Below are 55838 nucleotides of genomic sequence, written 5' to 3'. Positions count from 1 at the left end.
GCCTTGCGGGCGGAGCCCCGCGCCGGCCGCCGAGCGCCGCCCTTCGCGGCCTTGCGCGCGCCGCCCGCCGCCGCCTTGCGCGAGCGGCCGCCGGCCGGCTTCTCCGGCACGGCGTTCACGCTGCCGCTCGGGCCGGCTGCCGCAGCGGCCGCTCCGCCGGCGCCGGCAGGGAGCGGGAACGCCGCCCCCAGCCCCGGCACAGGGCCGCCGAAGCCGGACAGCCCCGGCCGGCCGCCGAACGGGCCGATGCCGGGAAAGCCTCCGGGAAATCCGCCCGGAAAGCCACCGGGGGCGCCTCCCGGAAACGGCGCTCCCCCGCCCCCGCCCCAGGGCGGCTGCGTCTGGCCGCCGCCCTGGAGCCTTTCCCAATTGGAGTACCAGTTGTCGATCATGCCATGGATGTTGTAGAAATACGTGGAGCGGGGCGCGGTGTCGAGATCCTGCAGCAGCGGCTCGTTCAGCACGTCGGAGCCGGCGTCGTGCATGCAGGCATGGAGCCGCTCGATGAAGCGGCCCAGATCGTCGGCCGTCGCGAACGATTGCGGCTGCTGCAGAATTCTGCGTTCCGCGTTCTGGTCGTAGCAACGGCTCATGCGGATGCCTTGCGGCACGGACGTCCAAGGCTGGACGAGGCTCATGTCGTAGCCCTGGGATTGATACCAGCTCAGCACCTTGCGGATGTACTGGCGGTGGAAGTTCAGGAAGCGGTCGCCCCAGCCGATCGGGGGATTGTCGTTGTCGCTGACATGGTTGGCATGGTGCCAGCGCAGATGCTCCTCGAGCAGGTCGTTCGGAAAATTCGGAATGATCATTGGAAATCCTCCCATGAGGCGGGTCTGCATGCCCGGCGTCTTTCCCTAGGATATGACGCGGCGGGCGGGCATGTGCCTGCCCGCCCGCCTCTCCCCAGCTCCCTCTCCTCCGATATTCCGCTCGACTCCTCGCCTGCTTTACGCCCGTCGGCCTCTCCGCTCAGCTCCGATCGTCGTAATATACATGCTCCGCGCGCAGCCGTCCGCCCTCGATGTCGAGCAGGCCGAACGAATAGCGCGGCTGGCGGCGCTTCTGCAGCGGCGAGCCCGGATTGAACAGCAGCGACGGGCCGTGCTGCTTGCGGTACGGCGTATGCGAGTGGCCGAAAAGAATCAGGTCGGGCCGCTCCTCCTCGAAGCTGGAAAGCGCCTTTTGCTCCGTCCAGCGCCCCCAGCCGATGTCGCCGTGCACGATGCCGATCCGGCAGCCGCCCAGCTCCAGCAGCCGCTTGCGGCCGAAGCGCCGCGCCAGCTCCGGTCCGTCGTTGTTGCCGGCGACGCCGTCCACCGGCGCGATCCGCTCCAGCAGCGAGACCGCCCGCTCATGCGTCCAGTCTCCCGCGTGCAGGATCAGCTCGACTCCCTGCAGGCCCCGCACGAGCTCATCCGGCAGCTTTGCCGCCGCCCCGCTCAGATGCGTGTCGGACACGAGTCCGATTCTCATGCGGCTTCCCCCTCCGTGCCGGCTCCAGGCCGGCGTAATCGTTGCTTCCTCCAGCTTATCACATCGGCGATCGTCCATGAACCGGCAGCTGCGGCGCCGCGCCCATTCTGCGGACCGGGCGGCGACGGCAGCGCGCGGATCAAGCGCTTCGCGGCGGCGCCGCTCCCCTTCCCCCGGCCCATTCGTGCGGAGCCCGGCGGTTTGGTACAATGGAAGCACCGCATATGCGCGGAAACATCGCCGTGAAGGAGGCCTTCCGCCGCCATGACCTCAACGATCGCCTTGACCAACAAGCTGCGCGAAGCGATGCACCATCTGGAGAACCGCTTCCAGGAACGCGAGGAGCTGATCCGCGTCCTGCTGCTGGCCATGATGAGCGGCGAAAGCCTGCTGCTCGTCGGGCCTCCCGGCTCCGCCAAATCGCAGCTCGCCCGCGCCGCCGCCGCGCTGCTCGGCACGAGCCGCAGCTTCGACTACCTGCTGACCCGCTTCACCTCGCCGGACGAGCTGTTCGGCCCCGTGTCGCTCCAGCAGCTCAAGCAGGACCGCTACATCCGCCAGACGCGGGGATACCTGCCGGACGCGGAGGTCGCCTTCCTCGACGAGATCTTCAAGGCGAGCAGCGCCATCCTGAACTCCCTGCTCACGCTGCTCAACGAGCGCCGCTTCCACAACGGCGCGGAGGCGCAGCCGGTGCCGCTGCTGACGCTGATCGCCGCCTCCAACGAGCTGCCCGAGGAGCAGGAAGGGCTGGCCGCGCTGTACGACCGCTTCCTGTTCCGCTACGAGACGCGCTACCTGCAGCAGATCGCGAGCTTCGAGCGCATGTTCCAGGCTCCCGACAGCCCCCCGCCGGCGCTGCTCGATCCCGCCGTGCTGAAGCAGGTGCAGGAGCGCGCCCGCGAGGCGCGCCTGCCGGAGCCGGTGCTCGTCCTGCTGTTCCGGCTCAAGACGCTGCTCGAGGAAAAGGAATACGTGCTCTCCGACCGCCGCTGGCGCCGCATCGGCCGCACCTGGCAGATCAGCGCGGCGATCCACGGCCGCGACGAGGTCAGCGTCTGGGATACGGTGCTGACGCCGCATCTGCTGTGGGACTTTCCCGAGGACCTGGAGGAGCTGCGCGGCCTGTTCGCGGAAGCCTGGCAGGAGCTGCTCGCCAAGGAGCTGGAAAAGGAGCTGCCGCTCCCGTCCTACCGCGAGACGCTGCGCCGCTGGCTGGACAAGGAGGACGAGCTGAGCGGCTTCCAGTTCCGCAAGGAGGTCGGCGGCTCGCTCGGCGCGGGCCAGTCGGAGCGGCTCAAGGGCCAGCTGGACGAAGCCCGCGCCGAGCTCGAGGACGCCGCCCGCTCGCTGCAGGGCCGGCTGACCGCTTGGCAGGAGTGGGAGAAGCAGCTCCCCGAATGGATCGCCGCGCAGTCGGTGTTCGTCCTCCATGCGGACGAATACGCCGTCCGCTTTACGCGGCTGCGCATCCAGGGCGAGAAGCTGCTGCAGCAGGTGCAGGGCCTTTACCGCAGCCTGTTCGACAAGGACATCCCGGGCATCGCCTACGACTACACGCTGTAGCGCGCAGGCCCGCGCTGCAGCGCGCCATGCCGGCCCGCCTGCCCGACCGTCCGACCGCCCGTGTACCGACCGTCCGCGTGCGCGACCGAACGCCGGTCCGCTTGCCGCCTGCCCGACCACCCGTCCGACCGACAAGGAGGAATCCGCATGCTCATCCGCTGCGCGCGCGTCGACCGCTACCAGTTCGACGGCTTCGTCCGCTCCTCCCGCACCGCGCGCGAGTGGATGCGGGAAGCCGAGCGGCAGGTGCCGTGGTTCGACCTGGAGCTGTTCGCCGACTTCTTCATGAGCTTCTACCTGCCCGATCCCGCCTTCGAGCATCCGGCCGGCGGCGATCCGTTCCATCGCTGGATGCTGGCCGCCCTGCGCCGCCAGCACTACTACCGCGAGATCCATCCGCGCACCGTGCACGAGGTCAACGCTTCGTTCAAGACCGCGCTCAAGGCGCTCATGTGGCTGACGGAATCGTATGAGGAGGAAGCCCGCAAGCGCGAGCGCGAAAAACGGCCGATCGCCGGCGCCGGCCCGCAGGAAAAGGGCTCCGGGGGCGAGGAGGCGTCCGGAGAGCTGCGCGAGCGGCTGACGGACAAGCAGCTGCAGCAGCTGCAGCTCGTCGGCTACCGGCTGCAGCAGGGCAAAAGCGCCGCCGAGGACAAGCAGCGCGCGTTGGACGCGCGGCCGCTCGACCTCGAGGAGCTGGCCGCGCTGCGCCGCCGCGTCGAGGAGCTGCGCGAGGCGATGCGCACCGACTTCGTGCGCCGCGACAAGCATCGCGCCAAGCTCGCCAAGGCCGAGCAGGAGCTCGGCCAGCAGGAGCGGCGGCTCGCGCGCGTCACCGCCCGGGAGGCGGCGGCGATGCAGCGGCTCGAGGACGAGCTCGGCGGCTGGCTGGCCGATTCGCTGCGCGGCTCGCTGAGCCGCGCGGAGGCGGACAGCGGCGGCATCCACGCGCTGCTGCAGGCGAGCCAGCGGCTGGCGAACCGGCGCTGGGGCAGCGAGCTCGGCCGGCTCCGCCGCCAGACGTACGAGCAGTACGCCCTGTGGGTCGAGCGGCTGCGCGGCCACAAGGAGCTGCTCGCCTTCCTCGAGGAGGTCGGACGCCAGCTGCATGCGTTCAAGGCCGCACGCAAGCAGGCCGCGTCCCGCCGCGCTCCCGAGGCGCGCGGCGGCCTCGAGCTTTCGGGCGACATCGCCCGCATGCTGCCGTCCGAAGCGAGCCTGCTCGCCGACCCCGACTACGAGCCGTACTTCCTCATGCGCTGGCTCGACCGCAAGCTGCTCACCTACGCGCCCGAGGGACGCGAGGAGGAGCCGCAGCGCGGACCGGTCATCTGCATGGTCGACACCTCCCACTCGATGCGCGGGGCCAAGCTCCGGCTCGCGCAGGCGTTCACGGCGGCGTTCGCCGCCTTCACGCTCGGCGAGCGGCGCGATTTCACGCTGCTGCTGTTCGGCGCCAAGGGCGAGGTGCTGGAGCATCGCCTGCATCATCAGCGCCCCGACTGGGATAAATTCTACGAGCTCTCGCGGCTCGCCTACGGCGGCGGCACGAACTTCGACGCGCCGATCGCGCGCGGCATCGAGCTCGTGCAAGGCGCGCGCGGCTTCGCCGCCGCCGACTTCGTCCTGCTCACCGACGGCGTCGGCGAGGTGACGCCCCCGTACCGCGAGCGGCTGGCGACGCTGGCCCAGCGCAGAGGCGTCCGCCTCCATACGCTGATCCTCGGCTCGCCGCGCCAGCATCTGGCCCGGCCGTACGACATCGCCGGCGTCTCTCACCGGATCCGCTTCGCCGCCGTCTGGGAAGGCGCCGATCCTGCGGCAGCGGGCCTGCTGCTGGACGTGTTCGCTCCCGAGCGGCGCGCGCCCGAGGCTGCCGCGCGCCGCCGCTAGCGGCAGGCGCAGCAAAAAGGAGCGCGTCCCGGCCGGGACGGTACGCGCTCCTGAATAATTCGGGAAACAGAGGTCGTGCAGGATGGGCTGGCGCCGCCCCTAGGCAGCGATTCGGAAAAGCCTCCGCTCTCAGCCGAAATGCACGACCAGCCAGGCGACGCAAGCGGCCCAAAAAGGCAGCGCCAGCGCCAAGCCGTTGAGCAGGCCGATCCACAGCTGTCCTTCTCTCCGTATCATGGCGCATCTCTCCTTCGGTTCATGGCTTCCTGCTGTCAGTATGGCCGGGAACGCGCCCGATCAGACCTGGCAGCAGCAACTTGCTCGACCGGTTTAGCGTCAATACCCGATTAAGCGCTTCCAAAAACGCGGCCTTCAGCCGGCGTTCGAAAGAGAGCCAGCCTTGATCTACTCTATGCCAAGGAGGAACCCGCTATGCAATGCCGAAACGGATGCGCCGCATGCTGCATCGCCGCCTCCATCTCCTCGCCGATTCCCGGCCTGCCGCAGGGCAAGCCGGCCGGCATGCCCTGTCCGCAGCTGCTGCCCGATCTGCGCTGCGCCCTCTTCGGCCGGCCGGAGCGGCCCGCCGTCTGCTCGGAGCTGCTGCCCGAGCCGGAGATGTGCGGAGACAGCCGCGAGCATGCGCTCGGCTATCTTGGGCGGCTGGAGCGGGCGACCGCGCCGAAGAGCTGAGGCTCGTTTCCAGACAAAATAAAAAAACGCCGCTCCCGGTACAGGCCGAAAGCAACGTTTTTGCGAAGGGAATGAATCCTTGCATGTAAAGTGAATGGTGCTGATGAAGGGATTCGAACCCCCGACCTACGCATTACGAATGCGTTGCTCTACCAGCTGAGCTACATCAGCAAGCCATTTTCATGTCGTCCGCCTCGCGCTTGTCCAATCCATTTCGTCAGCGGCGACTTTTATAGAATACCGAATCACGCGAATAATGTCAAGCGCTTGTCGAATGTTTGCCGCCCCTGTAAATGTGACGGTTTTTTGTCCGAGATTGATGGCCATCCTGTTGGGGTAAAAAGAAAAAGAAAGACTATCTGATCGGAGGCGTATGGCAATGCCCTATTCCAAAATCTTGGTTGGTTACGACGGTTCGGAGCAATCGGTGCGAGCGCTGCGCTCGGCGATCGAGCTGGCCTCCACCTTCAAGGCGATGCTCGAGGTCGTCCATGCTTTCAATGCGGCGCCGGTCATCATCGGCGAGGCGGTAGCCGCGTCGCCGCCGGCAGGCGCGGAATCGATGCGGCTCGAAGCCGAGACCGTCGCGGCCGAGGCGCGGACGATCATCGCCTCCGCGACCGACATGCCGATTGAAGTGATGATTACCGACGGCGATCCCGGCAAACGGGTCGTCGGACTCGCGAAGGAGCGCGGCGCGGACCTGATCGTCGTCGGCAGCCACGGCAAAGGCGGCTTCAAGGAGCTGTTCACCGGAAGCGTCAGCCATTATGTGACGCAGCATGCCCCAGTGCCGGTGCTGGTCGTGAAATAAACCCGCCTCAAATAAAACGCAACAGGCGAACAGGCCGCCTCCGTCTCTCGGAGGCGGCCTCTTGCCGCGCCTGCGTCCACGGAGGACGAGGCGGATCGCAGCGTTCGGCGCGGCCAATCGGAAGCTAGTTCATGCGGGCCGGGAGCACGAGCGAGAAGCGGCTCCCTCCGCCTGCGCGGCTTTCCAGCTCCAGCCGGCCTCCGAGCAGCTCCGCCAGCTGCAGGCTGATGGACAGCCCCAGCCCGGTTCCGCCATAAGTGCGGGTGACGGCGCCGTCCGCCTGGCGGAACGCCTCGAAGATCAGCTCATGCTTGTCCGGCTCGATGCCGATGCCGCTGTCCACGACGTCGAACCGCAGCCAAGGCGTCCGATCGGCCGCCGGCTCCGCGCGCACCGCCAAGGCGACTCCGCCCGCATCGGTGAACTTGATCGCGTTGGCCAGCAGATTGCGCAGAATCTGGCGGATCCGGAGCGGATCGGTCAGCAGCAGCTCCGGAGCCTCCGGGTCGACCTCGACGTCGAAGCGGAGCCCCTTGCGCCGCGCCTGCGGCTCGAACTGCAGCTGCAGCGACTGCATCAGCTCCAGCGTCGACAGCGGCTCGATCTGGATCGACAGCTTGCCGGCCTCCACCCGGGACAGATCGAGGATATCCTCGATCTGCTGCAGCAGCTCGCGGCCGGCCGCATGGATCATCGCGCCATGCCTCCGCTCTTCCACGGTCCGCCGCTCGTCCTCGTTGTCGCCGATCAGCTCCGACAGCAGCAGGATGCTGTTGAGCGGCGTCTTGAGCTCATGCGACATATTGGCCAAAAACTCCGACTTGTACTTGGACGCGAGCTTGAGCTGGACCGCCTGCTCCTCGAGCTCGTGCTTGGCCGCTTGCAGCTCCTCGGTCTGCAGGCGGAGCGTGTCGTTCTTGACGCCGAGCTCCTTCATCCGCTCCTGCTCCTTGCTGAAATCGCGGATCATATAGACGAAAAATCCGCTCAGCAGGACGGAAAGCGGGAACGTCAGCGGGAAGAAGCGGCTCCAGTAGACCTCGAACGGAATGACGCCAAACAATGAAATGTTGATGCCGTTCAGCAGATTGATGCCTAGAATCGTGATCGTCGCCCGGACCGGGTAGGAAAGGCGCCGCTTGCGGAACCAGACGTTGGCCAGCGCGCCCGCGATGCCGAGGATGAGCATGTTGCCGACGCCGGCCCAGGCGGCGGGAGCGATGCCGAACAGCAGCCGGCCCGCGCCGATGCCGGCGCCGATCAGCCCGACCGCCCAAGGCGAGCGGAACGCAAGCACGGCCAGAAGCAGCGGAACCTGCCTCAGGTCGAACCGCACCTCGTCGCTCAGCTGCAGCCCGAACAGCATCGTCAGGATGCCGGATGCGACGAAGACGAGCGCCGCGGCCGCCTGCTGCGCGGCCGGACGGATGCGATGGAAGAACAGCTTGTACCCGAGATTGAACAGATAGGCGATTGTGACGAGCAGGCTGATATTCGTGAAGAATACTTTGAGAAACGCCACCTTGGCCTCCTGGGCAACCGTAATACCGCTATTTTACAGGATTGGCCGGCATTGCAACACTCCGATCGTCCGCTCGCCGCCGAATCCGGCTTTTTTCTATCGATAGACCTCAATTTTCCGCGTAATTTGTCGAAGAAATAGGCAAGAAGACTCATACCGAACGGCTGCAAGTAGAAAAATGTCCCGAATCTTTCATATTCTTTTAATCCGTTTAATGTAGAATAAGAGAAAAGAAGAACTATTTCCCCAAGGGGGTGCATCGCCGATATGATGAAGTCCATCACCTACAAGAACCGATCCGTTCCCGTCTTCTACCCCCCGGGACAAGAAGAAGCGGTTCGGCTGCTGCCCGACAAGCTCAAGGAATACGAGCTCAATTTCGATTTCCGCAAGCGCTGGAAGCGGATCGCCTCCGTCGAGATGAGCCGCGACGTGGCGATTTTCCAATACAATGACGGAACGAAGCTGTACCTGGAGGTCGGCTGAGCCGGCGCCTCCGCCCATCCGTCCCCAACCGAAAAAGCTGCGCTCCGTCGTCGGAGCGCAGCTTTTTTTGTAGAGAAGGTCAAGGGCGCGTCTCTACCCATTCAGGCGAGGGGAGGAACGGAGCCCGGAACCGAGCGGCTGCGGCCGAGCAGGGGCCGCTGCTCCTCCTCCGTCATGCGGGCGAAAAACTCCGGCTCCTCCTCTGCCAGCTCCAGCCATGCGGCGACGCAGGCCGGATCGAAGTGGCGTCCGGACTCGGCGCCGATGAACGCCAGCGCCTGCTCCGGCGTCATCGCCCGCCGGTACGCCCGCTGCGAGGTGAGCGCGTCGTACACGTCGGCGACCGCCGCGATGCGCGCCGTCAGCGGAATCTGCTCGGCCTCCAGCCGGTCGGGATACCCGGTGCCGTCCCAGCGCTCGTGATGAGAGCGGACAACGGCCAGCTCCTGCCGCATGAAGCCGAGGTTGCGGCAGAGCTCGTAGCCCCGCACCGGATGCAGCTCGACGACCTGCCGCTCCTCCGGAGAGAGCGCGGCCGGCTTGTTTAGGATCGCTTCCGGCACGTACAGCTTGCCGACGTCGTGCACGATCGCTCCTTGACCGATCGCCAGCAGCTGCTCGGGGGCCAGGTCCAGCTTTTCCGCGAGCTTGAGCGCATACAGCGCGACGCGGTAGTTGTGTCCGGCCGTATAGCCGTCCTTTTGCTCCGTCGCCTCGATCAGGTCCTCGACGCTCGGAGAGATGCACTTCTGCAGCCACTCCTGCGGCGTCGATCGGTACAGCGCTCGCAGCGCGGCGCTCAGCGAGCCGCGGCTGCCAGCCAGCTGCCGGCCGAGCCCCCAGGCGACCGAGACGAGCGAGAGCAGCAGCAGCACATGGTAGAGCCACCAGCTGAGCCGCCAAGGCTCTCCCGACACCATGACGACTTGCCCGGCAGCGAGCAAGCCGCAGCCGTACAGGATGCCGAGCTGCAGCGGCATGCGGGCGCTGCGGTAGTTCCGGGCGTAGCTCCAGGCGGCGTGGGCGAGCAGCGCCAGCACCAGTCCGGTCAGCGCGGGCCGAGAGCCTTGCAGGTCGAGCGCCCAGTCGTGCATCGTATGCGGGCCCTGGAGCGAGAAGACGAGAAAAGCGAGCAGCAGCAGCGTATACGCCGGCGCGAGCCAGCGGGAAGCGTTGCCCAGCCGCAGCACCATCCGTCTGGCGGCGGGCAGCGACGACAGCCAGATCCAGCCTGCGGCGGCCAGGATGCCGAGCTGGCTGGACACGCCTTGAACGCTGTTGTGGTCCATCAGGAACCCCGGCGTCGCCAGCCCGTGCAGCATGAGCAGCCCCGTCATCGAAACGTAGGCGAGCGACAGGAACGCGATGCCGAAATTCCGCAGCCGCATCCCGGCATAGCCGAGGGCAGCGGCAAGCAGCAGCGCCAAGAAGGAGACGCCGCTGACAATATAGAAATGAATAATGGGAGCATGCAGGCGCGGGTCGAATCCTCCGCTCTCCCGAAGGGCAAGGAACATCCCGAGAGGCAGCAGGAAGGAAACGAGGGCGACCGACATCATCCGGACGGCAGGACGGCGCATACGTCGGGGTTCACCTCGCGAGCCCTTTCGGGCTGATTGGAGTAGCGATCCGTTAGGTTTTAGGCAAAACCGCCATTACCGCTAGCATACCGCAATCTGGAAACTTTTCAAGTCATCGAAACAAGGAGCTGAACTCGAGTGTCATCCCGTCATCAAGCGAGAATGTATAAAGAAGCCTATGAAATGGTCGAGCTGTCGGAGGCTTCCACCCGCTCGCGGGTGCTGCTCTGTCCCGAGCGCGGGGGCATCGCCCTGGAATGCCGGCTGAACGGCTACGAGCTGTTCTATTTGGACGAAGCCACCTTCCTCGATCCGTCCGCCAACATCCGGGGAGGCAACCCGGTGCTGTTCCCGATCAGCGGCCCGGTCGCCGGCGGCGAATACGAGTGGGAAGGGAAGCCCTATGCGATGAAGCAGCATGGCGTCGCGCGGACCGAGGCGTGGCAGGTCGCGGAGACGTCCGAGGACGGCGCCGCCTCCGCGACGCTGGTGCTGCGCAGCAGCGAGCGGACGCGCGCGGCGTTCCCGTTCGACTTCGAGCTGCGGTTCGCCTATGCGCTCAAGGACGGCGAGCTGACGATCCGCCAGCAGTACCGGAACCTTTCGGACCGCGCCATGCCGATGTATCCGGGCTTCCACCCGTACTTCGCCACCTCGGCCAAGGACATCCCGTTCGCGACCGACGCGACCCGCTACCTCGACTACAACGACGGCCAGGTCAAGCCGTACGAAGGCCGCCTCGACCTCGGTCTGATGCAGGAATCGGCCGCGCTGCTCGACGCTAGGCGGCCGGAGATCTCCTTCCCGCTCGACAGCGGCATCACCGTGACGCTCGCCTACAGCGAGGCGTTCAAGTACGTCGTGTTGTGGAGCGTGCCGGGCAAGCCGTTCGTCTGCGTCGAGCCGTGGATGGCGCTGTCCGGCGAGCTCGATCGCCGCGAGGAGCTCGTGCAGGTGCCTCCCGGCGGCGAGATCGAGGCGGTGCTGACGCTGCGCGCTTCGCATGCTCCGGGGCAGGGCTGACGACGCGCCCGGCCTTCTTTTTCCTCTTGATCAGGGGGAAAAGGAGGCTTTTCTGCTTTTTCGAGCCGGCCGACAGCGGCTGCGCTTTTCATCATGCTGCTCCTTGACGCTGCGATGGCCTTCAAGCGGAGCGGATTACCGGCTCGGCCGCCGCTCCTGCGCCTCGGGCAGCGCCTGCTCGAACAGGCAGAAGCCGTTCGGGCTCGTCCCGAGCCGCGAGTAGCCGGCGGACGCGTACAGCGCCTCCAGCTTCGGATTGCCGGCGATGCAGTCGAGGCGGATCGCCTTTTTGCCGGGATGGACCGCCTGTTCCCGCGCCCAGCGCAGGATCGCCCGTCCAAGCCCGCTGCCGGCATAAGCTCTCGCGACCGCCAGCCGGTGCAGGTAGACATAAGGCTCATGCCCCTGCTCGCCCCACAGCTCGCGGTCCCAAGCGCCCGGCTGCCGCAGCAGCAGCACGAGGCCGGCGGGCCGGCCCTTCTCCCGTCCGGGACCGTCCATCCCGTCGCGGAAAAGGATGGCTTCTCCGCGGCGGACGGCCTCGTCCAGGCCGTGGCTGTCCTCTCCATCCAGCAGTCCGGACCATTGCCTGGATCCGTTGCCGCGCAGCCAGCGCGCGATGCCGACGAGCAGCTCCGACGCCTCGGCGGCCGTGTCCGGCGTCACGATCTCGGCCGCGAAGCCTGCTGCCGCCTCCGGCTCGATCATTTCGATCGCTTGCGTATTCATGCGGTTTCCTCCTTGCCTTTCCGCCGGCCCGGAGCTCGATCTTTCGGTTGATCCGGGCGGCATCGGGGTACATTTATCCTATCCCACTATACCCCCAAGGAGGTATCCCATGTCCAGCCCAACCGAAACCGTGAAGACGTTCCCCCCGCAGCATCAGGACAAGCAGCCCGGCATCGAGTCGGAGATGAATCCGCTCCCCGTCTACGCGGCGCCCGATTATCGCGGGTCCGGCAAGCTCGAAGGCAAAAAGGCGCTCATCACCGGCGGCGACAGCGGCATCGGGCGCGCGGCGGCGATCGCCTTCGCCAAGGAAGGCGCCGACGTCGCGATCGTCTACCTGAGCGAGGATGCGGACGCGGAGCAGACGAAAAAGGAAATCGAGGCGGCCGGCCGCTCCTGCCTGCTGCTGGCGGGCGATATCGGCGACGAGGCGTTCGCCAAGGAAGCGGTGAGCAGGACCGTCGAGGCGCTCGGCGGCCTGGACGTGCTCGTGAACAACGCGGCGGAGCAGCATCCGCAGCCGAAGTTCGAGGACATTACGGCCGAGCAGCTGGAAAAGACGTTCCGCACGAACATCTTCTCGATGTTCCATCTGACCAAGGCGGCGCTCCCCCATCTGAAGCCGGGCAGCTCCATCGTCAACACCGCCTCCGTCACCGCCTACGAGGGCAACCCGCAGCTGATCGACTACTCGTCCACCAAGGGCGCGATCGTCAGCTTCACGCGCGCGCTGTCCAACCATCTCGTGGAGCGCGGCATCCGCGTCAACGGCGTCGCGCCGGGACCGATCTGGACGCCGCTCATCCCGTCGACGTTCGACGAGCAGCATGTGTCCGAGTTCGGCGGCGACACGCCGATGAAGCGCGCCGGCCAGCCGCATGAGCTCGCCCCGGCCTATGTGTACCTGGCCAGCAGCGACTCGTCGTACGTGTCGGGCCAGATGATCCACATCAACGGCGGACAGGTGCTGAACGGGTAGAAAAAGGAAAAGAGGCTGTCTCCCGAGCGTTCTCGGCGAGACAGCCTTTTTATTGAGCCGCCCCAGTGCCGGGCGGCGGCGCTTCCTAGTGCCAAGATCGGCACGACGGAGAGCCGCCACGGGCTGCGGCGTTTCCTAAATGGCCAATAAGGAGAGCCATCCGCTGCTGCAGCGCTTCCTAGTGCAAAAAATTGCCACTACGGAGGAGCCATCCCGCAGCTCGGGCGCTTCCTAGTGCCCGCGCGGCGAGCGGCGTCCGTCACGCCGGGCCGAAGTCCGCTTCGGCCAAGTCGCCGCCGATGGAGAAAGCCGCGCGGTTGCCGCTCGCGGCGGCGCCGACGACCTGCGACGGCGACATGCCGGCGGTATCGCCCGCGGCGTAGACGCCCGGCACGCTCGTGCGGCCGAAGCCGTCGACGAGCAGCACGCCATGCGCGTCATGCGCGCAGCCGAGCATCGCGCCGAGCGGCGTGCCGAGCATCGCGTCCGGCGTGACGAAGCCGCCGCTGCGCGCGATCCGGCTGCCGTCCGCGAAGCGCACGGCATGCAGCTTGCCGCCGCTCCCTTCGAGAGCGGCGATCGGCGCGCGGGCGACGCGCGCCCCGCGCGCCTCCAGCGCCTGCTGCTGCTGCGGACTGAGCTGTCCGCGGCCGTGCGTGCAGACGAGCAGATCGCGCGACCAGACGAGCAATTGCTTCGCCTGTTGAAAAAGATTCCCGCCCGTCGAAATCGCCACCAGCGACGCATCCCGCAGCTCCCATCCGTCGCAGTACGGGCAGTTGAAGAGCGATGTCCCGTAAAGCTCGCGCAGGCCCGGAATGTCGGGCAGCTGCTCCTTGAGCCCGGCCGCCAGCAGCACGGTCCGCGCCTCGAAGCCGCCGCCCCCTTCCAGATGCACCCGGAACCTGCCCGCCCGGCCCTCGATCGCCGCGACCTTGCCCGAGCGCAGCCGGATGCCCGGATAGGCCGCCAGCTCCTCCCGGGCCAGCCGCCGCAGCTCTCCGGGCGGAACGCCGTCCCTCGTCGGATAGCCGTGCCCCGCTGCCGTGACCGCATTGCGCGGACGGGCGTCATCGACGACGAGCGCCGAGCGGCGGGCCCTGCCCAGCACGAGCGCCGCCGCCAAGCCCGCCGGGCCGCCGCCGATGATGGCGCAATCGATGACCATCCGCTCCACCTCCCCCGCTTGCTCTCCTTTCGTATCGTATGTAGGACGGGACAGGTGTAGAAGCGGAGCCCTGCCGAACGTCCCGTAGTCGGGCGCGCCTTGGCACGCAGGCGGGGCGCGCCTTGGCATGCAGGCGGGCACGCCTTGGCACGCAGGCGGGTATGCGATGGCACGCAGGCGGGCGCGCCTTGGCATGCAGGACGCGTCGGCCGCATCCCAAAAAGCCGCCCCCGGTCGATGGGATCGACCGGGGGCGGCTCCATGTTCATTTGCGGTCAGTTGCCGCCCGAGACCGGAACCGCTCCGCCGTAATGCTCCTCCAGCGTGTCGCCGCTCTCGGCGAGCTTCGCGGCGAGCTCGACGCCGACGTAGCGGATATGCCAAGGCTCGTACTTGTAGCCCGTAATGTCTTCCTTGCCTTCCGGATAACGAATGATGAAGCCGTAGTCGGTCGCGTGCTCGGCCAGCCACTCGGCCTCCGGCGTGCCGGCAAAGCAGCTTTCGGCCGCGCATTTTCCGTCGATGCCGGACATGTCGATCGCCAGTCCCGTCTGATGCTCGCTATGTCCCGGACGCGCGCTGTACTTGTCGGCCGCCGCGACGCCGTCCTTTTTCACATAGCCCTCGTACAGCGTTTTTTGCCGGGATTCGGAGCGGTAGCCCGACACGCCGGCGAGCTTGATGCCGTCCTTCGCCGCGCCGGCGACGAGCTGCTCGAGCGCCTCCGCCGCTTCCTTGCGGAGCTTGCGCTTGTCGATCTTCTCCGAGAACGTGAACGGGATGTCGGGATAGACGAGCTCCTTCGGCGCGTACCCTTCCGGCAGCCGGAACTGCTTGTTGACGAGCGCCGCGGCGGCAGAGGCGTTTGCCGTCACCTCGATGGCTTCGTAGAAGCCTCCCGTGGAGCCGCCCTTCGCCCCCGCCGGACTGGCGGACGGCTTCGAGCTCGGCTTGGCGGACGGCGAGGACGATGGCTTTGCAGTCGGCGAGGACGACGGCGAAGGCGTCAAGCTCGGCGATGGGGAAGCGGAGCTCCCGCCTCCTCCCGCGGACGCCGGCGGCGACGCGGTCGCCGAAGCGCCCGGCGAAGCATCGGGTTCCGGCGCGGCGGCGCCGGAGCAGGCAGACAAGGTCAACGCCGCCGCCAGCAGCAGGGCGGACGCGGCAGGCATTCGATTGCGTTTGCTGTTCATGATGGTTCCATCTCCTTGAAGGGACGCTCGGCGTCCTTTTCTATATGCTGCAAGCGGATAAGTTCAGCTTCCGTTATACCACACAGACGGCGAAACGCGAAGAATGGTTTCAACCGCCCTGAACTTGGCAACTTGAGATTGAACTGACGGGCACGGAAGTTTATGCTTAGATTTGGAAAAGCTATGAAGTGAAAGGAGCATGACCCGCATGGAAACCAAAGCGCCTCGCCAAGCCCCTTTCGAGCTCAGGCTGAGCGACGGCGGCACAATCCGCGGCGAAGTCCGCTTCGTTCCGAGCGGCGGGCGCAAGCCCGTCGTGCTGATCGCCCACGGCTTCAAGGGCTTCAAGGACTGGGGCTTCCTGCCCTATGCCGCCGAGCGGATCGCGGAGGCCGGCTTTTATGCCGTCACCTTCAACTTCTCCCGCAACGGCGTAAGCGGCGGCGAGGAATTCGACGAGCTGAACAAATTCGCCCTCAATACGTACAGCCGCGAGCAGAGCGATCTGGAGCGGATCGTCGCCGCGCTCGTCGGTCGGGAGCTGCCGCATCCGGAGCAGGCCGACGCCAAGCGGATCGGCATCTGCGGCCACAGCCGCGGCGGCGGCAACGCGATCATCTTCGCTTCCGAGCATCCGATCGTGCGCGCGGCCGTTACCTGGAACGGCATCGCCCGGGCGAACCTGTTCGACGCGGAGTTCGAGGCGGCGGCGCGCAGGGACGGCCAGGCGTTCGTGCCGAACGCCCGCACCGGCCAGCAGATGCCGATCGGCAAGGGGTTTTTCGAGGATCTCGACCGGAACGCGGATCGCTTCGACATCCCCGCCCGCCTCGCCTCGCTGCGCGCCCCCGTCCTCCTCATCCAGGGCGACGCGGACAGCTCGCGGCTGATCGAGGGGTTCGGCCGGCTGAAGGAAGCCGCGCCGCAGCAGCCTTCGCTGCTGCTCGAAGGCGCGAGCCATACGTTCGGGGCGTCGCATCCGTTCGCCGGCGCGACGCCGGAGCTCGATGCGGCGCTGGAAGCCACGGTCGGCTTTCTCCGGGAGAAGATGTAAGAAGCGCAGCTGCTTTTCATGTTCCGTTAAGGTAAGCGCTCCCCGGATTTGATATGATGCGAGGAGCGAACAACCGGGACAAGTCCCGTCCACACACAGAAGGGAGTCAATTTTCGAATGGCAGACCATAAGAAAGATCCGCTTGACGCGAACGGCAACGACCATCTGACGCCGGAAGATACGGCGACGCGCGAAGGCGCGGACTTCGCCGGCGATTCCGGCAGCGAGCGCGCCGAAGAGACGATTCAAGCCGAAGAGGAAGTCTCGGAGCGCCGCTCCGAGGACGCCCTCCGCGAGGCCGAGTACGATGCGGAGGTGCACACCGCCGATCCGGAGCGCGCGTTCGGCTCGGTGCCGGTGACGCCGGTCGCGGGAGCAGCCGATCTGCCGCTCGACAACGACGGCGTCCAAGGCGACGGAGACGGCGGCGGCCCGAAGCGCTCTGGCGCGGCGACCGGATGGATGATCGCTTCCCTCGTGCTGGCGGTCGGCCTGATCATCGCGCTTGTCAGCCTCTTTTCGAATAGAGGCGGCGAGGCCGTCGCGACGGTCAACGGCGAGAAGATCACGAAGGACGAGCTGTACGACATGCTCGCTCCGACCTACGGCAAGTCCGCGCTCGACCAGCTCGTCACGATGAAGCTCGTCGACCAGGAAGCCGACAATAAAAGCGTCGCGGTTACCGAAGAAGAAGAAAACGCCGAGCTGGAGGACATCAAGAAGAACTTCACCTCCGAGGCGGAATTCGAGAACGCGCTGGCGCAGTCCGGCATGTCGCTGGACGACCTGAAGAAGCAGATGCTCATGCAGGTGCAGATGCGCAAGCTGCTCGCCGACCAGGTGAAGGTGTCGGACGAGGATATCAAGAAGAACTATGAAGAGAACAAGGAAAGCTTCGCTACGCCGGAGCAGGTGCAGGCGTCCCACATCCTCGTCGCGACCAAGGAAGAAGCGGATGCGATCGAGAAGCAGCTTAAGAACGGCGGCGACTTCGCGGCGATCGCCAAGGAGAAGTCCACCGATACGGGCAGCGCGGCCAACGGCGGCGACCTCGGCTTCTTCGGCAAGGGCTCGATGGTGCCGGAGTTCGAGGAAGCGGCCTTCGGCATGAAGATCGGCGAGATCAGCGCTCCGATCAAGTCCGATTACGGCTACCACATCATCAAGCTGGTGGACCGCAAGGAAGCGACGACCCCGACGCTCGAGGACAAAAAAGAAGAGATCCGGAAGACGCTGGAGAACCAGCAGCTGAGCACGCTGTCCCAGACGCTCATCACCGATCTGCGCGCCAAGGCGACGATCACGAACACGCTCGACCCTTCGCAGAACACGAACGGCAGCGCGGAGAAGAACGGATCGAGCGAAAACGCTCCGGCGGAGAATGCTCCGGCAGAGAATGCCGCAAGCAACTCGAAGTAAAGTGAAAAGCTCTTGCCCCGGTCCGAAGGACCGGAGGGCAAGAGCTTTTTTTGTGCTTCGCTCGGGTCGAGCGGCAGTCGGGCTTCTGCAACCCGATTTTTTCGGGTTGCAGCTTGCCGAGCGGGCTGTCGGGACTCTGCAACCGGACTTTTTCGGGTTGCAGCTTGCCGAGCGCGCTGCTGGGCTTCTGCAACCCGACTTTTTCGGGTTGCAGCTTGCCGAGCGCGCTGCCGAGCTTCTGCAACCCGACTTTTTCGGGTTGCAGCTTGCCGGGCGGGCTGTCGGGCTTCTGCAACCCGACTTATTCGGGTTGCAGCTTGCCGGGCACGCTCGCGGTCCTCTGCAACCCGACTTTTTCGGGTTGCAGCTTGCCGAGCGTGCTGCCGGGACTATGCAACCCGACTTTTTCGGGTCGCAGTCTTGATCCACGCTCCCCAATGCAACAACTAAAGCCGAGTTACTCGGTTTTTCCGCGCATCTCCGCCGTCGGAGCATCCATTCGAGCCGAGTTGCTCGGTTTTTCCGCGCATCTCCGCCGTCGGAGCATCCGTTCGAGCCGAGTTGCTCGGTTTTTCCGCGCATCTCCGCCGTCGGAGCATCCGGTCGAACCGAGTTGCTCGGTTTTTCCGCGTATCTCCGCCGACGAGGCATCCGGTCGAACCGAGTTGCTCGGTTTTTCCGCGTAGCTCCGGTGTCGGGGCGCATGCTGGAGACCAACGGAGCCGCCGGGTTGAGGAGTCCGAGATCGGCAGAGTCCTTTCGGCGGACACCGGCGGACATCGACTTACACCGCCGGGCAGAGCCTGCAACAGCCGCCGGGCAGAAGGCGGCTTCGCTCAGCCGACCGGCTCCCGGCCGTCCTTGCGGATCGTCCGCCGCTGGGAAGAGTAGATGCTCGCGGAGCCCGAGCAGAGATAGGCGATGACGCTGGCGACGAGCAGATAGGCCGCCGCGTCGGCGCCGAACAGCTCCAGGCCGAGCACGAAGCACGCGAGCGGCGTGTTCGCCGCCGCGCTGAACACGCCGACCAGGCCGAGCCCCGCGAGCAGCGGAGCCGGCAGCTGCAGCAGCGGAGCGAGCGCATGGCCGAGCGTCGAGCCGATGACGAACAACGGCGTCACTTCGCCGCCCTGGAAGCCCGCGCCGAGCGTGAGCGCCGTAAAGACGAGCTTCCATAACCAGGCGAACGGCTCGACCGTCCCCGCAGGAGCGAACGAGTCCTGCAGCAGCGGCAGGCTCAGGCCAAGGTAATCCCCTCCGCCGACCAGCAGCGCCAGCAGCACGATGACGGCGCCGCAAGCTGCGGCGCGCCCCGGCGCCGGCGCGACCAGCCGCGTCGCCAAGCGCCGCACGCCGTGCACGGCGGCGATGAACAGCCTCGCCGCCAGGCCGAACGCGACGGCCGCGATGGCGACGGCCGCCAGCGTGCCGAAGCTTTCGGCCGGCACTTCGCCAATCCGATAGGCGGCATGGCCGATGCCCCAGGCGCGCGTCACGGCATCGCCGACGAGCGCGGCCACGAGGCAAGGGTAAAGCGCCCCGTGCCGCAGCATGCCGATCGCCAGCACTTCGACGCCGAACACCGCGCCCGCCAGCGGCGTGCCGAACACGGAGCCGAAGCCGCCGGCCATGCCGCAGAGCAGCAGGATGCGCCGGTCGGCGGCGCCGGACCGGACGAGCGTGCCGGCGAGCCAGGCGAGCGAGCCGCCCATCTGCACGGCCGTCCCTTCCCGGCCTGCCGAGCCGCCCGTCAGATGGGTCAGCACGGTGCCGCCCAGCACGAGCGGGGCCATGCGCAGCGGGATGCGCTCGCGGCCCTCGTGGATGCTTTCCAAAATCAGATTGCTGCCTCGGATCGCCGTTCCTCCGTACTGCCGATAGATCCAGCTGACGAAAAAGCCCGCCGCCGGCAGCAGGAACAGCAGCCAGGAATGCTCCAGCCGCGTCTCCGTCGCCAGCTCCAGGCTCCACAGGAACAACGCCGACGCCGTGCCCGCCAATGCCCCGACGAGCGAGCCGAGCGCCAGCCACTTGAGCAGGAAGGCCACCATGCCGCCCGCGCCCTTGCCCTTGCCCGCTTCCGCCAGCCGCTTTTTCAGGCCTGTGGCTTCGCTCATGCCTTTTCCTTCTTTCCTGATCGTGTTGGCCAAGGCAAAAAGGCCCGTTCCGGGCCGATCCGCCTGCGCAGGCGCCTGCACCTGCACCTATGCCTATGCCGGCGCCTGCACTTGCACCTTCACCTACGCCGGCGCCTGCACCTACGCCTGCACTTGCGCCTGCACCTTCACATGCACCTGCACCTGCACCTATGCCTATGCCGGCGCCTGCACCTTCACCTGCACCTATGCCTATGCCGGCGCCTGCACCTGCACCTGCGCCTACACCTTCACCTGCGCCTGCCATCGCCTAACCGCGCGACTTCGGCTGCGCATCCGGCCGCGTCCGTGGCTGACCGGTCCCTGCGCCTGCAGCTGCGTTCATGTCCGCGTCTCCGACCTTGTCCGCGCCTAAGCCTCCATGGACGGCGGCTCGCCGGACGCTCTGCGCCGCACCTTGTGTCCACGCCGCAGCAGCAGCGCCAGCACGGAGCCGCGGCCCGGGACGGCGCTGTAGGCCGCATCCTCGTCCGGCGCGAGCAGCACGCCCAGCTGATGATGCTCGCCGGCGAAGCGGGCCCGCTGCACGAACTTGACCTGTCCGTCCAGGTTGAGCACCTCGAGCCGGCAGAAGGCGGAGTTCTCGTGCAGGGCGGCATGCAGCTCCTCTTTGGTGCGCACGCCTCGTCCGTTCACCTTGCGCAGCACCTCGCCGGCCTCGAGCCCCATCTCCTGCGCCGGCGTGCCGGGCAGCACGCCGAGGATGCAGAGGCCGCGCTCGTCATGGACGAACCGCGGCGGCCGCTGCCGCTCCCGGCGCTCCGCCAGCCGCGTCAGCGCTTCATGCAGGCCGAGCGCCGCCAGCGAAGCGACCAGGACGAGCGGCCGGGCGTACGACGCCGCCAGCGCAAGCGCGCCGAGGATCAGGCTGTAGATCAGCAGCCGGCGCGAGGCGAGGCGGGCCGCCTGCTTGGGCAGCTCGGACAGCGCCAGGTCCGTGAAGCCGATGACGGCCGGCAGCGCCAGCACCGTCCAGCCGGCGCTCCAGCCCTCTCCGCCGAGCAGCGGCGTCCAGGGCAGCGCGGCAGCGGCACCTTCCGCTCCGCCGGAGGCCGGCACGAGCAGCAGCAGCGGCACGGGCCACAGGCCTTGCAGCGAGTAGCCGCCGATCAGCTTGCCCCGCTTGCCCTCCAAATAAAGCGGCGAGGCGAGTCGCTGCCCATCCCTCTTTACGAGCAGCGCCTCCGCGACATGCAGCAGAGCGACGAGCAGCAGCAGGCCCGGCATGTCGAGCGCCGCCAGCGACGTCCCGAGCCGTCCGGCCGTCCCGCCGCTTTCTTCCAGCGACAGCAAGCCGCTGGCTGCCTGCAGCACGCCCAGCACGCCTGCGCTGTAGGCGAAGCATAGGAAGCGTACGCGCAGCAGGGCGAGCGCAGCGGCCGTGCCCCAGAGCCAAAGCACGGCATCCGGCGTCAGCGCCGCGCCGATGAAGGCGGCGGCGATGCTGACGCCGGCGCCCGCCAGCAAGCCCCATCCAGCGGCCCGGAGCAGCAGCAGCGGCCAGGCATGCAGCCGCACGTGGAAGTGCGAACGCTCCGTGACGGCGAGCCGTCGATAGAGGAATCCCATAACGATCAAGGCCAAATAATAATAAGGCTGCGCCAGCAGCCCAAGCGCCGCCGAGCCGTACTGCCGCAGCAGCTCCAATGTCAGTTCCAAGCAAGCACCTCATTTTCCTTCAGGCTGGCTAGACCGTATGGTTTCGACGCGCAGAGGCCGGATTCCTCCCCTGAAGGAAGAATCCGGCCTCTGGTCGAAGGCGCCCCTGCTCAATGCCGCGGCGCCCCCTTGCCCTCGCGAAGCGCCTGCACGGCCGCCTCGAGCTGCGTGTCATGCTCGTCTCCGCTGACCCAAGCCTGCACCGCCTCCTCCAGCTTGCGCTGGGTCGCCGGATCGGCCTGGCCGCTCGCCCGCAGGCCGCTGGCCCGCTGGAAGCCGCGCACTGCCTCGGCGGTGCCGCTGCTGTAATAGCCGTCCAAGCGTCCGGGGTCGTAGCCGAGCCCTTTCAGCATGACCTGCAGGCTTTTCGCGTCGTCGCTGATCGCATCGGCGGGGATCGTGGCCGTCTTGGACAGCCGCGTCGCGGCGTACAGCGCGGGCGGACGGACCGCCACATCCGGCTTGATGCCGCGCTTGTGGATCCAGCCGCCGCTCGGGGTCAGCCACTTGGCGATCGTCATCTTGACGAGCCCGCCCTCGAGCTGGCGGTCGTAGCTGACCTGCACGGTCCCCTTGCCGAAAGACGTCTCGCCGACGAGCACCGCGCCCGCCGATTCCTGCAGCGCTCCGGCGAGGATTTCCGAGGCGCTGGCGCTGCCTTTGTTCATCAGCACCGCGACCGGATACGGCTTACCGCCGCCCTCCGACAGCACCTGCTCCGGCTTCGCCCCGCGCTGCGCGATCTGCAGGATGGGCTTCCCCTTCGGCACGAACGGCTGCGCGATCCGCTCCACGACCGGCAGGATGCCGCCGGGATTGTTGCGCACGTCGATGACGAGCCCTTTGAGCTCGCGCTTCTCCAGCTTGGCCAGCTCAGCCGCGAACCGGTCGGCCGTATTCAGCGAAAACTGGCGGATCTCGATCAGGCCGATGCCGTCCGCCAGCCGCTTGCCTTCGACCGTCTCGATGTCGATCTCGGCGCGCATCAGCTTCACCGCGAACGGATTGGCCCTTCCCGCCCGCAGGATGACCAGCTCGGCCGCGCTGCCCTTCGGCCCGCGCAGCTTGGCGACCGCCTCGGAGATCGGCAGTCCGGACAGGCCGACGCCGTTCACGGACAGGATGACGTCCTTCGCCTGCAGGCCGGCCTTCTCGGCCGGGGAGCCCTTGATCGGCGAGACGATGACGACCTTGCCGCTCTCGGACGTCACCTCCGCGCCGACGCCGCCGAACGCGCCTTCGACCGTCTCGGAGAACTGCTTCGCCGCCCCGGCGTCCATGTAGGTCGAATAAGGGTCGCCCAGCGCCTGCACCATGCCGCTGAGCGCGCCGCTGATGAGCTTGTCGCGGTCGACCGGCTCGTAATATTGGCGCTGGATCAGCTCCATCACGGCGCTCAGCCGCTGCGCCTCCTCCTTGGTCAAGCCGGCGGAGGCGTCCTGACGCTCTCCGGCTTGCGCCGGGCGCGCCGCTTCCGCTGATGCCGGCTTCGCGCCCGCCTCTCCCGCCGGCCATGCTCCTCCCAGCAGCAGCGCCGCGGCCAGCGACGCCGACAGCACCGCCTTCAGCCGGCGCGGCCCGGCCGCTGCGTTTTCGTTTCGGTTCATGCTCCCTCTCCTCTCTTCGTCCGGCGCTCCTGCACGGGAGCCGGATCTTCCGCCGCTTAGTATGCGACAGAGAGGAGCGGATTATTTGGCAACGATGGCAGGAGCCGCGAGGCGGCTTGCCGGCTAGCCGTCCGAAGCGAGCATCGCGCGGGCGAAGTCTGTGAAGTCCCCTAGATGCAGATCCAGGATGGAGCGGAGGATATCCGGGTTAAGCTTCTGATAATCATGTACGGCGATATTCCGGAAGCCGACCATTGCCTTCATCTTGTCCGCCAATTCGGAGTCAAGCCGTCCGCTCTGCTCCAGCAGCTCAAAGGCGTCCCGGCTCGTCTGCGGCACGCCGAGCTTGCCTGATGCCACGACCGCCATCGCCAAGTCGATGCTCGCTTCGCAGGCGCGCTGAAGATTGAGCACGATCGAGTCCTGCTTCGTAAAGTCGTTCAGGTGTTCGGGTCTCCCTTGATACACTTCTCCGATCCGTCTCAAACAGCGTTCGATGTTTGCCGCTTTATTGAGGATGACGTCATGCTTCATAGATGCTCCCCCTTTCCCGGATCGACCGCAGCACGGGCGAACGCTCCTCGTTGAGCTTGGCATACATTTTATAGACCTGAGTCCGGAGCCGGAGATCCAGGTCTTCGTCCTTGCAGCGGAGCGTATGGCCTTCGCTTAAAATCTGCATCTGCATGACCGTCGAAGCTTCCTTCAGATCGACCAGGTCGACCTCCCTGCCCAGCCGGCCGGCCAGCTTCTGCGCCAGCAGGAACCTTTCGTAAGCAGAGAGCGGCTTGCCGCCGTAATAGGCGAGATCGATATCGCTGTCCGCCCGCATCCGACCGGCCGCGGCCGAGCCGAAGAGCAGGAGGAGATCCGGCGAGACGGCCTTTTCAATCTCGTCCACCGCGATATCCAGGTCCAGGCGCGCATCCATGCGATCACCGTCCTTCTGAATTCGTTTCCCACATCTTCCTAAATCCAGTATAGCAAAAAACCGTCCAAGCGAATCGCCCGGACGGTTCCTTCCTGTTGCTTGAGCCGCGGGCGCCATGCCCGCGTTTCGCCGCATTCCTCAGTTCGCTTTGCCTTTCAAGTAAGGAAGCGGATTGACCGGCTCGCCATTTTTGCGCACCTCGAAGTGCAGGTGGTTGCCGGTCGAGTTGCCGGTCGAGCCGACCTCGCCGATATGCTCGCCGCGCTTGACGGTCTGGCCCTTTTCCACCAGGATGCCGCCGTCGCGGATATGGCCGTAGATCGTCCACAACCCGCCGCCATGGTCGATGACGATGCAGTTGCCGTAGCCGCTCCACCACTGGGCGACGAGCACGATGCCGCCTTCCGCGGCGTAGATGTTCGTGCCCGCCGGAGCGGCCATGTCGACGCCGGCATGGAGCTTGCGAGTGCCGCTGATCGGGTGGATGCGATAGCCGAACGGCGAGCTGAGCCGGTACGAGGCCTTCACCGGCGCGCCGAGCTGGCCCCCGCTGTAGGTCGTCTTCAGCGAGTTCTTCTTCTTGATGAGCGCGGATTCCTTGGCGGCCAGCTCCAGCAGCAGCTTCTCCTGCTCCTCGCTGATGTCGCCGAGCTCGTCGAGCTTGGTGTTGTAGGAGGAGATCAGCTGCGTCTTCTGCGCTTCCTTGCTGGCCAGCACCTGCTGGTACTCGGCCACCTTGGCGTACAGACTCTTCACCTCGGCCAGCTTCTGCTCGACCTCGGCTTTTTTGGCGACGACGAGCTGCTTGTCCTGCTTGCGGTCCAACAGCGTCTCCTTGTCCTGCACCATGATCGTGTGCAGCGAGTCGAGACGGCCCAGGAAGTCGGAAAAGCTCGTCGCGTTCAGCAGCACGTCGAGGTAGCTGACGCGGCCGTTCATGTAGGTGACGCGCATGCGCGACTGCAGCCGCTCGTCCTGCCGGGCGATCCGCTGCTCCGCCTCGTCCAGCTCGCGGGCTGTCTGCTCCAGCGCCTGCGTCGTGCTGGATACCTGCGACTGGACGGCGCTCATGCGCGAGCCGACGGTGTCGATCTCGGTCATGACCGCCTTGAGCGATTCGGCGGTGTAGAATTTTTGCGTCAGCACGGTCTTGGACTGCGCATCGGCCTGCTTGCGCCCTTGCGCGGCCGCCTGCATCTGCTCTCGGACCTGCTTGAGCTCGCGGTTGATCTTCTCGGACTGCGACAGCGCGCCGGCCGCTTGCGGCATGGCGGTCAGGATAAGCGCGCCGGCGAGCACGGAGCCGGCCAGCTTGCGGATCGTTCTGTTCAAGCTGCTTTCCTCCTACACTTTCAAGTATCTGCGGACGGACAACACGCTTCCCCACACGCCGAGCAGCGTGCCGATGCCGATCGTTACCGGAACGATGATGCCGGCCGCCTCCTCCATCGAGACGAGCCGGATGCTCATCAGGCCGAGGTCGAACTCGGACTGGCGGATGAGCTCGCCGTAGCCGAGCACGACGACGGCGGCGGTCAGCGCCGAGGAAAGGAAGCCGATCAGCGCCCCCTCGACGAAAAACGGCCAGCGGATGAACGCGTTGGTCGCTCCGACCAGCTTCATGATGCCGATCTCGCGCTGACGGGCGATGATCGTCGTCTTGATCGTCGTGGCGATCAGGAACATCGCCGTCACGGCCAGTCCGGCGACGATGATGAGGCCGATGTTGCGTACGGCGCCCGTGATCTTGAACAAGGTTTCGACCGTGCCTTGGCCGTACTTGATCTGCTGGAACGCCGGCGGGTCCTGCGCGGCGCTGACCGCCTGCACCTGCGACGCGGCGGCCGCGATCGTCTGCGGGTCGTACACCTCGATCGTGAAGCTCGCCGGCAGCGGGTTGTCCTCGCCCTGGTAGTCCTCCAGCAGCTGCTTGCCGTCGGCGCCGAGCATCTCGCTCATCTCCTGCAGGTTCTGCTCCGGCGTGCGGTACTCCACGCTCTTGACCTCCGGGATGGCGCGCAGCTTGGTCTCCAGCGCGGCGGCGCTCTCCGCCGTAGCGTCCAGCTGCAGGAACGCCCGAATCTCGACCTGGCTCTCGAGCTGGTCGGCGAGCTTGCTGACGTTGAGCGCCAGCAGCACGAATACGCCGAGGATGAACAGGGAGATGAAGATGCTGCTGATCGACGCGAAGCTCATCCAGCCGTTGCGGAAGATGCCGCGGACGCCCTCGCGCAGATGCCTCGCCAGCGTCCTAAGCTTCATAGCCGTATTCCCCTCTCGCCTGGTCGCGCGCGATCAGTCCGTTCTCGATGGCGATGACGCGCTTGCGCAGCGTGTTGACGATCTCGCGGTTATGGGTGGCCATGACGATAGTCGTGCCGCGGAAATTGATCTCCTCGAGCAGGTTCATGATGCCCCAGCTCGTCTCGGGATCGAGGTTGCCGGTCGGCTCGTCGGCGACGATGACGCTCGGATTGTTGACGATCGCGCGCGCGATCGCGACGCGCTGCTGCTCGCCGCCGGACAGCTGGGCGGGCAGATGCGCATGCTTGCCGCCGAGCCCGACGAGCTCGAGCACCTCCATCGTGCGCTTTTTCATCAGCTTGCGCGGCGCCTCGATGACCTCCATCGCGAACGCGACGTTCTCGTAGGCGGTCAGCTTGGGCAGCAGCCGGTAATCCTGGAAGATGACGCCGATATTGCGCCGCACGTACGGGATCTTGCGCGGCTTGAGCTTGCCTATATTGAAGCCGTTCACGAACAGCTGCCCTTTGGTCGGGAACTCCTCGCGATAGATCAGCTTCATGAACGTGGACTTGCCGGCGCCGGAAGGCCCGACGATGTACACGAATTCATTGCGGTCGATGACCACGGATATGCCCTTGAGCGCATGAGCGCCGTTCGGGTAGGTCTTCCAGATGTCCATCATTTCAATCACGGGTATCGCTCACATCCTGTCTTTTTTCCGCTTATGACTGTTCGACAGAAAAACCGGATTTCCTTTCCAGAAAGCCGTTTTCTCCTTCATTTTCACAATTCTCATCGTTCGCCGCGCTGAGGCGCGGGCTTTCGACATCGCCGCAGGCGGCAAGACTGTCGAATGCTCCGGACCGGAGCGTTTCAAGCCTCCTTATTTACATCGGCTAGCGGCTCTCGCTTTGTAGATAAATGTCGAAAAAAAGAAGCCGGCCTGCTTTCGCAGAGCGGCTTCGGAGGAGATGATCTATTGTTCCGGCGGGAGCTCTTCCAGAGGCAGCCGGATCCGGTACTCGCCTTCGATATAATTCGGATAATTGGAGATCTCGAATGTCAGCGGCTGCTTGTAGTCGCCGGGGCCGTACGTGTAGCTGAGCTTTTGCCTTCCGTCCGGGTCGCTCGTCTCCGTGCCCCCTTGCAGATGCAGCCCGAAGCTTCTGCCGTCCGCATCGGTAAAATCGCTGCCGAGCACCGAGTAGGAGCGCGATGGAGAGTCCGGCCCGTCGACGCGCAGCTCGAAGCCGAGCTTCATTCCTTTCGCATCCACGCTGCTGGAGATCAGCTTCAGGCGGTCGTCCGGCGCTGCCAGCAGCTCGCCTTTCTCCGCGTCGAGGACGATGAGGCCTTTGTCCTTCGGCAAGGCGCGGAACGTCTTGCCGCTCAAGTAGAGCGACTTGGGCTGGCGGAAATAAGGACTCTGGAACTCGAAGCGCACCTTGTGCTCCTCCAAGCTGCCCGCCGAATAGCCGACTCCTCCCCACTCCGTGCCGGAATCGTCCGTCAGCTTCATGTCGACGGGGCCGTACAGCTTCATCGTGTTGGCCGGGTCGTACTCCGCCTCGATGGCGACGCTCAGCGGCGAGATGCGCATGCTCGTGAAGCGCAGCTGCTGATTTTCAATCGAGATCGTCTCCTCCAAAGGCAGCGTGCGCGACTTGTCGGCGAACAGCTCGCGGTCGACGGGAAACTGGAAGCGGTACGGAGCTCCGGCCACCTCGACTTGCAGGTCGAGCCAATCGGGGAGCGGACTGCCTGGCTGCAGCATCAGCTCCATCGTCTGGCGCTTGACCGCCTCCTCCCTCCCGTCGAACGAGAAGCCCGCTCCCTGGATGACGCTCTGTCCGTTCCGGTCAAGCGCCCTCACCTTTCCTACATCCGCATGCTCGTTCTCGCCGAGTCCCGCCACCGTATACACGAACATCATCCGATAGTCGTCGGCGACCAGCCCCTCCAGCGTCACCTTTACGCCCTCGTGATCCTGGGTCAAATGCAGCGGCTGCAGGTAGCCTTCGTCGAGCGCGTCCTGCACCGTCCGGTTCAGGCTGTACTCCTCGCGGATCGCGTCCACGATCGCCGCCATGCCGGGCAGCTGCCTCACTGCCGAAGCGAAAGCCGGCGAGATGCGGATCGACGCGAGTCCGACCGCCAGCACGAGCGCAAGCGTCAGCGCCGCAGAGCCGAGGCGCTGCCAGCGGCGACGGCTGCGGCGGCGAAGCCGGCCTTGCGCCATGCCCGCGGCAATAGCGGCATCCGCGCGCAGCAGCAGCTCCGGCGACGGCGGGCGTCCGCCCAGCTCGGCAAGCCCCTGCTCCAGCCTTTCTCCATGCCGATCGAGCTTCGGATCCAACCGTTCTCCATGCCGATCATCCATGCTCCATCCCCTCCTTCGCGCCGCGCTCCCGGCGCAGCTGCCGCAGCGCCCGGTTCAGCCATGTCTTGATCGTGCCCTCCGGCTTTTCCAGCGTCCGCGCGATGTCCGCCACCGTCATGTCCTCCGCATACTTCAGCAGCACGAGCTGGCGCAGCTTGGGCTCGAGGCCGGCCACCGCCTCCTCCAGCTCCAGCCGCGCGCCCGGATGCTCGCCGCCCGCCGCGCTCTCCGGCACGACCGGCACCGGCTGCTGCCGCTTGCGCCGCCTGCGCTCATCGGCGCAGGCGCTCAGCAGGATGCGGACGAGCCAGGTGCGGACATGCTCCGGCTGGCGCAGCCTCCCAAGCGCCGCGTAAGCGCGGCAGGTCGTCTCCTGCAGGCATTCGAGCGCCGCCTCCTCGTCCCGGAGATAGGCGAGCGCAATGCGCAGCAGCTGCTCCTTGGCCCCGGCCATCAGCTCGAGGAACGCCTCATCCTCGCCCTTCTGCGCCCGGCGGACGAGCTCTGCCGCTTCTTGGCCCCGTTGTTCCATGCGCTCCGACATTCCCTCGCCGTCCTTTCTCGTTCACCTTCGCTATTAGACGGGGAGAGCGAGGGTTCGGTTTTGGTTTTCTTGAAAACGTTGAAAAACCTTGATCGGCACGGGCCGTCCAAGGCTGCTGGCGGTTTCAATTACGGCGGACTTGTGATAATATGGGAGTAGAATGCATAACATAAACAAGCCGCAGACGCTGTAACGTCCACGGCTTGGCAGATCGGCCGCTTTAAGAGCGGTTAGGCTGGCAGGATATCAACTCATAGGAATAGGTCGCTACCTTCCAGGGCGGGCGGCCTATTTCTTTTTGTTAAGGGCGACGATCGAAACGACCAGCGATAACAAGGCGAGCAGCAGCCCGCCGAAGCCGATCATAAGATCCAACGCATCCTTAACCGTCATGGCATGACCTCCCTTCCGAGAGGCTCAACCTAGACCGCCCATAAAGCCCGTTCCCTTTCTGCTTCCTGATTATACCAGGATTCGACGTTATTCACTATAGCTCGCGGCTACGGAGTTCTCTCTAGCAGCGGCCTATCCTCTCCTTGCCGGGAATTCCCCCACCTCCCGGTCCGCGACGAAGCGTCAGCCCTCCGCCCGCGGAAGCTCCAGCCGCTTGAGCGGCTCGATGGCCGGGCCTTCCAGCACCGTGCCGTCATAGCCGAACCGCGAGCCGTGGCAAGGGCAGTCCCAGCTGAGGTCGCCCGCGTTCCACTTGCACTCGCAGCCCATATGCGTGCAGGTCGTGTCGACCAGATGCAGCGCGCCGCCCGGCTCGCGATAGCCGCCGGCGCGCTTGCCGGCGACCTTGACGACGCCGCCCTGGCCGGCCGCGAGCGCGTCCGGCGATTCCATCGGCGAGTCCAGCTTGCCGGCGAGCAGCTGTCCGGCGACGTTCAGGTTCTCGCGGACGAACGTCTTGATCGACGGGTCGGCATGGAAGCGCGACGGCTTGAACAGCTCCAGATGCAGGCTCTGCCCGGTGCGGACCATCTCCTCGAACGTGAGCGCCGCCAGCGTGCCGGTCGTCATGCCCCATTTGTTGAAGCCGGTGGCGATCAGCAGGTTCGGATGCTTGTCCCGGATCGGGCCGATGTAAGGCATCTCGTCGAGCGTCGTCAGATCCTGCGCCGACCAGCGGTACGCAATGCTGCGGACGCCGAGCAGGGAGTCGGCGTATCGCTCCAGCGCCTCGTAGTGCTCGATCATCGGCGGCCCCTGGCCGGTCTTGTGGTTCTCGCCGCCGACGAGCACGACCGGACGGCCGTCCAGCTCGGCCGCGCGCAGCGAGCGCACCGTCTGACCGACGGACAAGTACATGCCGCCGGGAAAAGGCTTTTCCGCCTCGACCGCCAGCACGTACGAACGCTGCGCATGCAGCCGCGAGAAGTACAGTCCGCCGCCGTCCGTGAACGGGAAATGCGAGGCGGACAGCGCCCAGCTGCAGTCGACGGTGCCGCCGGCGGCCGTGCGCAGCTTGAGCCGGCCGTCCTGCTTGCCCTCCTCGACCTTGTCCGTCACGGTCGTGTATTCATGGACGACGAGGCCCTGCTTCAGCGCCTCCTGCAGCAGCGCCTGCAAATACTGCAGCGGATGGAAGCGGGCCTGGCCCGGCAGCTTGATCGCGCCGAGCTCCGCAAGCCCTTCGAGCGGCAGCTTGTCGACCCACTCGCCGGGCAGGCCGATCTGCCCGTATGCCTTCCACTCCTGGCGCAGCGTCTCGAGATCTGCCTCGTTGTCCGCGTACAGGTAGGCGTCCTCGGTCTTCAGCCCGCACTCGATGCCGAGCTCGGCGACGGTCCGGACGATCCACTTGAGCGCTTCGTCGTTGGCGTCGAAATACTGCTTGGCCTGCTCCCGGTCCAGATGCTTGAGCAGCTTGCCGTAGATCGCCCCGTGCTGGGCGGTGATCTTGGCCGTCGTATGGCCCGTCGTGCCGTCGAGCAGCAGTCCGGCTTCCAGCAGGACGACCTTGAAGCCTTGCTTGGTCAGCAGGTAGGCGCTTGTAATGCCGGCGATGCCGCCGCCGACGATGGCGACGTCCGCCCGGACGGTGCCCCGGAGCGACGGGAATGAGGGCAGCTCCGTCGTCGCCCGCCAGAGCGACTCCGGGAGCTGAGGCAAGCGGGAAGGCTTGCCGGATGGCGAGGATGAGGTGTCCATGCGATGCCTCCTGAATTGGATTTCCTCTCCTCTGTATGCCCATCTCCATCCAAGCCGAAACCGGCTAGTCGTTCAAGCCCTTTCCCTCCAGGATCGGCTGCGTCCACTTCTCGATCCGGGACACGCGGGTCTTCGCTTGCTTGGGCTGCGAGAAATGAAGCAGATAAGCTCTCCTCCGGCCCGGCGTCAGCGCGTCGAAGGCCGTCTTGAGCTCCGGCATCTCGGCGAACCGCGCTTCCAGCTCCTCCGGCATGGGGAACGCCTCCGTCTCCTTCAGCTTCACCTTCAGCCCGGCCTTCTCGTTTTGGACGGCTTCGAGCACATACGCCGTCACGATCTCTTTCATCTCCTCGATCTGCTGCGCGCTCGTGAAGCGGAGCTGGCGAGCCGCCTGCACGTTCTCGGTCTGCTGGACGAGGATGCCTTGCGGGTCCTTCAGCAGCGCCCCTTGAGGGAAAAGCAGCGCGCAGTAGTCCTTGAAGCCGTGAATGAGCGCGATATTCGCCTCTCCCAGCGTGTAGCAGGGATGCATCCACTTATAGTCCTCGGACAGCCCGCAGTCGAGCACGATCTGCCTCAGCAGCTCGTACTCCTCCTTCCACTTCTGCGCCTTTTTGATAAAGACATCGACTCGCGCGTTCGTCGCATTCGCTGTCATGCCGAACCCCCTCTCTTCGATTCCGTTGTCGGCCGGCCCCGCGAGCCGGCCTTTCCGCAGCTAGGCGACAAGCTTCTCCAGCTCGGCCAGCCATTTGCCCCAGCCGAAGCGGGCGCCTTCGACGGCTTGGGACGTCGAGATGCCGGTCTGCTCCAGATGGAGGTTGACCTTGCCGCCACCGAGCTCCTGCAGCGTCCATACGATCGTATGCTCCTCCATGGCGCTGGTCCAGGTATAGGACAGCTTCGTCGGCTCCTCCACGACCAGCACTTCGCCGGAGATGACTCCGTCCCACCACTGGTTCGGCGTCGTGCGGAACTGGAAGCGGCGGCCGACGACCGGCTCGAAATCATTGTCCATCGGCTCCCCGGTATGGATGTTGGCGACCCACTTGGCGAGCTTCTTGGAGTCGGTCAAAGCGGACCACAGCTGCTCGACCGTCGTCGAAAACGGAAAATCCATCGTTAACGTCTGGCTCATCGTTGTTCTTCCTCCTCGAGTAAAAGCTGATTCAAACGCGCCATATTGGCGCTCCAAAACTTGCTATAGAAAGCCACCCAGTCTTGAATCTCCCGGAGCGGAGCGGCGTTCAGCCTGAATCGCGTCTCCCGGCCGACCTTGCGGTCCGCCACCAGCCCGGCCTCCTTGAGGATGGCCAGATGCTTGGATACGGCCGTCCGCCCCATGGCGAACGGCGCCGTCAGTTCATGAAGCGGAATCTCCTCTTTTGCGGCCAGCATCTGGATCAGCCGGCGCCGGGTCGGATCTGCAATGGCTTCGAACACATCCCGCTGCGGGCCGTTCTCGCTCATGACGTCCTCTCCCTTACCTGTTGTGCATGGACCGGCTCAGACCTGCTCAGAGCCCGGCGGGCGAGCGCCCGCGGCGCTCCTGAAGCTCAAAGCTTGCGGCTGCGCGGACGCAGCGCCCAGGAAGCGGCGGCGAGAGCGGCGTACGCCAGCGGGAGGAAAACCGGAAAACCGTACTCATGGTCGAGCGCATGGGACCATGCCGCTCCCGTCATGAGGAAGAAGAAGCCGGCGTAAGCCCATTCCTTCACCCGGGGAAAGCCGGGAACGACGATCGCGACGACCCCTAGCGCCTTCCAGATTCCTAGGATGGTCATGAGGTAAAGCGGGTATCCCAGATTCCGCACCAGCTCGATATTCCCTTCCAGCCGCATCAGCTGTCCAAGTCCGCTCAGCAGCATCGCCGCCGCGAAAAACAGCGTGACGGTCCAATATGCGGCCGCTTTCCCTCGGGATCGCGGACTTGCGTTCAAGCTCGCTGCTGTGCCGGTCTGCATGCTCATCTTTATTTCCTCCTCATCGGTTCGGTTTCCTGCCCCGTCCGCCATGCCGGTCGATACGACACCATTTGGTGGCCCATTTAGAATACGACACCTTATGGTGTCGCGTCAATGCCAGGAGCTCTTTTTTTCGCTGAAAAGAACAAAACCCAAGCGCCTCGGAAAGAGGGCATGGGTTCGATGCGGGTCCGTTACACGAAGCTGCGCGTATCGTCGCTCCTCCCGAGCTTGAACGCCGCCGCCAGGAAAAACACCAGCGCGAAGGCGAGCAGCACCGCGATGTGGAGCGGAATGTCGGCGTATTGGCCGCTCTGCAGGGCGTCGATCGACGTCAGCACCCAGCGCTGCGGCATGAAGTCGCCGATGCGGCGGATCGTCTCCGGCATGATGCTCGCCGGGAAGAAGCAGCCCGCCAGCAGGCAGCTCGGGGTGATGATGAAGTTCGAGAGCGCGCTCGCCATCGCCGAGCTGCGGGAGAAGGCGACGATCGCGAGCGACAGGCTGACCGAGACGAGGCCGAACAGCAGCAGCAGGGCTCCGAGCTCGGCGAGCGGCATGCCGGCGTCGATGCCGAAGCCGAAGCGCATCACGCCGAGCGCCAGCGCGATCTGCACGGCCATGACCGACAGATTGACGAGCGTATTGGCGAGCACGTACGTGCCGGCCGGCACCGGCGAGGACAGGATGCGCAGGTAGGTGCGGTTTTCGCGGCTCTTGAGCAGCATCTCGGACAGATTCACGGCCGACATGAGCATGAACAGGATGAGGAAGCCGATCGCCTGCGCGCTCATCGACCGGGCGACCGACGTATCGCGGGCGGACTCCGCCGTCAGCTTGAACGCGCCGTCGCGATAAGCGGCGTACATCGCCTCGAACGCCGCGCCGTCTCCGTCGGCCGCCCGGCTGATCGCCGCGACATTCGACAGGTAGGCGTCCAGCATGCTTTTGACGTAAGCCGTCACCGACGCTCCCTTGACCGATTCCAGGGCGATTCCCTGCGGATGGCCCGCGGCGGCGGCGGCCGAAAAGCCAGGCTCCAGCAGGAGCGCCACGTCCAGGCTGCCGGAGGCGATTTCTTTTTTCGCTTCCTCGCGGCCGAGCTCCTGGACCTGCACCTCGCGCAGGCCGCCGACATAGGCGGCCGTATCGGCGGCGATGCGCGCCGCTCCGTCCTCGTTCACGATCGCGACCCGCAGCGGCGGCGACTGCGTGCCGGAGTAGAGCAGCACGGAGGTCAGCACGCCGACGACCGGGAGGCCCAGATAGAGCATCCAGCTGCTCCGCTTGCGGAACGTGCCGCGCAGCATGAAGCCGAACAGCCAAGCCAAGTCCTTGATCATGCTACAATTCCTCCTTTTTGTTCATATGCCAGGCCGATGCGGCGAGCAGCAGCAGCGCCAGCCCCAGGTTGAGCGCCATCGTCTGCAGAGCGGGCGCGATCTGACCCTCATAGACGAGCCGCGACAGCGAGGAGTTGGCCCAGTAGACCGGCGACCATAGGTTGAGAAGGCTGGCGTCCGCGGCCTTCGTCGAGACCGGGAAGTACGCGCCTCCGAAAAAGGCGGCCAGCTGCACGAACAGCATGACGACTCCGCCTGCCGATTTGCCTTGCAGCAAATAGCTGAAGAACAGCCCGAGGCTCGTCGCCAGCAGCACGACGGTCAGCAGCAGCGCCAGCGCCAGCGGCAGGTTGTCGCCCCAGTAGGCGCCGAACGCCCACTTGCTGAGGAGCACGACCGCCAGGATGCAGACGCTGTTCACGACGACGTTGCCGAGCACCTTGCCGGCGAAGATGTCGCTCTTGCGCACCGGAGCCGCCATCAGCCTGGCCGCGGTGCCCTGCGCTCTCTCGCCGGCGACGAGGCGCACGGAGGACAGGGCTCCCCACAGCGCGACCGCCACGGTCATGGCCAGCGCGTAGTAGTCCATCGAGCCGGGCTTGCGGTTCTCGTCGATTGAGCGCTCCTGCACATAACCGCCGGCCGATTCGGAGGCGGAGAACGCGGTCTGCAGCGCCTGGGGCCGCTGCGCGCCGATCGCCGCCGCCGCGTTGTAGCGGTCGGCGAACGCCTGCAGCATGCCTTGCGCGATGTTGCTCTCGATCGGATGGCGGGTGCTGCCGTGCACCTCCATGCCGGACGGAGTCAGCCGCACGAAGCTGTCGTAGCGGCCCGCTTCGACTTCGGCGGTGCCGTCGGCTGTGCCCGAGGCGTCGGTGAAGACGACGCCATTCGTCTCGGCCTGGCGGCGGAACGCGGCGAACGCCTCGGCAAGCGGCTTGTCGCCGCCGCTGGCGTCCTGGACGAGCACCTGCGGCTTGAGGACGGCGCCGCTTTCCGAGTCGAAGGAGCCGGACAGCGCCGTGCCGAGAATGAGGATGAGCAGCAGCGGGAAGCCGAGCAGCAGGAAAAAGGTCTTCCGGTCGCGGAAATCGGTCCGGATTTCTTTGAGCGCGATGCGCAGCATAGGGGTCATCGGTCCATCCTCCTCAGCGATCCCGCAGGCTGCGGCCGGTCAGCGTCAGGAATACCGTCTCGAGATTCGGCTCGAGCTCCTGCAGCGAGCGGATTTCCGCTCCGCCTTCCATCAGCGCCTTGAGGATGCGGTTCAAATTGTCGACCGAGGCATCGCTCTGCACGCGCAGCGCGCCTTCCTTCTCCGTCACCGCGCGCACGCCCGGCACCTGCTGCAGCTCCTGCAGCCGGTACGGCGAGCCGGGCTTCAGCTCGATCGACAGCTCCTTGATGTCGGTGATGATCGCCTTGAGCTGCTCCTTCGTACCGTCGGCGATGATCTTGCCGTGGTCGACGATCGCCACGCGGCTGCAGATCTCCTCGACCTCCTCCATGTAGTGGCTCGTGTAGATGACGGTGCAGCCGGACTCGTTGAGCTGCCGCACCGATCCGAGGATGTAGTTGCGCGACTGCGGATCGATGCCGACGGTCGGCTCATCCATGATGATGAGGCGCGGCTTGTGCGCGATCGCGCAGGCGATGTTGAGGCGGCGCTTCATGCCCCCGGAGAAGCCGTCCGGCTTGGCTCCGGCACGGTCCGAGAGCCCGACGAATTCGAGCGCCTCCTCGGCTCGGGCCTTCAGCTCGGCGCCCCGCAGGCCGTACAGGCCGGCGAAAAAGGCGACGTTCTCGAAGGCGCTCAGCTCGCCGTAGATGGCGAGGTCCTGCGGCACGATGCCGAGGTTCAGCTTCGCCTGGCGGGTCTGCTTGCGGACATTCTGTCCGAGGATGCGGATCTCGCCGCTCGTCGGCACGAGCAGCGAGGCGACCATGTTGATCGTCGTGCTCTTGCCCGCACCGTTCGAGCCGAGGAAGCCGAAGATCTCGCCCTCCTTCACGTCCAGCGTCATGCCGTCGACGGCGATGAAGTCTCCGAATTTTTTGGTCAGCTGGCGCAGCTCCAGTACGTTCATGCTCCCCATTCCTTTCGTCGTGCGCGTTCTTGTTGATCCCATCCTAACGAAAAAGGGCGACCTCATGTCAGTGCATAAGTTCACCCTTTGCGTATGAGAAAGTTCATGAGCGGAGGAAGCTGGCGCAGGGCGTCGGCATTGTGCGACTTCTAACCCTTCTAGAGCGTTTGAAGGTCAGACATAGAAGAGGCGCAACTCCGCCGCCCCGCGCGGCGGAGTTGCGCGGAAAAACCGAGCAATTCGGCTCGAATAGGCGCTCTGGCGGCGGAGTTGCGCGGAAAAACCGAGCAACTCGGCTCGAACAGGCGCTCTGGCGGCGGAGTTGCGCGGAAAAACCGAGCAACTCGGCTCGAATAGGCGCTCTAGCGGCGGAGTTGCGCGGAAAAACCGAGCAACTCGGCTCGAGAATAGGCGCTCTAGCGGCGGAGTTGCGCGGAAAGCCCGGCCGGCCGGCGTGCGCGGGACCTTCGCAGACGGCGCAAGCGCCGCTTGCCGCTCCATGCGGCGGCTCCGCGCGGGCACCCCTGCTCAGCGCTGCGCTTCCGGGCAAGGCAGCAGCGTCGTCACGCGGAAGCCGTCGCTGCCGTCGGCGACAACGGTGCCGCCGGCGCTCGCGGCGCGCTCCTCCATGCCGGCGATGCCGAGCCCCTTGACGATGCGCGCCTGGCCGCGGCCGTTGTCGGACACGACCGCCTGGACGTAGCGCCCGAGCACGCGCACCTCGACATGGACGGCCGACGCGCCGCTGTAGCGGGCGGCATTGGTGAGCGCCTCGGTCACGTTGCCCTGGATGATCCGCCAGTGCAGCGCCCCGATCCGCTCCAGATCGCCCGCATGCGTCACGCTCGCCTGCATGCCGCTCGAGGCGCGGAACGCATCGACCGCTTCGCGCAGCCGGCTCATGCCGAGCTGCTCGGGCGGCGGCTTCATCCGGTGGAGCGTCCGCCGGATGTCCTCGATCGCTCCCTTGGAGATGCCGATCGCGTTCTGCAGCAGGCCGCCCGCCCGCTGCGGGTCTTCCCCCAGCAGCCGCTTCGCCGCCTCCATCTGGATGAGCGCCCCGGTCATCGCGTGGCCGACGCCGTCGTGGATCTCCTGGGCGATCCGGCTCCGCTCCTCAAGCTGGCCCGCGTATTCCGCGATCCGCTGCAGCTCCTGCCCTTCGCCGATGCGGGCGGACAAGCGGCGCAGCTCGCCGCGCAGCCGATCGAGCTCGTCCTCCTGACGGAGCGACCGTCGATGGAGCCGGCTGAGCGTCGCATAGTTGAACCAGGACAGGCTCCAGACGAGCGCATAGGCGGCGCCCAGTCCGCCGCCGAGCGCCGCCAGCGGCAGCAGCGAGGCGGCCAGCAGCGGCGCCGCCCGCCTGGCGCGGAACGAGGCGAGCTCGTACGCGCTCAGCGGCAGCAGCAGCAGAAACGGCGGCGCCTCCAGCCAGGAGACGGCCAGCAGGAAGAGGATGACCGTCGCGATGGCGGCCTGCTGCAGGCGCGGCTGCCGCAGCAGATGCACGCATAGGTTCAGCGCCGCGTACAGCAGGAAGGACAGCAGCAGCAAGCCCGACGGCTCCTCCTGCTGCCCGAAGTACAGCGTGTAGACCAGGTAGAGCAGCAGCAGCAGCTTGTTGCCGATCGTCCAGAGGCGGCTCATGTCAGCGCAGCTTCCCGGTCAGATAATAGATCGCGATCTGCGTGCGATGCTCCAGAGCGGTCTTGTTCAGGATGGAGGTGATGTAGTTCGCGGTCGTCCCCTCGGACAGGAACAGCTCGCGCGAGATCTCCTTGTTGGAAAGGCCGCGGGCAATGCCCGCCATCACCTCGAGCTCGCGCTCGGTGAAGCGGCTGCGGTCGATCGGCGGAGCCGCCTCCGCAGCGGGCGATGCACCGGGCGGGGCCGCATCGGACGGCGCCACGCCCCGAGCGCGCGCCGGCGGCGAAGCGGACGGCGCGGCCGCGGGGCCGGCCCCTTCCGCGCTCTTGCTTCGCCCGCCAGGGGCGGGCTTTTCCCCCTCTGCAGGCAGCGCGGATCGGCCGTCAGCCGGCGCTCCGAGGCCGGCAGCGAAGGAGCGCAGCTTGTCGAGCACCGCTTCCTGCAGCACGCTATGGCCGCCGTGCACGCTGCGGATCGCGGCGGCGATCTGCTCGGGATCGTTGTTTTTGAGCAGATAGCCCTTGGCCCCGCAGCGCACCGCCTCCACGACCGACGCGTCGTCGTCGAACGTCGTGAGCATGAGCGGCTTGACGGAGGTGCCCTCCGTGAGCAGCCGGGCCGCCTCGGTGCCGCTCATGCCGGGCATGCGGATGTCGAGCAGCGCCACGTCCACCGGATGCTCCTTGCAATAATCGACCGCCTGCAGGCCGTCCTCGACGGCGGCCACGACCTCGAAGTCTCCGAACGAGGAGAGGATGATCCGCATGCCTTCCCGGATGAATGAATTGTCGTCGGCGATGAGCACCTTGATGGTCACGTTCGTTCCGCCCCTTTCAGCGGATAGTTTACCATGAATGCCCATCTGCCGGATATAATCGTCCGCCTCCCGGCATAGATCTAGGAGACAGCTTGTCGGAGGGAGGATGGTCCTGTGAAAAGGCTTCATTTGCTGCTCATCGTCGTGCTCGCCTTGACGCTGGCAGCCACCGCCATCTGGGGGATGCTCTGGATCTACGGCTCCAAGGACAAGGTGCCCGCCGGCACGGAAGCCGCCGGCCTGCCGCTTGGAGGCTTGCACCGCGCCGAAGCGCTGCAGCTGCTGCAGACGTACCGGCAGGCGCTCGACAGCCGCGTCGTGACGCTGGCGGACGGAACCCCGTCCGCCTCTTTCGGCGCGGACAAGCCTGCCGCCGCGGACGCGGCCGGCAGCGGCGGCGCAGCGAACGGAGCGAGCAGCCGAGCACCGTCGCCAGGGACGGCAAGCTCCGGCGACGGGGGCGCTCCGGCGCAGGCCGCAGACGGCGCTCCGCCGGGCGAGAGCGGCGCCGAGCGCAGCCGCGGCTGGACGCTCGCCGAGCTCGGCTTGCGGCTCGATGCGAGCGGCGCGGAGGCCGCGCTGAAACGGCTCGGCACCGGCTCGGCCTGGGAGCGGGCCAAGTACCGCTGGCGCTGGGAGCGGCAGCTGCCCGTGCGGCTGCTGGACGATCGGCAGGCGTTCGACGCGGCGATCCGCTCGGAATGGGGCTTTTATGACGAGCGCAAGCCGGTGGACGCCGTGCGGACGATCACCTCCTACGACCAGGTCGTCTATACGCCCGGGCGCAGCGTCATGCATCTCGATCTGGACCGCCAGCATGCGGAGCTGCTGCGCTGGGCCTCCGCCGGGCTCGGCCCCGCCGAGCCCGCCCCGGCCCGCTCCGGCGCGCGGCTGCGCGGCCTGGACGGGCCGGCGCTGCTGCGGGAGCTCGGCCGCGAAGCCTCCCGCGAGACGCCGCTGCTGCTCCGCTCGGTCGCGCCGGCCAAGACGGTCGAGTCGCTGAAGGCGGAGGGCGTCGAGCGGCGGATCGCTTCGTTTTCGACCGATTATCGGACCAGCTCGCAGGGGCGGGCGTTCAACGTCTCGGAGACGGCGCGCACGCTCGACGGCTGGGAGATGAAGCCGGGCGAGGTGTTCGACTACGGCGAGATCATCCGCATCACGGAGCGCGAGACCGGCTACCGCGAGGCTCCCGTCATCCTCAACGGACAGTTCACGCGCGGCATCGGCGGCGGCATCTGCCAGGTGTCGAGCACGCTGTACAACGCCGCGCTGCGCGCCGGCCTGGAGATCGTCGAGCGGCGCAACCACTCCGTGCCCGTCTCCTACCTGCCCAAGGGCCAGGACGCGACGTTCGCCGAAGGCGTCATCAACTTCCGCTTCCGCAATACGACCGGCAAGCATCTCGTCATCCGCGCCACCTCCGGCGGCGGGCAGCTGACGATCAAGCTGTTCGGCACGATGCCGCGCGAGGTGCGCTACTCCGTCGCGTCCAAGACGGTGCGCACGCTGCCCGCCCCCGTGCAGCTGCGCCGCAGCGGAGGGCTGGCGCCGGGACAGCAGATCGTGCAGAAAAAAGGCCGGACCGGCTACATCGTCGAGACGTACCGGATCAAATATGTAGACGGCAAGGAAGTGTCGCGCGTCCGCCTGTCCCGCGACACGTACAAGCCGCAGCCGTCCGTCATCCTCGAAGGACCTGCCGCGGCCCCGGCCCCTGCGCCCGGCCCCGAGGCCGGACCGGAAGGCGCCCGCGAAGCCGGTCCGGCCGGCGGCGCGCCGACGCCCGGCGGAAGCGCGGCGCCGACTCCGGCGCCGGCTCCGGCGGGAGACCGCGGCGCGCTGGCCGCGCCGGAGGGCGGCATGGAGGGCAGCCCGGGCGATTTGCTCGAGGATGGCCTGCGCGTGCTGCAGCCCGAGGCCCTTTTGCCCGGGCTGACGGTGAAGCTCGTCGGCTAGCGGCCTCCCGAACGACTCGCGTTCGAGCCCCGTTCGGGAGCGAAGCCCGCTGCTTGAGGACCGCCATGACCAAACCTCAGCCATCGCCTGGATTGCATGACGATAAACATGTTCCTGCTGAACGGAGCCCGTTTTCCCCCATGTAGCCGGTCATGCCCTGCATCCGCTCCCGGTTCCCCCCGCCGTCCCCTGCGGTCCACCCCATCCTCCAGCATCGCTCTTGGCCTCGCCTCTCCCTCCCCCGTCCGGCTCGCCGGCCATGCGCCGCTGCCCTCCGCCCGTCCGTCGAGCAGCCCCCCGCCTGCCCTCGCCGCTTCAAGCCCGCGTCTTGGTCCCATGCCGGATTCCAAGGGGAGCGGCCCGTCCATGCCCGCCGAAACATGGAAAGAGTCTCTTTAAGGTAAAAAGACCTAGTTCTTTTGCCGTTATAGATAAAGAGAAGCAACTGAAGGAGAATAATCCCATGAATCATCATCATTCGCTCGACAGCTCTTACAATATCATTCTAGTCATCCTTTCCGTCGCGATCCCGATACTGGCGTCGTACGCGACGCTCGATCTCGGCATCCATATCAACAAGTCGAGAGGCAGAGCCCGCAACGTCTGGACCGCTTGCGGCGCGATCTCGATGGGCATGGGCATCTGGTCGATGCATTTCATCGCCATGCTCGCGCTGCATCTGTCCACTCCGGTCACGTACAATCCGATGATCGTGCTCGTCTCCATCGTCCCGGCGCTGCTGGCCAGCTTCCTCGCGCTGCGCCTGATCAGCCAGCCCACGATGCGCCTGTCCCGCGCGCTGCTGAGCGCGCTGTTCATGGCGGCCGGCATCGTCTCGATGCACTACGTCGGCATGGAGGCGATGCAGATGAGCGCCACCGTCCGCTACGATCCGCTGCTGTGGGGCTTGTCGGCCGCGATCGCCTTCATCGCCTCGCTGACGGCCCTCTATCTGATGTACTCCGTCAAAAAGCAGGCCGATCAGCCAAACCTCTGGCGCCGCAAGACGCTCGCCGCGGTCGTCATGGGGGTCGCCGTCGCGTCGATGCACTACACCGGGATGGCGGCCGCGTCGTTCCACGACCACGGCGGCAACCCGGTCTCCTCGGACATGTCCTCGCTGAACAACAGCCTGCTGGCCTACGCGATCGGCATCGGCATGCTCATCATTCTCGCCATGGTGTTCACGAGCACGTACGTGAACCGCCGCTTCGAGTCGCAGTCGCTGGAGTCCGAGCGCAAGTTCCGTTCCGTCATCGAATCGGCGAGCGACGCCATCATCCTGGCCGATAGCCGCACAATCATCCAGTCCTGGAACCGCGGCGCGCAGCTCATGTTCGGCTACACCGAGAAGGAAGCGATCGGGCGCCCGCTCGAAATGACGATCCCGGACCGCTTCAAGCAGGCTCATGCCGACGGGCTGCGCCCTTATCTGGCGCTGCAGCCGGACGATGTCCCCGGCGCGGGACGCACGCTGGAGCTGTACGGGCTGCGCAAGGACGGCACCGAGTTCCCGATCGAGCTGTCGCTCGCCGTCTGGGAGGAGGAAGGGCAGCCTTTTCTCAGCAGCATCATCCGCGACATCACCGAGCGCAAAAAAGCCGAGCACAAGATCAACCAGATGGTCTACCTCGATCCGCTGACCGGGCTGCCCAACCGCCATCTGCTTAACGACCGCCTCAAGGAGGCGCTCGATCAGGCGGACGAGTCCGGCCTGATGATCGGCATCATGTTCCTCGATCTCGACCGCTTCAAGTACATCAACGATACGCTCGGCCACACGATGGGCGACCTGCTGCTCGTGGAGGTGTCGATCCGGCTGCGCGAATGCGTGGATCGGCAGGATACCGTCTCCCGCCAAGGCGGCGACGAGTTCATCGTCCTGCTGCCGGGCACCTCGTACGAGGACATGACGCGCAAGGCGCAGCGGATTCTGATGACGTTCAGCCAGGCGATCCTCGTCGGCAACCAGGAGATGTACGTGACGCCGTCGATCGGCCTCAGCCTCTACCCGGCGGACGGCAACAACCGCGACACGCTCATCAAGAACGCCGATACCGCCATGTACCGCGTCAAGGAGCAGGGCAAGAACAACTTCCAGTTCTACACGCCGGAGATGAACGAGGTCGTCAGCCGCCGCATGAACCTGGAGATCGGCCTGCGCAAAGGGATCCAGAAAAACGAGTTCACCGTGCACTACCAGCCGCAGGTGGACATCAAGGCCGGCGCCGTCGTCGGCGTCGAGGCGCTCATCCGCTGGCAGCATCCGAAGCTTGGCCTCATCTCCCCCGCGGAGTTCATTCCGCTGGCGGAGGAGACCGGCCTCATCATCCCGATCGGCGAATGGGTGCTGCGCGAGGCATGCCGCCAGAACAAGGAGTGGCAGGACGACGGACTGCCGCCGCTGCGCATCGCGGTCAACATCTCCTCGCGCCAGTTCCAGCAGAGCGGCTTCGCCGAGGTCGTCAGCCGCGCGCTCAAGGAAACCGGGCTTGAGCCGAAGTACCTGGAGCTGGAGCTGACCGAGAGCATCGTGCAGAACTCCGCGCATGCCATCTCCATCATGCACAAGCTCAAGGAGATGGGCATCTTCCTGTCGATCGACGATTTCGGCACCGGCTACTCCTCGCTCAGCTACCTGAAGCTGTTCCCGATCGACAGCCTCAAGATCGACCAGAGCTTCACGCGCAACCTGATGCAGGACAGCAAGGACGAGGCGCTCGTGCATACGATCATCAACATGGCGCACAACCTCGGGCTCAAGGTCATCGCCGAGGGCGTCGAGACCGGCGAGCAGCTGCAATACCTGCTGCTGCGCCATTGCCACGAGGCCCAAGGCTACTACTTCAGCAAGCCCGTCCCTCCCGCCCGCATCTCGGAGCTGCTCGGCGAGCAGATCGCCTGAAGGACAGGGACAAGCATTGCCGCAGCATTTCCTTGCACATAAAGAAGCTTCCCGGTCGCCATCGGCTTTGGGAAGCTTCTTTTTTGCGTCTCGTCGAGCCGCGCTGGCCGCGGCCTCCGCTCAGCGCGAGCGCAGGAAAAACTCCGCCGCCGCGAGCGCGGCCAGATGGGCCGGGTAGAACGCCCGCCACAGCCAGCGCGGGACGCGGACCCGGTTCAGCTCGGCGCGCAGCTCCGCGCCGTAGACGAGCAGCAGCGTCGGCACGAGGCTGAACATCTGGATGCCCCAATCCGGGCCGCTCAGCACATAGTAGAGGGCGTTGAGCAGCAGATGCAGCAGCACCGTGCGCCCTTTGTCCGAGTAGCGGTAGATCAGGATGAGCAGCAGGCCGTAGGCGTTGTAGTCGAACGGCAGCTCCGTCATGAACAGCGCGGCGGCGAGCGTCAGCGGCACGATGGCCAGCCAGCGGACGGCCCGCGGCAGGCCGGAGGCGAGCAGCCCGTCGATCGCCAGCAGCACGAGCGCCGAGGCGAGCAGCGTGAAGATGACGTTGTAATGCGTCGTATCGAACGCGAGCATGTACGGCACCTGGGCGATCACCGCAAGCATCGCCAGGCGCAGCAGGTACTTCGGCCGCGACGACGTCATCCGGTATCCGACCGTAATGAAATAGGCGTAGATCGGGAAGGCGATCCGCCCGACGATCCGCCAACCCGGCGAGTCCGGGAAGAAGATCAGCCCGACATGGTCGATCAGCATCGTCACGATGGCCAGCAGCTGCATGGGCGTCACCTCCTTTTTCGCTTAGTCTACGACAAAATAGGAAAGCGAGTCCACGCCTGCCTTTGATCGTGCTGTGCGACCAAGCTGCAGGCTTGACCACGAGAGAGGCCATCCACTCCCGCAGTTTCGCTCCAAGTCGTCTCGCCTCAACTTGGCTCCAACCGCCCCGCCCGGAGCTATCGACGGATCAGCGCGTTAGAAGGCCGAAAACGGGGGGCAAGAAAATCTAACGATGCGTGGTACGCTTACGGCTGCGAAAAGGAGGGCAAGCGGCGGGAAAGAGGCCATTCTGCTGCTGTAAGAATCTGACCCGTCGTTAGATTTTTAGCCATGTCCAAAAACGTCGCCTAAGCGTTTCAGTCGTCGTTAGCTCGAAGGAGCGATTGCGCCCACCCGTTCAAAAGCAAACAAGACGAAGCCGAATCAGGGTCGGCCTCGTCTTGTCTGCTCTTTTTGAATTCTACTGCAAGGCAACGGCCGCTCTCCGCATCCGCTCGCTCTTGACCTCCGGCGATCCGGTGCCGGGATGCTCCCGGCTTACCCCTGCCGCGCCTCGAAGCGCTCCACCCAGCCGGCCGTCTCCGCCAGCGCCGCCTCGGCGCGGCCGATGGCGGCCTCCACCTGCGGACGGGCGGTGCCGCCGTACACGTTCCGCGCGTTGACGACCGTCTCCGGCTGCAGCACGTCGTAGATGGACTCGTCGAACAGCTCCGAGAACTGCCGGAACTCCTCGATCGACAGGTCCAGCAGGAACTTGCCGTTCTCGATGCAGTACAGCACCGTCTTGCCGATCACCTCATGCGCCTGGCGGAACGGCAGGCCCTTGCCGACGAGGAAGTCGGCGATGTCGGTCGCATTCGAGAAGTCCTTGTTGACCGCCTCGCGCATCTGGCCCTTGTTCACCTTCATCGTGGCGATCATCGGCGCGAACAGGCGCAGCGCGCCCGACAGCGTCTTCACGGTGTCGAACATGCCCTCCTTGTCCTCCTGCATGTCCTTGTTGTACGCCAGCGGCAGCGACTTGAGCACAGTCAGCAGGCCGACCAGATTGCCGTAGACGCGGCCGGTCTTGCCGCGCACGAGCTCCGGCACGTCCGGATTCTTTTTCTGCGGCATGATGCTGCTGCCGGTGCAGAACGCGTCGTCCAGCTCCACGAAGCGGAACTCCGTGCTCGACCAGAGGATCAGCTCCTCGGACAGGCGCGACAGATGCATCATGATGATCGAGGCATGCGACAGGAACTCCAGGATGAAGTCGCGGTCGCTTACCGCGTCGAGGCTGTTCTCGTACACGCGGCCGAAGCCGAGCTGCTCCGCCACGAAATGGCGGTCGATCGGGAACGTCGTGCCGGCGAGCGCGCCCGCCCCGAGCGGCAGCGTGTCGATGCGCTTGTAGCTGTCCTGCAGCCGCTCGATGTCGCGGCCGAACATGCTGACGTACGCCATCAGATGATGGGCGAACAGGATCGGCTGCGCGCGCTGCAGATGGGTGTAGCCCGGCACGATCGTGTCGAGGTTCTCCCGCGCCTGGCCGACGAGCGCCTCCTGCAGGCCGCGCAGCAGGCCGACGAACTCGACGACGCGCGTGCGCAGGTATAGATGCATGTCGGTCGCGACCTGGTCGTTGCGGCTGCGTCCCGTATGGAGCTTGCCGCCGACCGGGCCGATGTCCTCGATCAGCGCCTTTTCGATGTTCATGTGGATGTCCTCGTCGGACACGCTGTAGTCCAGCTCGCCCGCGCGGATGCGCTCGAGCACGCGCTTCAGCCCGCCCTCGATCGTCTGGACATCCTCCGCCGGCAGGATGCCCTGCTTGCCGAGCATCGCCACATGCGCCAGGCTGCCGCGCACGTCCTCCTCCGCCAGCTCCTTGTCGAACGTAATCGACGCCGTGTATTCCTCGACCAACTTGTCCGTCTGCTTGGTGAATCTTCCGCCCCACAGCTTGCTCATGGTCGTTCCCCGCCTCCCCTTCTGCATGGCAACGGGCCTGCGGACGCCGCAGCGTCCCGCAAGCCCATCTTGTTTGACCTGCCTTCGTTTTCCTTGGCTGCCGTCCTATCCTTTGCGGCTCTGCTCGACGCCGGAGGATACCTTCAGGCGCAGCGCGTTCAGGCGGATGAAGCCTGTCGCGTCGCCCTGGTCGTACGCCTGCGAAGGATCGGCCTCCATCGTCGCGATGTCGGGATTGTACAGGCTGACCGGACTTTTCACGCCGGCGCCGATGACGTTGCCCTTGTACAGCTTGAGCCGCACGACGCCGCTGACGTTTTTCTGGCTCTCGGCCACGAGCGCCTGCAGCGCGAGCCGCTCCGGCGCGAACCAGAAGCCGTTGTACACGAGCGTCGCGTACTTGGCGATGAGCGAGTCGCGCAGATGCATGACGTCGCGGTCCATCGTCAGCGACTCCATCTTGCGATGCGCCGCGAACAGGATCGTGCCGCCCGGCGTCTCGTACACGCCGCGGCTCTTCATGCCGACGAAGCGGTTCTCGACCATGTCGACGCGGCCGATGCCGTGCTTGCCGCCGAGCTCGTTGAGCTTCTCCATCACCGCAAGCGGGCTCAGCGTCTCGCCGTTGACGGCGACGCAGTCGCCCTGCTCGAACGTCAGCTCGACGTACTCGGCCTGATCCGGCGCGCGCTCCGGCGAGACGCTGAGCACGTACATGCCCTCGTTCTCCTCGGAGCTCGGGTCGAACCACGGATCCTCGAGCATGCCGCTCTCAAAGCTGATATGCAGCAGGTTGCGGTCCATCGAGTACGGCTTGGACGCGGACGCCTGCACCGGGATGCCGTGCTTCTCGGCGTAGGCGATCATCTCGGCGCGGCCGGGGAACTCGGCGCGGAACTCCTCGCTGCGCCATGGCGCGATGACCTGGATGTCCGGCGCCAGCGCGGCGGCCGTCAGCTCGAAGCGGACCTGGTCGTTGCCTTTGCCGGTCGCGCCGTGCGCGATCGCGGTCGCGCCCTCGGCGCGGGCGATGTCGACCATGCGCTTGGCGATGAGCGGACGCGCGATCGACGTGCCGAGCAGGTACTGGCCCTCGTAGAGGGCGCCCGACTGGAACATCGGGTAGATGAAGTCCTTGGCGAACTCGTCGCGGAGGTCGTCGATGTACACCTTGGAGGCGCCGGTCGCCAGCGCTTTCTCCTCGAGGCCGTCGAGCTCCTCCTTCTGGCCGATGTCGGCGGTGAAGGCGATGATCTCGGCGTCATACGTTTCCTTGAGCCACTTGAGAATGACGGATGTATCCAGGCCGCCCGAGTAGGCGAGCACGATTTTTTGCTTGGACATGAGCGCTGCTCTCTTCCTTCCTCATCTGAAAAATGGGACTACATTAGCGCGGCCAGAATCGCTTTCTGCGCGTGCAGACGGTTCTCCGCCTCGTCGAACACGATCGAGTGCTTGCCGTCGATGACGCCCTCGCTCACTTCCTCGCCGCGATGCGCCGGCAGGCAGTGCATGAACAGGTAGTCCGGCTTCGCGAACTTCGTCAGCTCCTCGTTGACCTGATAGGCCGCGAACGCCTTTTCGCGCTCCGCCTGCTCGGCCTCGAAGCCCATGCTCGCCCACACGTCGGTATAGACGATGTCCGCCTGCTCGATCGCCTCGCGCGGATCGCGGCAGACATGGATGAGCGAGCCTGTGCCGGCAGCGACCTTGCGCGTCTGCGCCACGATGTCCGCATCCGGCTCGTAGCCCTCCGGCGTCGCCACGCTCATGTGCAGGCCCAGCTTGGCCGCGCCCATGAGCAGCGAGTGCGCCATGTTGTTGCCGTCGCCGATGTAGGCGACCTTGAGCCCCTCGAGCCGGCCCTTGTGCTCCAGCGCCGTCTGGTAGTCGGCCATCACCTGGCACGGATGCTCGGAGTCGGTCAGGCCGTTGATGACCGGGATCGTGGAGTTGCGCGCCAGCTCGATGACGGTGCGGTGGGCGAACGTGCGGATCATGATGCCGTCGAGGTAGCGGGACAGCACCTGCGCCGTATCGGACACCGGCTCGCCGCGCCCGATCTGCAGGTCGTTGCCGCTCAGGAACAGCGCATGGCCGCCGAGCTGGTACATGCCGACCTCGAAGCTGACGCGCGTGCGGGTGGACGCCTTCTCGAAAATCATGCCGAGCGTCTTGCCCTTCAGCGGATGGAACGTCTCGCCGCTCTTCTGGCGGCGCTTGAGCTCGATCGCCAGGTCGATCAGGTAGCGGAGCTCCTGCGGCGTGTAGTCGGCGAGCGCGAGGAAGTCGCGCCCTTTGAGGCTGGCGGCCAGCTCCTCGGCGGCCGTTCCCGTCAGGAGGGAGGATTGCGGTACGCTCATCGTGGGTTCACACCTGCTTTTCTATGAGAATATCAGGCCCTACTGCGGGGCCGTTACGGTCTTTTCCTTGAGGACGGCGGCGATGATGCCGACCGCCTGGTCGATCTCGGCATGGCTGACGAGCAGATTCGGCAGCAGGCGCACGACATTCGGCCCCGCCGGCACGACGAGCAGGCCGCGCTCGCGCATCGTGGCGATGACGTCCGCCACCGGTCCGCCGCATTCGATGCCGATCAGCAGGCCGAGGCCGCGGATCTGCTTGACCCACGGGTTGCCGGCGAGCTTCTCGCGCAGCTGGCCCGTCAGGTAGCTGGCCGCGCCGGCGGCGCGGTCGAACGCGCGGTTGCCGGCGATCTCCTGCACGGTCGCCTTGACGACCGCCGAGGCGATCGGCGTGCCGCCGAACGTCGTCGCATGCGAGCCCGGCGAGAACGCCTCGCGCAGGAACTCCTTGGCGAGCACGGCGCCGACCGGGAAGCCGCTGCCGAGTCCTTTGGCCGCTGTGAAGATGTCCGGCTGGACACCGTAGTGCTCATGCGCGAACAGCTTGCCCGTGCGTCCCATGCCGGTCTGCACCTCGTCGAGGATGAGCAGGATGCCGGCGTCGCGGCACAGCTTGGCGAGATCGTGCACGAACTCCGGCTTGACCGGCAGCACGCCGCCCTCGGCCTGCACGAGCTCCAGCATGACCGCCGCGGTGCGGTCCGTGATCGCCGCCTGGACCGCGTCCAGATCGTGCATCGGCACGGTGACGAAGCCTTCCGGCAGCGGCAGGAAGCCTTCCTTGACCTTGTCCTGTCCGGTCGCCGTCAGCGTCGCCAGCGTGCGTCCGTGGAACGACTGCGTGAACGTGATGACCTCGTAGCGATGCTCGCCCTTGACCTTCTGGAAGTAGCGGCGGGCGAGCTTGATCGCGCCCTCGTTGGCTTCCGCGCCGGAGTTGCAGAAGAAGACGGCGTCCGCGCAAGTATGCTGCACGAGCAGCTCGGCCGCTTCCTCCTGGACCGGGATGCGGAACAGGTTGGACACATGCCACACCTCGTCCAGCTGCCGGATCAGCGCTTCCTTGATCGCCTGCGGCGCGTGGCCGAGGTTCGTGACCGCCAGTCCGCTCATGAAGTCGAGGTACTTGTTGCCCTGATCGTCCCACAGCCAGCTGCCCTCGCCCTTGACGAGCGCCAGCGGGTATCTCGCATAGGTGGGGAATAACGCTTCTCCGCTCATGTCCTTCTCCTGCCTCTCCGATTGAAAATGATCGGCCTGCGTGAGCAGGCCATAGGCAGCGCCGCGCCGCGCGCGGGCCGCGTCAAGCCTCGATGACCGTGCCGACGCCGCCTTCAAGCACGGCGCGGCTCAGCACATCCGGCTCCGTGCCGCTGACGATCGCCACCTCGCGCACGTTGCCGTGCAGGCAGGCGAGCGCCGCCTTGACCTTGGGAATCATGCCGCCGTAGATCTCGCCGCTCGCGATCATCTCCTCGATCTCGGCCGCCGTCACGCGCGGCAGCACGCGCTTCTCGCCGTCCACCGCGCGCAGGATGCCCGGCACATCGGTGACAACGATCATGCGAAGGACGCCAAGCTGCGAGGCGACCGCTCCCGCCGCCGTATCGGCGTTGATGTTGTAGCGCTGGCCGGCGTCGTCGATGCCGACCGGGGCGAGGACGGGAATGTAGCCCATCGCCATGACGCCCTCGATGACGGAGACGTTCACCTCCGTCACCTCGCCGACATGTCCGATCTCGTCCGCGTTCGCCACCGGCCGCGCCTGGATGAGCTTGCCGTCCACGCCCGAGAGGCCGAGCGCCCGCGCTCCGGCTCCCTGGATGCGCCGCACGATCTCCTTGTTGATCGTGCCCGACAGCACCATCTCGACGACGTCGAGCACCTCCTCCGTCGTGCGGCGCAGGCCGCCGACGAATTCCGTCTCGATGCCGAGCTTCTCCAGCGTGCCGGAGATGGCCGGCCCGCCGCCGTGCACGATGACCGGCTTCACGCCGCTCTCCTGCAGCCGCCGCAGGTCCTCGAAAAAGGCGGCAGGCAGCGCCGCGAGCGTGCTGCCTCCGCATTTCATCACAAACCGCTGTTCCATGCCTCCGCTGTCGCTCCTTCCGTAGGTCCGGGTCACGTCCGGTACGCCGCGTTGATGCGCACGTAGTCGTACGTCAGGTCGCAGCCCCAGGCGGTCGCCTGGCCGCCGCCGAGCTTGAGGTCGACGATGATCTCGACCGTGTCGCCCTTGAGATAGGCCAGCGCCGCGTCCTCGTCGAACGCGACCGGCTGCGAGTCCCGCAGCGTCAGGATCGGGCCGAGCGCGATGTCGACCGTATCCGGATCGAGCGGCTCGCCCGCGCGCCCGGCCGCCGCGATGATGCGGCCCCAGTTGGCGTCGGTGCCGAAGACGGCGGATTTGACGAGCGAGGAGCCGACGATCGTCTTGGCGATCGCGGCCGCCGAAGCGTCGCTCTCAGCGCCGCTGACGCGCACCTCGATCAGCTTCGTCGCGCCTTCGCCGTCGCGGGCGATCGCCTTGGCGAGAATCTCGCAGACGTGGGTCAGCGCCGAGGCGAACGCCTCCCAGTCGGGATGCGCCGGCGTCAGCTCGTCGCCGCCCGCCAGGCCGCTCGCCATCGCGACGAGCATGTCGTTCGTGCTCGTGTCGCCGTCGACGGTGATCATGTTGAACGTGCGGTCCGTCGCCTGCCGCAGCAGCGCCTGCAGCGCCTCGCTGCCTACGGGCGCGTCGGTCGTGACGAAGCCGAGCATCGTCGCCATGTTCGGGTGGATCATGCCGGAGCCTTTGGCCGCTCCCGCCACATGCACGGTCCGTCCGCCGGCCTGCAGCGAGACGCAGACCGACTTCTTCACGAGATCGGTCGTCAAGATCGCTTGGCAAAAGTCGTCCGCGCCCTCCGCGCCGGCCTTCAGCCGGGCGGGCAGCTGCGCGATGCCGGAGCGGACGCGGTCCATCTTGAGCAGCTCGCCGATGACGCCGGTCGAGGCGACGGCCACCTGCTCCTGCGGCACCCCCGCCGCTTCCGCGAAGGCGGCGCGCATCTCGTACGCATCGGCCTCGCCCTGCTTGCCGGTGCAGGCGTTGGCATTGCCGCTGTTGACGAGCATCGCCCGCAGGCGGCCGCCGGCCGCCAGGCTCTCGCGCGTCGCCTTGAGCGGCGCGGCCTGCACCTTATTCGTCGTATAGACGGCCGCCGCCGCCGCGGGCACCTCGCAGAGGATCGCGCCCAGATCGTGGCGGTCGGTCTTTTTGAGCCCGCAATGCAGGCCTCCCGCGCGGAAACCCGCCGGCGTCGTCACGGAGCCGTCCTCCACGACCGTGAATGCGGCCGTTGCCGCTGTTGCTTGAGCTGCTGCATGTTCGTGTGCCATCGCTGCGCTTGTCTCCTTCTGGCGCTGACGCGTCGTCTATTAAGGGTACATGGGCACGAGCCGCAGGCCCGCGTCCTCGTCCCAGCCCATCATCAGGTTCAAGTTCTGGATCGCCTGTCCGGCCGCGCCCTTGACGAGATTGTCGATGACGGACACGAACGTACTCCGTCCGGTGCGGCGGTCGACGGCGAAGCCGATATCGCAATAGTTGGAGCCGCTGACCTCCTTGGTCGCCGGCCACTGGCCCGCCGGGCGGATGCGCACGAACGGACGGCCCGCGTAGAACTCCTCGTACAGCTGGATGAAGTCGGCCTCCGAGCGCTCCTCGGTCAGCTTGGCGTACATCGTCGCCATGATGCCGCGCGTCATCGGCACGAGATGCGTCGTGAACGTCGTCACGACGTCGCGGCCGGCCGCGTCGGACAGCACCATCTCGATTTCCGGGACATGCTGATGCTTGTTGATCTTGTACGCCTTGAGGTTCTCGTTCAGCTCCGAATAATGCGTGCCGAGGCTCGCGCCGCGGCCGGCTCCGGAGACGCCGCTCTTGGCGTCGACGATGATCGAGTCCGGATCGATCCATCCGGCCTTGATCGCCGGCACGAGGCCGAGCAGCGTCGCCGTCGGATAGCAGCCCGGATTGGAGATGAACGGCGCTCCTTTGACGCGGTCGCCGTAAATCTCGCACAAGCCGAACGCCGCTTGCTCCAGATAGGCCGGATCGGCGGCGGGCTTGCCGTACCACTGCTCGTACACATCCGGCTGCGGCAGCCGGAAGTCGCCCGACAGGTCGATGACCTTGAGCCCCTGCTCCAGCAGCTGCGGCACGAGCTTCGAGGCGACGCCGGCCGGCGTCGCCAGGAAGACGACGTCCGCCTTGGCCCGGATCGCCGCCGGATCGACATCGTCCAGCAGCTCCGTGCGGATCCCGCTCAGATGCGGGTATCCCGCGGCGATCGGCTCGCCCGCGCTGGACGAGGAGATGACGCTCGTCACCTCCGCGTGCGGATGACCGTGCAGCAGGCGAATCAGCTCGACCCCGCCGTAGCCCGTCGATCCTACGATCGCTGCTCTTGTCTTGTTCTCCATCGCTGACCTCTCCCATCCCGCTGCGGTATCCATCGCTTCCGCCCGATTCGATTTCCGTATCATTATACGTTCATATTAATAATAATACAACAGTCAAAATCCGCCTTGACCATGGGTTATTCGTCCTCCCGACTGGATTTCCCTTCCATGCCGAGCGGCAGCCGGAAGGAATCGAGCCGAAGCGGACAACGGCAAAAAGACGAAGCCCGAGCGCCGGGCTCCGCTTCGTCCTTGCGTTGCGTCGGTTCACTTCCAGCTGACGATGAGCGCGCCCGCCACGATGACCGCGCAGCCGATCCAGCGGTTCAAGGGAATCGCCTCGCCGAACAGCTGCCACGCGAGCACGAGGCCCAGCACGTAGGCCAGGCTTTGCAGCGGATAGGCCGCGCTCAGCGGCAGCCGCGACAGCACGGCCAGCCAAAGCACCGTGGCGATGCCGTAAAGGCCGATTCCGGCCAGGATGAGCGGCGAGAGCAGCGCCTGCAGCCAATTGCCGAAGCCGAGGCCTCCGAGGCGATCAAGGCCGAGCTTCCATGCCATCTGGCCGGCGACGAGGCATAAGATGTTGCCGAGCAGCAGCGCGTAGGCCATCAGGAGCGCGCCTCCTGCGGCATCGCCTCCACCCGCTGCTCCAGACGCCTCAGCCGCTCCTGCTGCAGCGCCTCCGACTGGGTCAGCCGCACGAGCTTGAGCGACAGCTCCGAGACGGCGAGCGTCTGCCGCAGCAGCAGCGCCAGCACGCTCAGCAGGCCGATGAAGGAGAGCAGAGACGGCGCATAGGCGACGCCGAGCAGCAGGGCGAGGCGATCCAGCACCTCCGGCGCGAGCGACAGCGCCGTCATGCCGGCCGCAAGCAGCAGCCAGAGCAGCGCGTACTGCTCCCGCAGCCGCCGGCTGCGGACCAGATGCAGGATCCAGAAGAAAAACGCCAGGCTGAGCGCGAAGCTCACGCCATAAAATTCAGCTTTCATAGCCGAAGCTCCACTCCTTATGCTTCTTTTTCGTCTTAGCGATCAGCACGGCCAGCACGACCTTGGCCATGTAATACCCGGCCTTGCCGGGCGAGATGCTCGATACGCCGCCCTGCCGCTCGCGCATGACGACCGGCAGCTCGATGAAGCGGCCGCGGTGGTTGTCGAGCTGGATGATCGCTTCCACCTCGGGGTAGTCCGTCGGATAGTCGGCGGCGAACAGCTCGGCGGCCTTGCGGCTGCACAGCCGGTAGCCCGATGTCGGATCGGTCACGCGCCGGCCGGTGAGCGCCGAGACGAGCGCGGCCAGCAGCTTGATGCCCCGCTTGCGGGCGAACGACGACTGGAAGCCCTGCTTTTCCAAAAAGCGCGAGCCGACGACCATGTCCGCCTCATGCCGCTGCATCGCCTCCAGCATCCGGCCGAGCTCGCGCGGATCATGCTGGCCGTCCGCATCGATCTGCACCGCGCAGCCGTACCCTTGCTCGACCGCGAAGCGGTATCCGGCCTGCACCGCGCCGCCGATGCCGAGATTGCAGCTCAAGTCGAGCACCGGCACGCCGCAGGAGCGGGCCAGGCGCGCGGTAGGGTCCGTCGAGCCGTCGTTCACGACGACGATGTCGGCGAACGGCGCATGCTCGCGGATGCTCCGGATCGTGCTGCGGATCGACGCCGCCTCGTTGTAGGCCGGCACGATCGCCAGCACGTCCCGCCGATGCGATGGCTGGGCTAGGCTCATCCTTCCTGCACCTCCTTCAGCTTGGACCGGTCCGGGCGCGGCTCGCGCGCCGCTCTCCGTCCTTTCCACCAGCTCCATGCAAGTCCGGCCGCGGCCGCGTCGAGCACGATGAACAGCGGCATGACGGTGAAATTGTAGCGGTACTCCGGCACGAACAGCAGCCGCAGCGCCGACATGGCGAGCACGATCGCCGCCGGCAGCAGCGCCGGATGCCGCCAGCGGCGGAGCATGGCGACAAGCGCGGCCACGCCCGCTCCGACGATCAGCCGGTGATAGGCGTTGCGCAGCTCCCAAGGCACCGGCAGAACCGGATAATGAGGCTCATGGCCGGCTCCGTAGAACATCCGGCTGTAGGTGTAGTCCAGCTTGCCGATCGTGTACCAGCGGACGAACTCGCCCGTATGCTCCGAGAAGCCGACGCGCAGCCGTTCCCGCGCGACCTCGAGCTGCGACTTGCCGGCTCGGTCCACGAGGCCGTCGGCATAGTTCTTGTCCGGATACGTTCCCGCGGCGAAAGGATTCTGCTGCGTCGACGTCACGATCAGCTCGCCGAGC

53 protein-coding genes and 1 tRNA gene (1 of these 54 cut by a window edge) are annotated in these 55838 nt (G+C 66.2%); 13 read left to right on the top strand and 41 right to left on the bottom strand.

The genetic code is table 11. The features are described from left to right. The coding region (locus B8V81_RS03190; RefSeq protein ID WP_101807669.1) for a hypothetical protein at window positions 1–812 on the bottom strand (812 nt) is incomplete at its 3' end. Between the two features lie 160 nt (window positions 813–972). Further along, window positions 973–1476 (bottom strand): YfcE family phosphodiesterase, encoded by a 504-nt coding sequence (locus tag B8V81_RS03185; protein ID WP_101807668.1) that lies wholly within the window; start codon window positions 1474–1476, stop codon window positions 973–975. 264 nt (window positions 1477–1740) lie between these two features. On the opposite strand from B8V81_RS03185, the gene B8V81_RS03180 reads away from it, so the two are divergent. The 3 genes from B8V81_RS03180 to B8V81_RS03170 all read left to right on the top strand — a co-directional run bounded on the left by B8V81_RS03180 (window position 1741) and on the right by B8V81_RS03170 (window position 5628). Beyond that, complete coding sequence (locus B8V81_RS03180; protein WP_101807667.1) at window positions 1741–3042, top strand: AAA family ATPase; 1302 nt, start codon at window positions 1741–1743, stop codon at window positions 3040–3042. 147 nt (window positions 3043–3189) lie between these two features. Next, complete coding sequence (locus tag B8V81_RS03175; protein WP_101807666.1) at window positions 3190–4935, top strand: vWA domain-containing protein; 1746 nt, start codon at window positions 3190–3192, stop codon at window positions 4933–4935. Between the two features lie 432 nt (window positions 4936–5367). Next, window positions 5368–5628, top strand: coding sequence for a YkgJ family cysteine cluster protein (locus B8V81_RS03170; RefSeq protein WP_180968364.1), 261 nt, complete (start codon window positions 5368–5370; stop codon window positions 5626–5628). A gap of 95 nt (window positions 5629–5723) precedes the next feature. Here the strand turns inward: B8V81_RS03170 and B8V81_RS03165 are convergent. Beyond that, window positions 5724–5799: transfer RNA gene (locus B8V81_RS03165), tRNA-Thr, on the bottom strand. Window positions 5800–6007: 208 nt separating this feature from the next. Between B8V81_RS03165 and B8V81_RS03160 the strand changes: the two genes are divergently transcribed. Then, a complete protein-coding gene (locus B8V81_RS03160; RefSeq protein WP_028599059.1) occupies window positions 6008–6442 on the top strand; it encodes a universal stress protein in 435 nt (144 codons plus the stop codon). Window positions 6443–6566: 124 nt separating this feature from the next. On the opposite strand, the gene B8V81_RS03155 is transcribed toward B8V81_RS03160, so the two are convergent. Next, window positions 6567–7964 (bottom strand): ATP-binding protein, encoded by a 1398-nt coding sequence (locus B8V81_RS03155; RefSeq protein WP_028599058.1) that lies wholly within the window; start codon window positions 7962–7964, stop codon window positions 6567–6569. A gap of 267 nt (window positions 7965–8231) precedes the next feature. On the opposite strand from B8V81_RS03155, the gene B8V81_RS03150 reads away from it, so the two are divergent. Further along, window positions 8232–8450 carry a hypothetical protein gene (locus B8V81_RS03150; protein WP_028599057.1) on the top strand — a complete coding sequence of 73 codons (219 nt, stop codon included), beginning with the start codon at window positions 8232–8234 and terminating at the stop codon, window positions 8448–8450. Window positions 8451–8551: 101 nt separating this feature from the next. On the opposite strand, the gene B8V81_RS03145 is transcribed toward B8V81_RS03150, so the two are convergent. Then, the gene (locus tag B8V81_RS03145; RefSeq protein ID WP_052333259.1) at window positions 8552–10030 is read right to left on the bottom strand and encodes an HD-GYP domain-containing protein; all 1479 of its coding nucleotides are present in this window, start codon (window positions 10028–10030) and stop codon (window positions 8552–8554) included. A 138-nt stretch (window positions 10031–10168) separates the two neighbouring features. Here B8V81_RS03145 and B8V81_RS03140 point away from each other — a divergent pair, with 138 nt between their 5' ends. Further along, window positions 10169–11053 (top strand): aldose epimerase family protein, encoded by an 885-nt coding sequence (locus B8V81_RS03140; RefSeq protein ID WP_028599056.1) that lies wholly within the window; start codon window positions 10169–10171, stop codon window positions 11051–11053. A gap of 135 nt (window positions 11054–11188) precedes the next feature. Here the strand turns inward: B8V81_RS03140 and B8V81_RS03135 are convergent, their stop codons facing one another. Beyond that, window positions 11189–11782, bottom strand: coding sequence for a GNAT family N-acetyltransferase (locus B8V81_RS03135; protein ID WP_028599055.1), 594 nt, complete (start codon window positions 11780–11782; stop codon window positions 11189–11191). A 109-nt stretch (window positions 11783–11891) separates the two neighbouring features. On the opposite strand from B8V81_RS03135, the gene B8V81_RS03130 reads away from it, so the two are divergent. Beyond that, window positions 11892–12761 carry an SDR family oxidoreductase gene (locus B8V81_RS03130; RefSeq protein WP_028599054.1) on the top strand — a complete coding sequence of 290 codons (870 nt, stop codon included), beginning with the start codon at window positions 11892–11894 and terminating at the stop codon, window positions 12759–12761. 259 nt (window positions 12762–13020) lie between these two features. Here the strand turns inward: B8V81_RS03130 and B8V81_RS03125 are convergent, their stop codons facing one another. Both B8V81_RS03125 and B8V81_RS03120 read right to left on the bottom strand, forming a co-directional pair. Continuing rightward, window positions 13021–13929 (bottom strand): NAD(P)/FAD-dependent oxidoreductase, encoded by a 909-nt coding sequence (locus tag B8V81_RS03125; protein ID WP_101807664.1) that lies wholly within the window; start codon window positions 13927–13929, stop codon window positions 13021–13023. A gap of 275 nt (window positions 13930–14204) precedes the next feature. Further along, window positions 14205–15122: a M15 family metallopeptidase gene (locus B8V81_RS03120; protein ID WP_028599052.1), complete on the bottom strand. Its 918-nt coding sequence runs from the start codon at window positions 15120–15122 to the stop codon at window positions 14205–14207. A 208-nt stretch (window positions 15123–15330) separates the two neighbouring features. Between B8V81_RS03120 and B8V81_RS03115 the strand changes: the two genes are divergently transcribed. From B8V81_RS03115 to B8V81_RS03105, 3 genes are all read left to right on the top strand, one after another. Continuing rightward, the gene (locus tag B8V81_RS03115; RefSeq protein ID WP_028599051.1) at window positions 15331–16176 is read left to right on the top strand and encodes an alpha/beta hydrolase family protein; all 846 of its coding nucleotides are present in this window, start codon (window positions 15331–15333) and stop codon (window positions 16174–16176) included. 117 nt (window positions 16177–16293) lie between these two features. Beyond that, on the top strand, window positions 16294–17595 hold the full coding sequence (locus B8V81_RS03110; RefSeq protein ID WP_084137301.1) for a foldase protein PrsA: 1302 nt from the start codon (window positions 16294–16296) through the stop codon (window positions 17593–17595). Window positions 17596–17647: 52 nt separating this feature from the next. Beyond that, on the top strand, window positions 17648–18019 hold the full coding sequence (locus B8V81_RS03105; RefSeq protein ID WP_028599050.1) for a hypothetical protein: 372 nt from the start codon (window positions 17648–17650) through the stop codon (window positions 18017–18019). 412 nt (window positions 18020–18431) lie between these two features. Here the strand turns inward: B8V81_RS03105 and B8V81_RS03100 are convergent, their stop codons facing one another. After that, the gene (locus B8V81_RS03100; RefSeq protein ID WP_101807663.1) at window positions 18432–19712 is read right to left on the bottom strand and encodes a chloride channel protein; all 1281 of its coding nucleotides are present in this window, start codon (window positions 19710–19712) and stop codon (window positions 18432–18434) included. Between B8V81_RS03100 and B8V81_RS25095 the strand changes: the two genes are divergently transcribed. Then, complete coding sequence (locus B8V81_RS25095) at window positions 19711–20106, top strand: hypothetical protein (protein WP_180968363.1); 396 nt, start codon at window positions 19711–19713, stop codon at window positions 20104–20106. The two genes, B8V81_RS03100 and B8V81_RS25095, sit on opposite strands and share 2 nt — an antisense overlap. On the opposite strand, the gene B8V81_RS03090 is transcribed toward B8V81_RS25095, so the two are convergent. The 20 genes from B8V81_RS03090 to B8V81_RS02995 form a co-directional block, all read right to left on the bottom strand. Beyond that, on the bottom strand, window positions 20103–21410 hold the full coding sequence (locus tag B8V81_RS03090) for a PDZ domain-containing protein (protein ID WP_101807662.1): 1308 nt from the start codon (window positions 21408–21410) through the stop codon (window positions 20103–20105). The genes B8V81_RS25095 and B8V81_RS03090 overlap by 4 nt on opposite strands. 110 nt (window positions 21411–21520) lie before the next feature. Further along, window positions 21521–23017: a S41 family peptidase gene (locus tag B8V81_RS03085; protein ID WP_052333258.1), complete on the bottom strand. Its 1497-nt coding sequence runs from the start codon at window positions 23015–23017 to the stop codon at window positions 21521–21523. Between the two features lie 123 nt (window positions 23018–23140). Next, entirely contained in the window at window positions 23141–23551 is a 411-nt protein-coding gene (hepT, locus tag B8V81_RS03080) for a type VII toxin-antitoxin system HepT family RNase toxin (protein WP_028599047.1), read from the bottom strand. Further along, window positions 23541–23948, bottom strand: coding sequence for a type VII toxin-antitoxin system MntA family adenylyltransferase antitoxin (gene mntA, locus B8V81_RS03075; protein WP_028599046.1), 408 nt, complete (start codon window positions 23946–23948; stop codon window positions 23541–23543). Before mntA ends, hepT begins: the two co-directional genes overlap by 11 nt. 138 nt (window positions 23949–24086) lie before the next feature. Then, window positions 24087–25280 (bottom strand): murein hydrolase activator EnvC family protein, encoded by a 1194-nt coding sequence (locus tag B8V81_RS03070; protein WP_052333257.1) that lies wholly within the window; start codon window positions 25278–25280, stop codon window positions 24087–24089. 12 nt (window positions 25281–25292) lie between these two features. Further along, window positions 25293–26210: a permease-like cell division protein FtsX gene (ftsX, locus tag B8V81_RS03065; RefSeq protein WP_028599044.1), complete on the bottom strand. Its 918-nt coding sequence runs from the start codon at window positions 26208–26210 to the stop codon at window positions 25293–25295. Continuing rightward, a complete protein-coding gene (gene ftsE, locus B8V81_RS03060) occupies window positions 26200–26886 on the bottom strand; it encodes a cell division ATP-binding protein FtsE (protein ID WP_028599043.1) in 687 nt (228 codons plus the stop codon). The genes ftsX and ftsE overlap by 11 nt, the downstream gene beginning before the upstream one ends. A gap of 285 nt (window positions 26887–27171) precedes the next feature. After that, window positions 27172–28575 (bottom strand): DUF4179 domain-containing protein, encoded by a 1404-nt coding sequence (locus B8V81_RS03055; RefSeq protein WP_084137295.1) that lies wholly within the window; start codon window positions 28573–28575, stop codon window positions 27172–27174. After that, complete coding sequence (locus B8V81_RS03050; protein ID WP_228551720.1) at window positions 28568–29119, bottom strand: sigma-70 family RNA polymerase sigma factor; 552 nt, start codon at window positions 29117–29119, stop codon at window positions 28568–28570. The genes B8V81_RS03055 and B8V81_RS03050 overlap by 8 nt, the downstream gene beginning before the upstream one ends. Before the next feature lie 288 nt (window positions 29120–29407). Further along, window positions 29408–29512: a putative holin-like toxin gene (locus B8V81_RS03045; RefSeq protein ID WP_028599040.1), complete on the bottom strand. Its 105-nt coding sequence runs from the start codon at window positions 29510–29512 to the stop codon at window positions 29408–29410. Window positions 29513–29695: 183 nt separating this feature from the next. Continuing rightward, window positions 29696–31273: an FAD-dependent oxidoreductase gene (locus tag B8V81_RS03040; protein WP_101807661.1), complete on the bottom strand. Its 1578-nt coding sequence runs from the start codon at window positions 31271–31273 to the stop codon at window positions 29696–29698. 64 nt (window positions 31274–31337) lie between these two features. Beyond that, on the bottom strand, window positions 31338–31931 hold the full coding sequence (locus B8V81_RS03035) for a YdeI/OmpD-associated family protein (protein ID WP_101807660.1): 594 nt from the start codon (window positions 31929–31931) through the stop codon (window positions 31338–31340). A 60-nt stretch (window positions 31932–31991) separates the two neighbouring features. After that, entirely contained in the window at window positions 31992–32411 is a 420-nt protein-coding gene (locus B8V81_RS03030) for an SRPBCC family protein (protein WP_028599037.1), read from the bottom strand. Next, window positions 32408–32743 carry an ArsR/SmtB family transcription factor gene (locus tag B8V81_RS03025; RefSeq protein WP_028599036.1) on the bottom strand — a complete coding sequence of 112 codons (336 nt, stop codon included), beginning with the start codon at window positions 32741–32743 and terminating at the stop codon, window positions 32408–32410. Before B8V81_RS03025 ends, B8V81_RS03030 begins: the two co-directional genes overlap by 4 nt. Before the next feature lie 86 nt (window positions 32744–32829). Next, entirely contained in the window at window positions 32830–33243 is a 414-nt protein-coding gene (locus B8V81_RS03020; protein ID WP_101807659.1) for a DoxX family protein, read from the bottom strand. Between the two features lie 188 nt (window positions 33244–33431). Then, complete coding sequence (locus B8V81_RS03015; RefSeq protein ID WP_052333256.1) at window positions 33432–34580, bottom strand: ABC transporter permease; 1149 nt, start codon at window positions 34578–34580, stop codon at window positions 33432–33434. 1 nt (window position 34581) lies between these two features. Next, window positions 34582–35715, bottom strand: a complete 1134-nt coding sequence (locus tag B8V81_RS03010) for an ABC transporter permease (RefSeq protein WP_101807658.1) — start codon at window positions 35713–35715, stop codon at window positions 34582–34584. Window positions 35716–35728: 13 nt separating this feature from the next. Continuing rightward, on the bottom strand, window positions 35729–36667 hold the full coding sequence (locus B8V81_RS03005; RefSeq protein ID WP_028599032.1) for an ABC transporter ATP-binding protein: 939 nt from the start codon (window positions 36665–36667) through the stop codon (window positions 35729–35731). 528 nt (window positions 36668–37195) lie between these two features. Beyond that, window positions 37196–38317: a sensor histidine kinase gene (locus B8V81_RS03000; protein WP_101807657.1), complete on the bottom strand. Its 1122-nt coding sequence runs from the start codon at window positions 38315–38317 to the stop codon at window positions 37196–37198. 1 nt (window position 38318) lies between these two features. Next, window positions 38319–39134, bottom strand: coding sequence for a response regulator transcription factor (locus B8V81_RS02995; protein ID WP_028599030.1), 816 nt, complete (start codon window positions 39132–39134; stop codon window positions 38319–38321). A gap of 114 nt (window positions 39135–39248) precedes the next feature. Between B8V81_RS02995 and B8V81_RS02990 the strand changes: the two genes are divergently transcribed. Then, on the top strand, window positions 39249–41093 hold the full coding sequence (locus B8V81_RS02990) for a VanW family protein (RefSeq protein WP_101807656.1): 1845 nt from the start codon (window positions 39249–39251) through the stop codon (window positions 41091–41093). A gap of 463 nt (window positions 41094–41556) precedes the next feature. Then, the gene (locus tag B8V81_RS02985) at window positions 41557–43998 is read left to right on the top strand and encodes an EAL domain-containing protein (RefSeq protein ID WP_101807655.1); all 2442 of its coding nucleotides are present in this window, start codon (window positions 41557–41559) and stop codon (window positions 43996–43998) included. A gap of 120 nt (window positions 43999–44118) precedes the next feature. Here the strand turns inward: B8V81_RS02985 and B8V81_RS02980 are convergent, their stop codons facing one another. The 12 genes from B8V81_RS02980 to B8V81_RS02925 form a co-directional block, all read right to left on the bottom strand. Beyond that, window positions 44119–44781 carry a TraX family protein gene (locus B8V81_RS02980; RefSeq protein ID WP_028599028.1) on the bottom strand — a complete coding sequence of 221 codons (663 nt, stop codon included), beginning with the start codon at window positions 44779–44781 and terminating at the stop codon, window positions 44119–44121. 537 nt (window positions 44782–45318) lie between these two features. Continuing rightward, the gene (argH, locus tag B8V81_RS02975) at window positions 45319–46734 is read right to left on the bottom strand and encodes an argininosuccinate lyase (protein ID WP_101807654.1); all 1416 of its coding nucleotides are present in this window, start codon (window positions 46732–46734) and stop codon (window positions 45319–45321) included. 105 nt (window positions 46735–46839) lie between these two features. Continuing rightward, window positions 46840–48078 carry an argininosuccinate synthase gene (locus B8V81_RS02970; RefSeq protein WP_101807653.1) on the bottom strand — a complete coding sequence of 413 codons (1239 nt, stop codon included), beginning with the start codon at window positions 48076–48078 and terminating at the stop codon, window positions 46840–46842. 38 nt (window positions 48079–48116) lie between these two features. Next, entirely contained in the window at window positions 48117–49097 is a 981-nt protein-coding gene (gene argF / locus B8V81_RS02965; RefSeq protein WP_101807652.1) for an ornithine carbamoyltransferase, read from the bottom strand. Window positions 49098–49136: 39 nt separating this feature from the next. Beyond that, window positions 49137–50321: an acetylornithine transaminase gene (locus tag B8V81_RS02960; RefSeq protein ID WP_101807704.1), complete on the bottom strand. Its 1185-nt coding sequence runs from the start codon at window positions 50319–50321 to the stop codon at window positions 49137–49139. Between the two features lie 82 nt (window positions 50322–50403). Next, window positions 50404–51189, bottom strand: coding sequence for an acetylglutamate kinase (gene argB / locus B8V81_RS02955; RefSeq protein ID WP_101807651.1), 786 nt, complete (start codon window positions 51187–51189; stop codon window positions 50404–50406). Between the two features lie 32 nt (window positions 51190–51221). Further along, a complete protein-coding gene (gene argJ / locus B8V81_RS02950) occupies window positions 51222–52484 on the bottom strand; it encodes a bifunctional ornithine acetyltransferase/N-acetylglutamate synthase (protein ID WP_101807650.1) in 1263 nt (420 codons plus the stop codon). Between the two features lie 39 nt (window positions 52485–52523). Further along, the gene (gene argC / locus B8V81_RS02945; protein ID WP_101807649.1) at window positions 52524–53573 is read right to left on the bottom strand and encodes an N-acetyl-gamma-glutamyl-phosphate reductase; all 1050 of its coding nucleotides are present in this window, start codon (window positions 53571–53573) and stop codon (window positions 52524–52526) included. 246 nt (window positions 53574–53819) lie between these two features. Then, complete coding sequence (locus B8V81_RS02940; RefSeq protein WP_101807648.1) at window positions 53820–54164, bottom strand: EamA family transporter; 345 nt, start codon at window positions 54162–54164, stop codon at window positions 53820–53822. Then, window positions 54164–54544, bottom strand: coding sequence for a DUF2304 domain-containing protein (locus tag B8V81_RS02935; RefSeq protein WP_101807647.1), 381 nt, complete (start codon window positions 54542–54544; stop codon window positions 54164–54166). The genes B8V81_RS02940 and B8V81_RS02935 overlap by 1 nt, the downstream gene beginning before the upstream one ends. Next, a complete protein-coding gene (locus tag B8V81_RS02930; RefSeq protein WP_101807646.1) occupies window positions 54534–55283 on the bottom strand; it encodes a glycosyltransferase family 2 protein in 750 nt (249 codons plus the stop codon). Before B8V81_RS02930 ends, B8V81_RS02935 begins: the two co-directional genes overlap by 11 nt. Next, a protein-coding gene (locus tag B8V81_RS02925) for an ArnT family glycosyltransferase (RefSeq protein ID WP_101807645.1) crosses the window boundary here: on the bottom strand, window positions 55280–55838 show its 3' end. 725 nt of this gene lie beyond the right edge of the window; the window shows 559 of its 1284 coding nt (coding positions 726–1284); its start codon lies beyond the right edge, outside the window — the gene reads right to left on this strand; its stop codon occupies window positions 55280–55282. The genes B8V81_RS02930 and B8V81_RS02925 overlap by 4 nt, the downstream gene beginning before the upstream one ends.

It is taken from the genome of Paenibacillus pasadenensis (genome assembly GCF_002864175.1).
GTDB classification, from domain to species: Bacteria; Bacillota; Bacilli; order Paenibacillales; family Paenibacillaceae; genus Paenibacillus_O; species Paenibacillus_O pasadenensis.
This window is presented reverse-complemented; position numbering and strand designations above follow the sequence as displayed.

Excerpts from the sequence above, each read along its gene's own strand:
- argH (WP_101807654.1), bottom strand. The coding sequence starts at position 46,734 with ATGAGCAAGCTGTGGGGCGGAAGATTCACCAAGCAGACGGACAAGTTG.
- B8V81_RS03020 (WP_101807659.1), bottom strand. The coding sequence starts at position 33,243 with ATGAGCATGCAGACCGGCACAGCAGCGAGCTTGAACGCAAGTCCGCGA.
- B8V81_RS02935 (WP_101807647.1), bottom strand. The coding sequence starts at position 54,544 with ATGAAAGCTGAATTTTATGGCGTGAGCTTCGCGCTCAGCCTGGCGTTT.
- ftsX (WP_028599044.1), bottom strand. The coding sequence starts at position 26,210 with ATGAAGCTTAGGACGCTGGCGAGGCATCTGCGCGAGGGCGTCCGCGGC.
- B8V81_RS03055 (WP_084137295.1), bottom strand. The coding sequence starts at position 28,575 with ATGGATGATCGGCATGGAGAACGGTTGGATCCGAAGCTCGATCGGCAT.
- B8V81_RS03110 (WP_084137301.1), top strand. The coding sequence starts at position 16,294 with ATGGCAGACCATAAGAAAGATCCGCTTGACGCGAACGGCAACGACCAT.
- B8V81_RS03120 (WP_028599052.1), bottom strand. The coding sequence starts at position 15,122 with ATGAACAGCAAACGCAATCGAATGCCTGCCGCGTCCGCCCTGCTGCTG.
- B8V81_RS03050 (WP_228551720.1), bottom strand. The coding sequence starts at position 29,119 with ATGTCGGAGCGCATGGAACAACGGGGCCAAGAAGCGGCAGAGCTCGTC.
- B8V81_RS03160 (WP_028599059.1), top strand. The coding sequence starts at position 6,008 with ATGCCCTATTCCAAAATCTTGGTTGGTTACGACGGTTCGGAGCAATCG.
- B8V81_RS03005 (WP_028599032.1), bottom strand. The coding sequence starts at position 36,667 with ATGAACGTACTGGAGCTGCGCCAGCTGACCAAAAAATTCGGAGACTTC.
- B8V81_RS25095 (WP_180968363.1), top strand. The coding sequence starts at position 19,711 with ATGCCTTTTCCTTCTTTCCTGATCGTGTTGGCCAAGGCAAAAAGGCCC.
- B8V81_RS03175 (WP_101807666.1), top strand. The coding sequence starts at position 3,190 with ATGCTCATCCGCTGCGCGCGCGTCGACCGCTACCAGTTCGACGGCTTC.
- argJ (WP_101807650.1), bottom strand. The coding sequence starts at position 52,484 with ATGGCACACGAACATGCAGCAGCTCAAGCAACAGCGGCAACGGCCGCA.
- B8V81_RS03030 (WP_028599037.1), bottom strand. The coding sequence starts at position 32,411 with ATGAGCCAGACGTTAACGATGGATTTTCCGTTTTCGACGACGGTCGAG.
- B8V81_RS03025 (WP_028599036.1), bottom strand. The coding sequence starts at position 32,743 with ATGAGCGAGAACGGCCCGCAGCGGGATGTGTTCGAAGCCATTGCAGAT.
- B8V81_RS03115 (WP_028599051.1), top strand. The coding sequence starts at position 15,331 with ATGGAAACCAAAGCGCCTCGCCAAGCCCCTTTCGAGCTCAGGCTGAGC.
- B8V81_RS03135 (WP_028599055.1), bottom strand. The coding sequence starts at position 11,782 with ATGAATACGCAAGCGATCGAAATGATCGAGCCGGAGGCGGCAGCAGGC.
- B8V81_RS03150 (WP_028599057.1), top strand. The coding sequence starts at position 8,232 with ATGATGAAGTCCATCACCTACAAGAACCGATCCGTTCCCGTCTTCTAC.
- B8V81_RS03010 (WP_101807658.1), bottom strand. The coding sequence starts at position 35,715 with ATGACCCCTATGCTGCGCATCGCGCTCAAAGAAATCCGGACCGATTTC.
- B8V81_RS02980 (WP_028599028.1), bottom strand. The coding sequence starts at position 44,781 with ATGCAGCTGCTGGCCATCGTGACGATGCTGATCGACCATGTCGGGCTG.
- B8V81_RS03185 (WP_101807668.1), bottom strand. The coding sequence starts at position 1,476 with ATGAGAATCGGACTCGTGTCCGACACGCATCTGAGCGGGGCGGCGGCA.
- B8V81_RS02930 (WP_101807646.1), bottom strand. The coding sequence starts at position 55,283 with ATGAGCCTAGCCCAGCCATCGCATCGGCGGGACGTGCTGGCGATCGTG.
- B8V81_RS03130 (WP_028599054.1), top strand. The coding sequence starts at position 11,892 with ATGTCCAGCCCAACCGAAACCGTGAAGACGTTCCCCCCGCAGCATCAG.
- mntA (WP_028599046.1), bottom strand. The coding sequence starts at position 23,948 with ATGGATGCGCGCCTGGACCTGGATATCGCGGTGGACGAGATTGAAAAG.
- B8V81_RS02960 (WP_101807704.1), bottom strand. The coding sequence starts at position 50,321 with ATGAGCGGAGAAGCGTTATTCCCCACCTATGCGAGATACCCGCTGGCG.
- B8V81_RS02970 (WP_101807653.1), bottom strand. The coding sequence starts at position 48,078 with ATGTCCAAGCAAAAAATCGTGCTCGCCTACTCGGGCGGCCTGGATACA.
- B8V81_RS02940 (WP_101807648.1), bottom strand. The coding sequence starts at position 54,164 with ATGGCCTACGCGCTGCTGCTCGGCAACATCTTATGCCTCGTCGCCGGC.
- B8V81_RS03035 (WP_101807660.1), bottom strand. The coding sequence starts at position 31,931 with ATGACAGCGAATGCGACGAACGCGCGAGTCGATGTCTTTATCAAAAAG.
- B8V81_RS03045 (WP_028599040.1), bottom strand. The coding sequence starts at position 29,512 with ATGACGGTTAAGGATGCGTTGGATCTTATGATCGGCTTCGGCGGGCTG.
- argB (WP_101807651.1), bottom strand. The coding sequence starts at position 51,189 with ATGGAACAGCGGTTTGTGATGAAATGCGGAGGCAGCACGCTCGCGGCG.
- B8V81_RS02985 (WP_101807655.1), top strand. The coding sequence starts at position 41,557 with ATGAATCATCATCATTCGCTCGACAGCTCTTACAATATCATTCTAGTC.
- B8V81_RS03015 (WP_052333256.1), bottom strand. The coding sequence starts at position 34,580 with ATGATCAAGGACTTGGCTTGGCTGTTCGGCTTCATGCTGCGCGGCACG.
- B8V81_RS03040 (WP_101807661.1), bottom strand. The coding sequence starts at position 31,273 with ATGGACACCTCATCCTCGCCATCCGGCAAGCCTTCCCGCTTGCCTCAG.
- argC (WP_101807649.1), bottom strand. The coding sequence starts at position 53,573 with ATGGAGAACAAGACAAGAGCAGCGATCGTAGGATCGACGGGCTACGGC.
- argF (WP_101807652.1), bottom strand. The coding sequence starts at position 49,097 with ATGAGCGTACCGCAATCCTCCCTCCTGACGGGAACGGCCGCCGAGGAG.
- B8V81_RS03170 (WP_180968364.1), top strand. The coding sequence starts at position 5,368 with ATGCAATGCCGAAACGGATGCGCCGCATGCTGCATCGCCGCCTCCATC.
- B8V81_RS03100 (WP_101807663.1), bottom strand. The coding sequence starts at position 19,712 with ATGAGCGAAGCCACAGGCCTGAAAAAGCGGCTGGCGGAAGCGGGCAAG.
- B8V81_RS03145 (WP_052333259.1), bottom strand. The coding sequence starts at position 10,030 with ATGCGCCGTCCTGCCGTCCGGATGATGTCGGTCGCCCTCGTTTCCTTC.
- B8V81_RS03000 (WP_101807657.1), bottom strand. The coding sequence starts at position 38,317 with ATGAGCCGCCTCTGGACGATCGGCAACAAGCTGCTGCTGCTGCTCTAC.
- hepT (WP_028599047.1), bottom strand. The coding sequence starts at position 23,551 with ATGAAGCATGACGTCATCCTCAATAAAGCGGCAAACATCGAACGCTGT.
- B8V81_RS03180 (WP_101807667.1), top strand. The coding sequence starts at position 1,741 with ATGACCTCAACGATCGCCTTGACCAACAAGCTGCGCGAAGCGATGCAC.
- B8V81_RS03085 (WP_052333258.1), bottom strand. The coding sequence starts at position 23,017 with ATGAACCGAAACGAAAACGCAGCGGCCGGGCCGCGCCGGCTGAAGGCG.
- B8V81_RS03125 (WP_101807664.1), bottom strand. The coding sequence starts at position 13,929 with ATGGTCATCGATTGCGCCATCATCGGCGGCGGCCCGGCGGGCTTGGCG.